50 protein-coding genes are annotated in these 45,546 nt (G+C 70.7%); 16 read left to right on the forward strand and 34 right to left on the reverse strand.

What is annotated here, in order from left to right:
• From ACS04_RS19875 to ACS04_RS19900, 7 genes are all read right to left on the reverse strand, one after another.
• A partial coding sequence (locus ACS04_RS19875; protein ID WP_342449492.1) for an nSTAND1 domain-containing NTPase occupies window positions 1-2,769 on the reverse strand: 2,769 nt, incomplete at its 3' end.
• A 360-nt stretch (window positions 2,770-3,129) separates the two neighbouring features.
• Window positions 3,130-4,272, reverse strand: a complete 1,143-nt coding sequence (locus tag ACS04_RS19880; protein ID WP_078865013.1) for an FUSC family protein — start codon at window positions 4,270-4,272, stop codon at window positions 3,130-3,132.
• A gap of 452 nt (window positions 4,273-4,724) precedes the next feature.
• A complete protein-coding gene (locus ACS04_RS19885; RefSeq protein WP_048478013.1) occupies window positions 4,725-5,132 on the reverse strand; it encodes a PPOX class F420-dependent oxidoreductase in 408 nt (135 codons plus the stop codon).
• A gap of 265 nt (window positions 5,133-5,397) precedes the next feature.
• Window positions 5,398-5,742: a hypothetical protein gene (locus tag ACS04_RS39420; RefSeq protein WP_342449495.1), complete on the reverse strand. Its 345-nt coding sequence runs from the start codon at window positions 5,740-5,742 to the stop codon at window positions 5,398-5,400.
• A gap of 440 nt (window positions 5,743-6,182) precedes the next feature.
• On the reverse strand, window positions 6,183-6,797 hold the full coding sequence (locus ACS04_RS38935) for a cytochrome c biogenesis protein CcdA (RefSeq protein WP_053080838.1): 615 nt from the start codon (window positions 6,795-6,797) through the stop codon (window positions 6,183-6,185).
• A 30-nt stretch (window positions 6,798-6,827) separates the two neighbouring features.
• Entirely contained in the window at window positions 6,828-7,481 is a 654-nt protein-coding gene (locus tag ACS04_RS19895) for a fasciclin domain-containing protein (protein WP_048478014.1), read from the reverse strand.
• 478 nt (window positions 7,482-7,959) lie between these two features.
• Window positions 7,960-8,199 (reverse strand): chaplin, encoded by a 240-nt coding sequence (locus ACS04_RS19900; RefSeq protein WP_048478015.1) that lies wholly within the window; start codon window positions 8,197-8,199, stop codon window positions 7,960-7,962.
• Window positions 8,200-8,593: 394 nt separating this feature from the next.
• Here ACS04_RS19900 and sigK point away from each other — a divergent pair, with 394 nt between their 5' ends.
• Together sigK and ACS04_RS19910 are read left to right on the forward strand one after the other, a co-directional pair.
• On the forward strand, window positions 8,594-9,187 hold the full coding sequence (sigK, locus tag ACS04_RS19905; protein ID WP_048478050.1) for an ECF RNA polymerase sigma factor SigK: 594 nt from the start codon (window positions 8,594-8,596) through the stop codon (window positions 9,185-9,187).
• A complete protein-coding gene (locus tag ACS04_RS19910; RefSeq protein WP_048478016.1) occupies window positions 9,184-9,933 on the forward strand; it encodes an anti-sigma factor in 750 nt (249 codons plus the stop codon). The genes sigK and ACS04_RS19910 overlap by 4 nt, the downstream gene beginning before the upstream one ends.
• A gap of 191 nt (window positions 9,934-10,124) precedes the next feature.
• Here the strand turns inward: ACS04_RS19910 and ACS04_RS19915 are convergent, their stop codons facing one another.
• The 7 genes from ACS04_RS19915 to ACS04_RS19945 all read right to left on the reverse strand — a co-directional run bounded on the left by ACS04_RS19915 (window position 10,125) and on the right by ACS04_RS19945 (window position 17,280).
• A complete protein-coding gene (locus ACS04_RS19915) occupies window positions 10,125-10,784 on the reverse strand; it encodes an MSMEG_1061 family FMN-dependent PPOX-type flavoprotein (RefSeq protein ID WP_048478017.1) in 660 nt (219 codons plus the stop codon).
• Window positions 10,785-11,031: 247 nt separating this feature from the next.
• On the reverse strand, window positions 11,032-11,910 hold the full coding sequence (locus ACS04_RS19920) for a MurR/RpiR family transcriptional regulator (protein WP_048478018.1): 879 nt from the start codon (window positions 11,908-11,910) through the stop codon (window positions 11,032-11,034).
• Between the two features lie 94 nt (window positions 11,911-12,004).
• Entirely contained in the window at window positions 12,005-13,315 is a 1,311-nt protein-coding gene (locus ACS04_RS19925; protein ID WP_053080839.1) for a cyanophycinase, read from the reverse strand.
• Window positions 13,316-13,365: 50 nt separating this feature from the next.
• Window positions 13,366-14,580 (reverse strand): M20/M25/M40 family metallo-hydrolase, encoded by a 1,215-nt coding sequence (locus ACS04_RS19930; protein ID WP_078865017.1) that lies wholly within the window; start codon window positions 14,578-14,580, stop codon window positions 13,366-13,368.
• Window positions 14,577-15,329: an amino acid ABC transporter ATP-binding protein gene (locus ACS04_RS19935; protein WP_048478053.1), complete on the reverse strand. Its 753-nt coding sequence runs from the start codon at window positions 15,327-15,329 to the stop codon at window positions 14,577-14,579. The genes ACS04_RS19930 and ACS04_RS19935 overlap by 4 nt, the downstream gene beginning before the upstream one ends.
• A gap of 8 nt (window positions 15,330-15,337) precedes the next feature.
• Complete coding sequence (locus ACS04_RS19940) at window positions 15,338-16,294, reverse strand: amino acid ABC transporter permease (protein WP_048478019.1); 957 nt, start codon at window positions 16,292-16,294, stop codon at window positions 15,338-15,340.
• Window positions 16,295-16,296: 2 nt separating this feature from the next.
• Window positions 16,297-17,280, reverse strand: a complete 984-nt coding sequence (locus ACS04_RS19945; RefSeq protein WP_245236455.1) for an ABC transporter substrate-binding protein — start codon at window positions 17,278-17,280, stop codon at window positions 16,297-16,299.
• Window positions 17,281-17,631: 351 nt separating this feature from the next.
• On the opposite strand from ACS04_RS19945, the gene ACS04_RS19950 reads away from it, so the two are divergent.
• On the forward strand, window positions 17,632-19,047 hold the full coding sequence (locus tag ACS04_RS19950) for a pre-peptidase C-terminal domain-containing protein (RefSeq protein ID WP_245236456.1): 1,416 nt from the start codon (window positions 17,632-17,634) through the stop codon (window positions 19,045-19,047).
• A gap of 791 nt (window positions 19,048-19,838) precedes the next feature.
• On the opposite strand, the gene ACS04_RS19955 is transcribed toward ACS04_RS19950, so the two are convergent.
• From ACS04_RS19955 to ACS04_RS19965, 3 genes are all read right to left on the reverse strand, one after another.
• Window positions 19,839-20,636 carry a maleylpyruvate isomerase family mycothiol-dependent enzyme gene (locus ACS04_RS19955; protein WP_048478020.1) on the reverse strand — a complete coding sequence of 266 codons (798 nt, stop codon included), beginning with the start codon at window positions 20,634-20,636 and terminating at the stop codon, window positions 19,839-19,841.
• 77 nt (window positions 20,637-20,713) lie between these two features.
• Window positions 20,714-21,580, reverse strand: a complete 867-nt coding sequence (locus tag ACS04_RS19960) for an alpha/beta fold hydrolase (protein WP_048478021.1) — start codon at window positions 21,578-21,580, stop codon at window positions 20,714-20,716.
• A 49-nt stretch (window positions 21,581-21,629) separates the two neighbouring features.
• Window positions 21,630-23,021 carry an MFS transporter gene (locus ACS04_RS19965; protein WP_245236461.1) on the reverse strand — a complete coding sequence of 464 codons (1,392 nt, stop codon included), beginning with the start codon at window positions 23,019-23,021 and terminating at the stop codon, window positions 21,630-21,632.
• Between the two features lie 228 nt (window positions 23,022-23,249).
• Between ACS04_RS19965 and ACS04_RS19970 the strand changes: the two genes are divergently transcribed.
• Together ACS04_RS19970 and ACS04_RS19975 are read left to right on the forward strand one after the other, a co-directional pair.
• Window positions 23,250-23,816, forward strand: coding sequence for a TetR/AcrR family transcriptional regulator (locus ACS04_RS19970; protein WP_048478023.1), 567 nt, complete (start codon window positions 23,250-23,252; stop codon window positions 23,814-23,816).
• 44 nt (window positions 23,817-23,860) lie between these two features.
• Window positions 23,861-24,418, forward strand: a complete 558-nt coding sequence (locus ACS04_RS19975) for a GNAT family N-acetyltransferase (protein WP_048478024.1) — start codon at window positions 23,861-23,863, stop codon at window positions 24,416-24,418.
• Between the two features lie 23 nt (window positions 24,419-24,441).
• Here ACS04_RS19975 and ACS04_RS19980 read toward each other — a convergent pair whose 3' ends face one another.
• Together ACS04_RS19980 and ACS04_RS19985 are read right to left on the reverse strand one after the other, a co-directional pair.
• Window positions 24,442-24,963: a GNAT family N-acetyltransferase gene (locus ACS04_RS19980; RefSeq protein ID WP_245236457.1), complete on the reverse strand. Its 522-nt coding sequence runs from the start codon at window positions 24,961-24,963 to the stop codon at window positions 24,442-24,444.
• Between the two features lie 217 nt (window positions 24,964-25,180).
• Window positions 25,181-26,116 carry a pyridoxamine 5'-phosphate oxidase family protein gene (locus ACS04_RS19985; protein WP_048478025.1) on the reverse strand — a complete coding sequence of 312 codons (936 nt, stop codon included), beginning with the start codon at window positions 26,114-26,116 and terminating at the stop codon, window positions 25,181-25,183.
• A gap of 512 nt (window positions 26,117-26,628) precedes the next feature.
• Here ACS04_RS19985 and ACS04_RS19990 point away from each other — a divergent pair.
• Window positions 26,629-27,537 carry a glycoside hydrolase family 25 protein gene (locus ACS04_RS19990; RefSeq protein ID WP_053080840.1) on the forward strand — a complete coding sequence of 303 codons (909 nt, stop codon included), beginning with the start codon at window positions 26,629-26,631 and terminating at the stop codon, window positions 27,535-27,537.
• A gap of 231 nt (window positions 27,538-27,768) precedes the next feature.
• Here ACS04_RS19990 and ACS04_RS19995 read toward each other — a convergent pair whose 3' ends face one another.
• Window positions 27,769-28,341: a cysteine hydrolase family protein gene (locus ACS04_RS19995; RefSeq protein WP_048478026.1), complete on the reverse strand. Its 573-nt coding sequence runs from the start codon at window positions 28,339-28,341 to the stop codon at window positions 27,769-27,771.
• A 185-nt stretch (window positions 28,342-28,526) separates the two neighbouring features.
• Between ACS04_RS19995 and ACS04_RS20000 the strand changes: the two genes are divergently transcribed.
• Window positions 28,527-29,156, forward strand: coding sequence for a flavodoxin family protein (locus ACS04_RS20000; protein WP_048478027.1), 630 nt, complete (start codon window positions 28,527-28,529; stop codon window positions 29,154-29,156).
• A 42-nt stretch (window positions 29,157-29,198) separates the two neighbouring features.
• Entirely contained in the window at window positions 29,199-30,092 is an 894-nt protein-coding gene (locus ACS04_RS20005) for an SDR family oxidoreductase (protein WP_048478028.1), read from the forward strand.
• A gap of 91 nt (window positions 30,093-30,183) precedes the next feature.
• Here ACS04_RS20005 and ACS04_RS20010 read toward each other — a convergent pair whose 3' ends face one another.
• Window positions 30,184-31,368, reverse strand: coding sequence for an alcohol dehydrogenase catalytic domain-containing protein (locus tag ACS04_RS20010; RefSeq protein WP_048478029.1), 1,185 nt, complete (start codon window positions 31,366-31,368; stop codon window positions 30,184-30,186).
• Between the two features lie 102 nt (window positions 31,369-31,470).
• Between ACS04_RS20010 and ACS04_RS20015 the strand changes: the two genes are divergently transcribed.
• Window positions 31,471-31,689 carry a hypothetical protein gene (locus ACS04_RS20015; protein WP_048478058.1) on the forward strand — a complete coding sequence of 73 codons (219 nt, stop codon included), beginning with the start codon at window positions 31,471-31,473 and terminating at the stop codon, window positions 31,687-31,689.
• Window positions 31,690-31,835: 146 nt separating this feature from the next.
• Complete coding sequence (locus ACS04_RS20020) at window positions 31,836-32,105, forward strand: GlsB/YeaQ/YmgE family stress response membrane protein (RefSeq protein WP_048478030.1); 270 nt, start codon at window positions 31,836-31,838, stop codon at window positions 32,103-32,105.
• A 174-nt stretch (window positions 32,106-32,279) separates the two neighbouring features.
• Here the strand turns inward: ACS04_RS20020 and ACS04_RS20025 are convergent, their stop codons facing one another.
• Entirely contained in the window at window positions 32,280-32,657 is a 378-nt protein-coding gene (locus tag ACS04_RS20025) for a hypothetical protein (RefSeq protein WP_048478031.1), read from the reverse strand.
• A 280-nt stretch (window positions 32,658-32,937) separates the two neighbouring features.
• Between ACS04_RS20025 and ACS04_RS20030 the strand changes: the two genes are divergently transcribed.
• Complete coding sequence (locus ACS04_RS20030) at window positions 32,938-33,354, forward strand: ATP-binding protein (RefSeq protein ID WP_048478032.1); 417 nt, start codon at window positions 32,938-32,940, stop codon at window positions 33,352-33,354.
• A 31-nt stretch (window positions 33,355-33,385) separates the two neighbouring features.
• Here the strand turns inward: ACS04_RS20030 and ACS04_RS20035 are convergent, their stop codons facing one another.
• Window positions 33,386-33,775: a winged helix-turn-helix transcriptional regulator gene (locus tag ACS04_RS20035; RefSeq protein WP_048478033.1), complete on the reverse strand. Its 390-nt coding sequence runs from the start codon at window positions 33,773-33,775 to the stop codon at window positions 33,386-33,388.
• A gap of 138 nt (window positions 33,776-33,913) precedes the next feature.
• Between ACS04_RS20035 and ACS04_RS20040 the strand changes: the two genes are divergently transcribed.
• Window positions 33,914-34,321 (forward strand): RidA family protein, encoded by a 408-nt coding sequence (locus ACS04_RS20040; RefSeq protein ID WP_048478034.1) that lies wholly within the window; start codon window positions 33,914-33,916, stop codon window positions 34,319-34,321.
• Between the two features lie 107 nt (window positions 34,322-34,428).
• On the opposite strand, the gene ACS04_RS20045 is transcribed toward ACS04_RS20040, so the two are convergent.
• The 7 genes from ACS04_RS20045 to ACS04_RS20075 all read right to left on the reverse strand — a co-directional run bounded on the left by ACS04_RS20045 (window position 34,429) and on the right by ACS04_RS20075 (window position 37,872).
• Window positions 34,429-34,869 carry a gas vesicle protein K gene (locus ACS04_RS20045; RefSeq protein WP_048478035.1) on the reverse strand — a complete coding sequence of 147 codons (441 nt, stop codon included), beginning with the start codon at window positions 34,867-34,869 and terminating at the stop codon, window positions 34,429-34,431.
• A complete protein-coding gene (locus ACS04_RS20050) occupies window positions 34,866-35,090 on the reverse strand; it encodes a gas vesicle protein (RefSeq protein WP_048478036.1) in 225 nt (74 codons plus the stop codon). Before ACS04_RS20050 ends, ACS04_RS20045 begins: the two co-directional genes overlap by 4 nt.
• Complete coding sequence (locus ACS04_RS20055) at window positions 35,087-35,926, reverse strand: GvpL/GvpF family gas vesicle protein (protein WP_048478037.1); 840 nt, start codon at window positions 35,924-35,926, stop codon at window positions 35,087-35,089. The genes ACS04_RS20050 and ACS04_RS20055 overlap by 4 nt, the downstream gene beginning before the upstream one ends.
• Window positions 35,923-36,333: a gas vesicle protein gene (locus ACS04_RS20060; protein WP_048478038.1), complete on the reverse strand. Its 411-nt coding sequence runs from the start codon at window positions 36,331-36,333 to the stop codon at window positions 35,923-35,925. The genes ACS04_RS20055 and ACS04_RS20060 overlap by 4 nt, the downstream gene beginning before the upstream one ends.
• Window positions 36,334-36,350: 17 nt before the next feature.
• Window positions 36,351-36,599 carry a gas vesicle protein GvpG gene (locus ACS04_RS20065; RefSeq protein WP_048478039.1) on the reverse strand — a complete coding sequence of 83 codons (249 nt, stop codon included), beginning with the start codon at window positions 36,597-36,599 and terminating at the stop codon, window positions 36,351-36,353.
• A gap of 82 nt (window positions 36,600-36,681) precedes the next feature.
• Window positions 36,682-37,392 (reverse strand): GvpL/GvpF family gas vesicle protein, encoded by a 711-nt coding sequence (locus ACS04_RS20070; RefSeq protein ID WP_048478040.1) that lies wholly within the window; start codon window positions 37,390-37,392, stop codon window positions 36,682-36,684.
• A 3-nt stretch (window positions 37,393-37,395) separates the two neighbouring features.
• The gene (locus tag ACS04_RS20075; protein WP_048478041.1) at window positions 37,396-37,872 is read right to left on the reverse strand and encodes a gas vesicle structural protein GvpA; all 477 of its coding nucleotides are present in this window, start codon (window positions 37,870-37,872) and stop codon (window positions 37,396-37,398) included.
• Window positions 37,873-37,945: 73 nt separating this feature from the next.
• Here ACS04_RS20075 and ACS04_RS38220 point away from each other — a divergent pair, with 73 nt between their 5' ends.
• A complete protein-coding gene (locus tag ACS04_RS38220; protein WP_053080842.1) occupies window positions 37,946-38,833 on the forward strand; it encodes a hypothetical protein in 888 nt (295 codons plus the stop codon).
• Between the two features lie 4 nt (window positions 38,834-38,837).
• Window positions 38,838-40,010, forward strand: a complete 1,173-nt coding sequence (locus ACS04_RS20085) for an SRPBCC family protein (RefSeq protein WP_048478042.1) — start codon at window positions 38,838-38,840, stop codon at window positions 40,008-40,010.
• Window positions 40,011-40,102: 92 nt separating this feature from the next.
• On the opposite strand, the gene ACS04_RS20090 is transcribed toward ACS04_RS20085, so the two are convergent.
• The 3 genes from ACS04_RS20090 to ACS04_RS20100 form a co-directional block, all read right to left on the reverse strand.
• Window positions 40,103-40,276 carry a CsbD family protein gene (locus ACS04_RS20090; protein WP_048478043.1) on the reverse strand — a complete coding sequence of 58 codons (174 nt, stop codon included), beginning with the start codon at window positions 40,274-40,276 and terminating at the stop codon, window positions 40,103-40,105.
• A gap of 170 nt (window positions 40,277-40,446) precedes the next feature.
• Window positions 40,447-41,277, reverse strand: coding sequence for a hypothetical protein (locus ACS04_RS40450; protein ID WP_158977343.1), 831 nt, complete (start codon window positions 41,275-41,277; stop codon window positions 40,447-40,449).
• A 160-nt stretch (window positions 41,278-41,437) separates the two neighbouring features.
• On the reverse strand, window positions 41,438-42,868 hold the full coding sequence (locus ACS04_RS20100; RefSeq protein WP_048478045.1) for an amidohydrolase family protein: 1,431 nt from the start codon (window positions 42,866-42,868) through the stop codon (window positions 41,438-41,440).
• Window positions 42,869-43,196: 328 nt separating this feature from the next.
• Between ACS04_RS20100 and ACS04_RS20105 the strand changes: the two genes are divergently transcribed.
• Window positions 43,197-44,183, forward strand: coding sequence for an alpha/beta hydrolase family protein (locus ACS04_RS20105; protein ID WP_245236458.1), 987 nt, complete (start codon window positions 43,197-43,199; stop codon window positions 44,181-44,183).
• A gap of 92 nt (window positions 44,184-44,275) precedes the next feature.
• Here ACS04_RS20105 and ACS04_RS20110 read toward each other — a convergent pair whose 3' ends face one another.
• Window positions 44,276-44,710 carry a TspO/MBR family protein gene (locus tag ACS04_RS20110; RefSeq protein ID WP_245236459.1) on the reverse strand — a complete coding sequence of 145 codons (435 nt, stop codon included), beginning with the start codon at window positions 44,708-44,710 and terminating at the stop codon, window positions 44,276-44,278.
• Between the two features lie 373 nt (window positions 44,711-45,083).
• Between ACS04_RS20110 and ACS04_RS20115 the strand changes: the two genes are divergently transcribed.
• The coding region (locus ACS04_RS20115; protein WP_048478047.1) for a hypothetical protein at window positions 45,084-45,546 on the forward strand (463 nt) is incomplete at its 3' end.

Here is a 45,546-nt window from a genome sequence, read left to right on the forward strand (position 1 = left end):
GGGGGCGGGGGCAGGAGCGGAGCCGGGGGCGGGGGCGGACCCGGGGGCGGGTACGTCCCACACCCGCGTGGAACGGTCCTGGCTCCCGGCGACGAGCCGTGCGCCGTCGGCCGTGAAGGCCAGCCCGAAGACCGGGCCGGCCGCTCCGGTCAGCGGCTGCCCGTACGCGAGCGGGTGTCCGGGATCGGCCAGGTCCCACAGGCGTACGGTGCCGTCCGCGCCCCCTGCGGCCAGCAGGGCAGCACCGGGGCCCGGGCCGGAGTGGAACGCGACCGTGTGCACCGACCCGGTGAAGCCGGTGAGGCGCGTTCCGGTGGCCGGGCTGCCGGCGGGGCTGTCTGCCGAGTTGCCCGCGGCACTGCTTGCGAAACCGCTCGCGGAGCCGGCTTCGGAGCTGCCGGCGGAGCCGGCGCGGGAGGTGCTCGCGGAGCCGGCGTCGGCGCCAGCCGACGGGGCCCTCACCTCCGGGTCCGGCCACACGTACACCCCGCCGTCGGCGCCCGCCGCAGCCAGCGTCCTGCCGTCCGGCGCGAAGGCCACCCCGTACACGGCCGAATCCGGCCCCTTGAACGACCGGGCCCCGGCCGCCGCCGGATCGGGGGCCGACGCCTCCCACACCCGTACGGTCCCGTCCCCCGACCCGGCGGCGAGCCGCCGGCCGTCCGGGCTGAAGGCGAGCGCGTACACCGTGTCGGCGAACGTGACCGGCGCCGCCCCCAGCGATCGCGGCCGCTGCGGATCGCGCAGGTCCCACAGCGCGACCTGGTGGTCCAGGCCGCCCGCGGCCAGAGTGTGTCCGTCCGGGCTGAGGGCCACCGCCTGTACGACGCCACGGAACGCGAGGATCCGGGTCACGGCGGGCAGCGCCGAGGCGTCCATCAGCGCCTCCCGGGCCTCGGCCGTGGGCGCCGTCCGGTACGCCACCAGACCGAGTTGCGCGGAGAGCGCGAGATCGCTGCCCCGCAGCCGTTCGGCGCGCGCCGCCACCAGCCGGGACAGCGCGACGGCTTGCTGTCTCTGCGCGTCACGGCGCTGGACCACGGCCACGCCGGTGAGCAGGCCTGAAAGGACGACCAGCACCGAGAGCAGGACGAGGAGCCGGCGCAGCCGACGGGCGCCGCGCCGCTCGCGCCGTACCCGGCCTTCCTCCGCCAGACGGCTCGCGTCGAGGAACCCGCTTTCCCGCGAGTCGAGTTCCGGGGCGTGGCCGCTGTCCCGGGCCCAGCCGGAGGCCACGGCCAGGCGGGTGCCCCGGTAGAGCAGCGAAGAGTCGCGCCCGTGCGCGAGCCAACGGTCGGCGTCCCGCGTCAGGTCCTGCCAGACGATCTGTCCGGCCCGGTCGGTGTCGATCCAGCCGCGCAGCCTCGGCCACGCGGTGAGCAGCGCCTCGTGGGTGATCCTGGCGCCGTCGCCGTCGAGCGTGACCAGGCGGCGGTCGACGAAGCGCTCCAGGACCGCGTACACCTCTCCGGCCCGGTCGGGCTGTCCCGTGGGCGGGGGCAGCGGCAGCAGCCGGCGCGCGTCGGGCACCCCGTCGCCCACCGCGACCATCCGCAGGAACAGCTGCCGCGCGCGTGCGCGCTCGGCCTCCGACAGGCCCGCGTAGACCTCCTCCGCCGTCTCGGAGACGGCCGCGGACATCCCGCCGCCCGCGCGGTAGTCGGCGATGGTCAGGGCAGTGCCGCGGCCGCGTTCCCAGGTCGACAGCAGCGCGTGCGACAGGAGGGGCAGGGCTCCGGGGCCGGAGTCCCGCAGGTCGGCGAGGAGTACGTCGATGAACCCTTCGTCCACGACGAGACCGGCCTTGGCGGCGGGGCCGCCGACCACCGCTCTGATCTCGTCGTCGGTGAGCGCGCCCACGACGGTCTGGCCCTTCTGGAGGGCCGCCGCGAGGGGAGGCTGGTCGAGGGCCTGGCCGTAGAAGTCGGCGCGCAGGCAGCCCGTGACGCGCACGTCGAGGGCGGGGAGGGCCGCGAGGCCCCGCAGGAACCGCTCCCGTTCGACGGGGTCGGTGCATGCCGTGAACACCTCCTCCAGCTGGTCGACCGCCACGACGATGCGCAGGCCCTCGCGCTGGGCCACCGCCGCGACGCGTGCGGCGAGTGCGAGGGGATCGCCCGTCGGGTCCGCCCACTCCGAGGACAGGTCGGCTCCGGCGGACGGGGCGGCTCCGGCGGACAGCGCGGCTTCCGAGGACAGGGCGGAGGCCAGGGCGCGCATCGGGTCGCGGCCGGGTGCGAACAGCAGCGGTACGCAGCCGTGCTCACCGCGGAGGACGGGCAGCACGCCCGCCCGCAGGAGCGAGGACTTCCCGGAACCGGAGGCTCCGACGAGCAGTTGGGGTACGTCGGCGCCCTCCTCTGCGAGGAGCCGGTCCACGATGACCGCCCGCAGGTGTTCCCGGCCGAAGAACCAGTCGGCGTGGCGTTCCTCGAAGCCCGCGAGCCCCCGGTAGGGCGTCGCGCCTGCCGCGACCCGCAGGACCCGGGACCGCCGTAGCTCGCCGAGCCGTTCCAGCCAGCGTTCGATTTCGACCGCGTCGGTCACTCCGCAGGCGTGCAGTACCCGGCGGAACAGGGGCAGGGACCCCAACGACGGGAGGTTCTGGCCGGCGAACCAGCCGCCGATGGTGCTGTGGGCGCCCGGGGCGCCGACGCGGGCGGCGAGGGCTCGGACGGTCAGGTCGGCCTTCTCGCGCAGACGCGTCAGCTCGGCCGCGAACTCCTCGCGCGATAAGGGAGGTTGGGCGTGGAACGGGGTCGGGTCCATGGGGCCTCCGGGGTCCGGTTCCGCCAGGGCGGTGATGCGGCGATGCGGTGAACCACCCTTCCGGCGCCCCTGCGGCCGCGTGGCCGGAACTTCTCGATCCGGTCCTTATCTACGCCGCCCAGCCGGCTCTTTCCGGCCACTGCACACCGCCTCCGCACCCCCACGCACCCCAGCGCCCCCGGAGGCCACCGCGCTCCCTGGTCCCCGTCGGAGCGGCGCAGCCGCTCACGGCGCCGCTCGGGTCTGCCGCCCGCCCGGCGTATGCCGGGGCGGTCGGGAACAGGCCGGGCGGCAAGGCATCAGGAACAGGACCCCGAACGCGCGACCTCAGGAGCGGGGGGGAAGGCGGAGCCGGCGCGCTCAAGCGGACTGCTCCATCGCGCGGAAGCCGTGGTCCAGGTCTTCCAGCAGACGGCTCGCGTCGGTCAGGAGGGTGCCCTCCAGCGCCGCCACGCCTGCCTGGCGAGGCGGGGAGCCCAAGGCGTGCTCGTGGGCCTGCCGAAGTGCGACGTGAGCACCGTCGAGGGTCTTGCGCAGAAGCACGGAGTCGGTGCGCGCCCTTCGGCCGATGCCGTCCAGCGCTTCGGCGGCAGTGCGCAGCAGCCCGGTGTACGCGGCACGGAAGGAGGGCGACAGGGCCTCGTACTCGCCGCTGGAAAGAGCGTGCTCGAGGCTGCGGCCTACCGAGCGGAGGTGATCGAGGCTGCGCTGGGCGATGTCGAGCGCAGCCCGCGCCCGCATGAGGGCTTGGTGGGCGTCCTCGATGCTGCGCCGCGGGTTGAGGCGGCTGTTCTCCACCTCGCTGTCGACGGTCTGCCGGAGGCGGTCTGCGTCGGACGACAAACCGCGCCAGTCGGTGCGCAGCTGCTGCATCGCGGCAGCGTCGGGCGTGCCGGCGGCGAGGGTGTCGGCCAATTCCCGCAGGCGTCGTTCGATGCCGCTGAAGAGGTCGGCGACCGCTTCCTGTCGGCGGATGGTGTGCCGGGCGGGCGCGAGGGCGAGGTGCGCGGCGATCCCGCAGACGACACCGATGCCGACGGAAGCGACGAGGTGGCCGATGTAGTCGATCCGGCCCTGACCGGAGGAGAAGGCGAAGAACCCGATGATGGTGACCTGGGTGCCGTGTTCGCCCAGTGGACGCAACCGTCCGACGGCGAGAGCCAGAAACGTCAGCAGTCCGAAGGACCACCAGTGGATCCCGATGGCGGCCGCCAGGGTCGCGGCCAGGGCCGCCCCGGCCGTCATCGCGAACAGGTACTGGCCGCAGTCCCGCAACGACCGGTACACCGTGGCCTGGAGAGCCACCAGTGCGGTGAACGGAGCGAACGTGGAGACCGTCGGCGGCAGGAGGTAGCGGGCCAGCACCCATGCGGTCATCGCCGCGGCCACTGATTTCGCGCCCAGGACCAGGTCATCCCGCTCACTGCCGGGACTGGCGACCCCCCGCCGCACGTACAGCGCCGCTTCCCGCAGCGATCTCCTCATCGATTCCCACGCAGGCATATGCCACCTCCTGGCATGCGCCTGCCCGGCGTCCGACGGCCCACACGCCGCGTCGAGCCGCCCACCGCGGGTGCGCGAGAGCCGATAGGCCGCCGTGCGAGGGAAGTGCCGTACTGGCCCCGACTTCACGAGACCGGACCACTCTCCGCAGCCCCGTGCCGGGATGCGCGCATCGGCATGCCGTTTGCCGGCGGCGTCCCCGACCGGGCACCGGTGCGGCGCTCCACGTGGGGCAGGTGGAGCAACACACCGCGCCCCCGGGCCGAGCCGACGTACGGCATCGGGTGCCGGACCATCCGTCGCCCAGAATCACCCGTCGGCCACCGGCCCCGGGCGGAAGCGGCGCGCCAACCGGGGGAATCAGGCGCATCCGACCGGGCACGGCCCCCGAGCACCGTCAGCGGTCGGGGCCCGAAGGGATCCCGCACGGGGGGGAAACTGACCACCGAGGCTCAGAGGGAGCCGACTACCTTGCGAGGAGTGATGCGAACGGCGAGCCGCTCCGAGTCCTGTGACGCCGCCGGGTTGAAGTCGGCATAGTCCTTGCCGGTGTACTTACGGGAAAGCTGGTTGATCAGCTCGTCGCCGCCCTCAGTCGTCATCTCGGCCGTGCCGCGGATCTCCGCGTAGGTGTAGGGGGCGTCCGGGGGGTTGATCATGACGGTCACGCGCGGGTCCGCGCGGAGATTCTTCTCCTTGCGCCGACCGACGGTCGTGGAGAACAGGAGGTCGTCACCGTCCCGGGCGAGCCACACGACCGACAGCTGAGGGCTGCCGTCGGGCTGGATGGTGGCAACGGTCGCGAAGACCGGGTGCTCGTCCACGTACTGCTTCAGCGTCTCTGACAGCGCAACTGACACGCGTTGCTCCTTCCCTCGATCCCTCATCAACACCGCAAGAGCGACTCAATCACACAGAGCAGTTAAACGTGACTTTCTGCCGTCGACCCGGGCGAGTGCGTCGTCCTGAACTTCCGCCCGGTCGGTGAGGGCAGCAGTCAGCTGCCTGCCCCTCCCCTGCCGCCGCACGCGAGAGCTCGCAGATGCATTCGCGTGGCGGCAGGTGGCCAGCGGGGGTTCCGAAGGTGAAGGCGAAGGCTTGGTGGCCCGGGGGGGGGAGGCGGAGTCAGAGTCGCCGCTGCCGGGGTGTGGTGTCGTTGGTGGGCCGGTACAGGGTGGGCGCGCCGTGGACGTGGACGGACCCGCTCTCCTTGACGTCCAGGAGAACGCTGACCGTGTCTTCCCCGCCCAGTACGAGGTTGGCGTTCTTCGCCCGGTAGGTGAAGGCCAGACGGGCGCCCGGGCCGACAGTGAACTGCTCGTACGAAGCCGTCCAGGTACCGGAGAGGGAGAGCTGGTTCAGCGAGACGCCCCTGGCGGGGATGGCGTAGGTCGTGAGCTTGCCCTTGGCGAGCCCGGGGGCTTGGCGGAGCCGCGGATGCGGCCGGTGCTGAGGTAGGTCTCCGGGGATCGGTCGGCGGTGAGCTCGTCATTGGTCTGGTCGGTTGCGGGCGGCAGCTGGGCGGTGGGTCGGCCTGACGAAGGAGGTGCGCGACGGGATAGGTCACTCCGAGCTTGCGGGCCCGATCCGCGACGTTGCCCGCATCCTTCTCGAAGGCGAACTCCGGTGAGTGGACCCCGATGACGGTCAGACCCTTGTCGCGGTAGGCACGGTCCCAGGCGTGGATGTGGGGAAGACTGCGTCGGCAGTTGATGCAGGAGTAGGTCCAGTAGTCGATCAGAACCACCCTCCCGCGCAGCGCGGCCAGGTGCACAGGTGCTCCTCCCCGGGTGTTCAGCCAGGTGGAGATGCCGGCGAGTTGCGGAGCCTGCCCGCAGGAGCGGAGTTCCTTCGCGCCGTCCTCGCAGCGGGAGTGGTCGACGCGCTTCTGCGCGGCTCCGGTGTGCTTTCTACAAGGCGGTGATGACGTCGAAGGCGAGGGCGAACGCCAGCACGACTATCAGCGATCCGGCCATGACGCGCAGCTTGCGGGCGCGGGTACGGAAAGCGGAAACACGCTCGGCGACGCGGCGGCCGGAGAGGGCGAAGGCGAGCAGCGGGACCGCGGCGCCGGCCGCGAAGGAGAGGGTGAGAGCGACGATGCCCGTGTTGATCTCGCCCCGCGCGCCCGCGACGGAGATCGCGGCGGGGACGGGGCCGGCGCACGGGACGTAGAGCAGACCCAGCCCGAGGCCGAGGAAGAAGGCGCTTCCGCCGTTGACCGGCCGCTGCGGAATCCTGGCGAAGGGCTTTTTCGTCAGCCGCCCGACCGGCGGGAAGATCAGCCCGAGGCTGATGAGGACCAGGAGCGACAGGCCGACGCAGCGCAGGAGGACTATTCGGGCCCACCGGTGAACCGGATGGGCAAGGCTCCCCCAGCACTGGCGGCTACGGCTACGGCTGCGGCGGGGGTCTCGAACGCGCTGCGCGGCGACGGAGCGGTTGGGCCATGCAGCTCGATCCGCCGAGTGCCCCTCGTCGAACGGTGGCCGTTCTCCCCTTCGGATGAAAGGGAGAACGGCCACCGTTGCTCGCGGATACCCGAGACGGAGCTACTACTTGGGCATGAGGACGGTGTCGACGATGTAGACGTTGGCGTTGGCGGTCTTGACGTTGCCGCAGACCACGTTGGACGTGTCGTTGACCTTGTACGCCTCGCCGGAGCCGCTCGTGGTGAGCTTGCCCTTCTCCAGGGTCTCGAAGGACCCGTTCTCCAGCTGCTTCGGAGTGAGCTTCTGGCCGACGACGTGGTACGTGAGGATCTTGGTGAGGGTGGCCTTGTCGGCGAGGACCTTGTCGAGGTCGGCCTTCGGGATCTTCGCGAAGGCGTCGTTGGTCGGCGCGAAGACCGTGATGTCCTTCGCGTTGTTCAGAGTGTCGACGAGGCCTGCCTGCTTGACCGCGGCGACCAGGGTGGACAGGGCCGGGTTGTTGGACGCGGCGGTGGCGACCGGGTCCTTGGCCATGCCGTCGAAGGAGCCCGCGCCTTCGGCCGGTACGCCCGCACAGGCCGGGCCGAACGGCTTGTCCATGGCCATCGACGCGTCCGACGTCGCGGGCGCCGCCGGCGCCGAGGCCTCGCTGCTCTTGTCCGATCCGGAACCTGATGCGCCGTCCTTGCCCGAGTCGGAGCAGGCGGCCAGCGAGATGGGCAGCAGCGTGGCTGCGGCGACGGCGATCGCGGTGCGACGGATCTTCATGTTGTTCATGATGAGTTGCTCCTTGAAAACGATATGGCGGTCAGGGGTCGTGATGGTTCGGGGGTTGGTGCTGTTGGGGTGGCGCGGACGACGCCGCCGATGGCGTGTCCCTTCTCCGAGGGTGCGGATCGCGACGTTCTTCACCGCCGCAGCAATCCGGTCGATCACCCCTCCATCCACCGCGGCCACCGGACCGGTTGCCGGCTGCACCCCGCCGGCAACCGGCACGGCGACCAGCAGCGCCGTGGAAGCCGCCACAAGACCGGCCGGCGCTGCGCCCGCGGCGCGGATGAGGATGCTCGGAAAACTGCTCACACCCTGGATTCGGCGGCACCCGCCCGGCGGATTGCCCCTCACCCGAACGAGTGACCTACTGGCCCTTTGTTCGTGGCTCCTGGCCCGGTCTTGCAGTGTGTGCCGCGCCCGTCACCGGTCCGTGCCGCTCCGTCTCGGGGGCGGCGGACCGGGCGGGATCGGCGGTACCGGATCAGGCGTTGACGCAGGTGTTCCCGAAGGACGGGTTCAGCAGCCCGATGACGCTGACCGTGTTCCCGCAGGCGTTGATCGGGATGTGGATCGGCACCTGGATGAGGTTGCCCGAGCCCACACCCGGCGAGCCCGCCGCCACTCCCTGCGCACCCGCATCGGCCGAGGCGAACGATGCGCCCCCGACCACGATCGCGCCGGCCGCCACTGCCACTGCCAGACCTCGTCGCATACCAGCCATGAGAAGTACCTCCTGTGAGAGTGCCCAAGCCGCACGGAGGGCCCGCACGGCTGCGGGTGAGGGAAGCGGAGAGAACGTCTTCGGAGAACGTCTTCCGTCTCCCTCACGCGCTGTCTTCGCGGCCGCGCTTCCCTCCGGATGGCCGCCGCGGGCACGATTCCCTCGTACGGGGCAATCACTGGCCGTACGGGTGACGGGGCACCCTCCCATCCATGGGCCCATGCGCTACGAAGAAATCACGACACACGCACTGTTTCTGTGGCCAGGCCGTCCCGAGGGCGGCCCCGCCGACACACGAGCCACACCAAAGGACTGGCATGCGATGCACGCCCCGCCCCTCGACGACCGCCTCCGGCCGTCCTCTGCGCCCTTCGCCATGGCCGGAGCGGTACCGATGAGCCAACCCATCCCCTTCGCCGCCGGGCGGCCCGGCGGCTCCGGCCGCAACGACCTCGGTGAGGTCATGCAACTAGTCGCCCGCGGGGACAAAGACGCTTTCTCCGTCCTCTACGACGCCCTCGCACCGATGGTCTTCGGAATCGTTCTCAAGGTCGTCCGCGATCGCGCCCAGTCCGAAGAAGTCGCGCAGGAGGTCATGATCGACCTGTGGCGGCAGGCCGCCCGCTACCGCAGCGATGCCGGCTCCGTCGCCACGTGGGCGTCGATGATCGCCCACCGAAGGGCCGTGGACCGGGTCCGCTCCGCCCAGGCATCCGCCCACCGCGAACAGGCCCAGGCCGCGCGCGAGCACACGACAGCCTTCGACGAGGTCGCCGAACGGGTCGAGACCCGCCTGGACAGCGAGCAGGTCCGCCGCTGCCTGAAGGGCCTGACCGAAGTCCAGCGCCAGGCGGTGACCCTGGCCTACTACCAGGGGCTGACCTACCGTGAAGTCGCCGAAGCCCTCCAGACACCGCTTCCCACCATCAAGACACGCATGCGCGACGGACTCATCCGGCTCCGCGACTGCATGGGGGTGACCACATGACACACCACGCATCCGATACCCACACCCTCGCCGCCGCCTACGCCCTGGACGCACTCGACCACGACGAACGCCAGGCCTTCGAGGACCACCTGCGAACGTGCGAGGCCTGCCGGGAGGAGACCGCCGAGTTCAAGGCCACGTCGGCACGCCTGGCGGCAGCCGTCGCCCAAAAGCCGCCCGCACAGGCCAAGGCACAGGTCATGGCCGCCATCGATGCGGTCCGCCAGCTCCCCCCGCACGTCGCCCCTGCCGCTGCCGCCCGGACCCGCGCTGGGTGGCTGCAGCGCAGGGCCGTTCCGCTGGCGCTGGCCGCCGGCATCGCCGCAGCCGCCCTCGGCGGTGTCGCGGTGTGGCAGACCCACAACGGCCAGGAGCTCAATCAGGACGCCCGCGAGGCCCAGCAGCAACTCGACGCGGTCAGCGCCGTCCTGGCAGCCCCGGACGCCCGCACGGTCCACGGACGGGCCGCCAACGGCGCAATGACCACCGTCGTCGCCTCCGACCGGCAGAACAAGGCCATCTTCACCGCCAGCAACCTCCCCGCCCCCGCAGCGGGCAAGACCTACCAGCTCTGGCTCTCCCACGACGGCACCATGCGCCCCGCCGGACTCATCGACCACGACGGCACCGTCGTGCTCACCGGCACCCCCGCGGGTGCGGGCGCGGTCGGCCTCACCCTCGAACCCGCCGGAGGATCACCCGAACCCAGCACCACCCCCCTGCTCCTCATGACCCTCCCCGCCTGAACCGGACCGGCCGGCCCGGACCGGTCGAGCAACTGCCAACCGTCGCGCGCCGGCCCCTCCGAGTGAACCGGCTGCCCGAAGGCCGTTGTCAGAGGCGTGTCGGACAATCCGTTCCGGTCCGCGACTGACCTGGGGGCGTGCCGGCCTGGGGGTTCGGCCGGCTGGTGGTTCAGCAGTCGCAGGTCGGCCCGTTACTCGTAGCGGTACTTCAGCGAGTCCGCCTCCGCCTGCTCGATGTCGGCGATCGTCAGCTCCGGCATCCGCAGCTGGGCCAGCGTCACCTCGGCCGAGGCCGGCTGGGCGTCCGCCGACAGCCACTGCTCCGGCTTCCAGGCCGCGCTGCGCAGCAGCGACTTGGGGCAGTGCGGGTAGACCTCCTCGATCCCCAGCACCAGCGCGCTGGCCGGCGGCTTGCCCACGGCGGTCAGCTGTGACAGCAACTCCGGGCGGGTGGAGACGCAGGCCCGGCCGTTCACCCTGAGCGTCGTGGTGCGCCCCGGGATGACGAACAGCAGCCCGGCCCGTCCGGTGGCGACGACGTTCTGCAGGGTGTCCAGCCGCTTGTTGCCGGTCGCGTCCGGTATCGCCACCGTCCGTGCGTCCAGGACGGCGACGAACCCGGCGGGACCGCCGCGCGGGGAGACGTCACAGTTGCCCTCGGCGTCCGCGCTGGCGATCAGAACCAGCGACGAGCAGCCTATCAACCGCCGCGTTTGCTCGGTGAGTTCGGTCATCTGCTTGCGAACGGCCGCCTCGCCGGGGGCTTCGTAGGCCTGGCGCAGCGCCTCCTGGTCGGGCACGGCGTCGAGGCGGAGCGAGTGGAATGCACTGCCGGCAAGGGATGTCGTCATGCCTCCGACCCTAATGGGCCGACCTGCGATCGACCCCGACCCGCCTGGCATCCGGCCACGGACCCTGGAGGACGTGTTCGCCTGTGCCGTCCGCCGCCCACACGCAGGCCCTCGCACGCAGCGGTACGGCCGGCGCGCCGCCAAGCGGTCTACCCGGCACGGACCCGGCACCGAGCTGGTGCACGTCCGCACCACGGCCTGCTGCCACCAGCGGCGGCACGGTGGCCGGGGCCGGCCGCTGCGATCGTCATACGAGACCGATACGGCGTGCGGTGTTCTCCGACTGCTGCAAGTGGTGGTGGGCGTCCTCGCCGAGCGCCTGCACGACCCCGGCGATGACCGTCTCCAGGACGGCAAGCGTGGGCACCAGGCTGTCGTACGGGGTCAGGGTCGTTACGTGGCTGGGGAGGACGACGTCGGCGTGGGCCGTGGCGGGTGACAGCCAGGCGTCCGTGAAGACGATCACCTTGCCCCCGGCGTCCCTGACCATCTGCGCGATGGCTTCCTTGTCGTCCTCGTAACGCCGGTAGTCGAACAGGACGACGACGTCACGGCGCGAGAGGTGGACGAGGTGCGCGGTGCGTTCGACGGCGCGATCGGGGAGGACGCGCACCTCGTCGCGCAGCTGCATCAGGTGCATGGCCAGGTACTGGGCGAAGAGGTGGGTGAAGCGGCCGCCCGCGAGGGTGATGTGGCGTTTGCGGTCGGCGAGGAGGCTGATGGCCTGGGCGAGGTCGTGTTCGGGAATCTCGGCGAGGGTCTGGGCCACGGCGGTGGTGAAGACCGCGCTGGTCTGATGGGCCAGGGGCAGGGCCGCGCCGGACTCGTGCGGCTCGGCGGCGTCCTGCCTGCCGGTGGCCTCGTACAGTGACAGAGGGGAGGCGTTGCGCTCGTCGAGTTCCGCGCGGAGCGCGGCTTGGAATTCGGGGAAGCCCCGGTAGCCGAGACGGGCGGCGAAGCGCAGGACCGTCGGCGCGGATACGGCGGCTCGTTCGGCGATGACGGCGACCGTCTCGAAGCCGGAAGCGGGATATCCGGCGAGGATGACTCGGGCGACTTTCCGTTCGGCCGGGCTGAGCTCGCCCAGCTTGGTGCGAATGTCGTCGGCGAGTGATCCGGCTGCCATCGGGGACCTCTTCGTACGGGGGATGGGGACGTGTCCGTCGAGCCTAGTGCCCGGCTCGACGGACACGGCCGCGAACTACTTCGGTGCGCTGTGGTCAGCGGGGAGCGATGTCGAGGCTGGCCCCGAGGATGGTCTGGGCGGTGGCCGCCTCTCGGCTCCAGGCCGTGGTCCAGGGCTTTCTGCCGAGGGTGACGGTGAAGCCGGGAGCCGATTCCCAGGTCGTGGCGGTGGCCGTGCGCTGGGCCCGGGTGGACAGCAGGGCCCGGGCGGTGGTGCGCAGGGAGTAGGGGCTGCCGTCCGGGTCGTCGATGGAGTGGAAGACGTCGTTGTTGGGTGGCACCGGTGTGCGGTCGGTCGGGAGGAGGAGGTGCTTGCCGGGCGCCGGTACGGGCAGGGCGGTGCGGGTGTCGTACCGGTCGCCGTCGGTGAGGTAGCTGTAGCGGGCGCCGGTGAGAGACCAGCCCGCCGGGGTGGTGCGGGGGTGGGCGTGGCGCAGGTCCAGGACGGTGACGCCTTGGGGGCCTCGGACGGTGAGCTTCTCCGCGGTGGTGCCGGGGTTGTCGACGACGAGGGCGGTGTTCTCGTCCAGGGCGTAGACGGTGTCGTGTCCGGTGTCGGCCGCCAGCCGCAGGGCGCGGCCCTCTCGGCCGCTGGTTCCGGTGTGGGTGTCGATGAGGCCGGAGCGCAGGAACCCGAAGCCTCCCTCGGGGAGGTACCCGAGGCGGGTGGGGTCCTCGAAGTAGCCGGGGGCGCTGCCGTCGCGGAGGGCCTGGTAGGACTCGCCTCCGGTGACCATGTCGGCGCCCGCGGCGATCTGGGCTCCTGCGGAGGACCCGGCGACGACGGCGCCGGTGGCGAGTTTGGCGCGAATGGCGGCCAGCGCCTTGGAGTCGGTGTGGCGGGCGCCGTGCAGGAGGGTTGTGACGTAGCGGTACTGGTCGCCGCCTCCGAAGAAGAAGCCGGTCATGGAGTTGATCTGGGCGACGACGGCGTCGGAGTCGGCGTCCGCGATGTGGTCGAGGTCGACGGGGATCCACTGGGCGTCGGCGGCGCCGTGACGCTTGAACAGGTCGGCGTAGTATCGGCCGTTGCAAGCGGAGTTGCCACAGGCGTCCGGGTCGGCGGCGTCGGGGTCCTGGCTGGCGGGTATGGACGCGGCGGTGAGAATGCCGATCTTGGCACGGGGTCCGCCGGCTCGTTCGATGATCTCGCCGTAGACCTGCGTGTTGTCGTCTTTGAGCCCGCCGCCGACGAGGACCAGGGAGCCGGGGTGTGCGGGGGCGGGCCCGCCGGCGGCCAGGGTGGCGGGTGCGGAGGCCAGCGCGAGGACGAGGGCTGCGCTGCCGGTGAGCACGGCGCGGCGGGTACGCGAGCGGGGAAGGGCAAGGGGCATGGGGATGGGCATGGGCGGGCTGCCTTCTGCGTCGAGTGGTGGACGGGAGCGGTTGCGGCCGGCTACTGCCGTGCGTCGCCGAGTCGGGCGATGAGGGCGGCGAGGAGGGCGACGCGGGCGGGGACGGTGGTGGTGTCCAGCCATTCCCCGGGGCTGTGGTCGGCGCCCCCGACGGGTCCGAGCCCGTCCAGGACGGGCAGGCCGGTACCGGCGATGAAGTTGGCGTCGCCCACTCCCCCGGTGGCGGTGGCGCCGATGTCGAGGCCGAGGGCACGGGCCTCGTCCTGGGCGTGAGCGAGCATGCGGCGGGAGCGGTCGGTGTCTTCCATCGGTGCGCACAGGTCGAGCTGCTCGACGTCGATGCGGGTACCGGGCACGGTGGTGTGCCGGGCGGCCCGGGTGATGGCGTCGCCGACGCGCCGGATGCCGGCGAGGGTGGCGGCGCGTACCTCGACGCGGAGTTCGGCGTACGAGCAGACGATGTTGGCGCGGTCGCCGGCGCGGATGACTCCCACGTTGACGGTGACGTCGTCCCACTGGCCGTTGAGGTTCTGCAGAACGACGGTGAGGTGGGCCGCGGCGAGAGCGGCGTTGGCTCCGCGTTCGGGCTCGATGCCCGCGTGAGCCGCGCGGCCTGTGACGGTGAGACGGAAGTCGGCGACGCCTTTGCGGGCGATGACGAGGTCGCCGTTCTCGCGTGCGCACTCCAGGGCGAGGGCGTAGTGCATGCCCAGGGCCGTGCTTTCGATGACGGGACGACTGGTGGGGGATCCGATCTCCTCGTCGGGGGTGGCGAGGAAGACGATCTCGGCGTGATCGTCGATTTCGGCGTCGTGGAGGATCTGCAGGGCCGCGAGGCCGGCCAGGAGGCCGCCCTTGTCGTCGCTGACGCCGGGGCCGTGGGCGATCGAGCCGGCCAGCCGGAAGGGTCGCTGAGCGGCGGTGCCGTCTTCGAAGACGGTGTCCATGTGGGCGGCCAGCAGGATGCGCCGGCCGCCTGCCTCGGGGCCGAGTCGGCCGGCCCTGCGGGCGATGAGGGTATCGCCCGCGGTGGCGGCGTGCGTCGGGGGTGGGGCGATCCGCTGCGTGGCGAAGCCGAGACGGTGCAGGCGGTTCTGTACCCAGTCGGCGACCCGGTTGACGCCGTCGGGACTGTGGGAGCCGGAGTCGATGGCCACCAGGTGGGCGAGGTCTTCGAGGTAGGCGGGGAGCTGTCGGCGCGCTGCGGGGAGCAGGCGGGCCGCGAGTCCGCTCTCCTGCCGGGCGGGGGCGGTCACAGGACCTTGGACAGGAAGGCGCGGGTGCGTTCCTGTTCGGGGTGCAGAAGGACTTGCCGTGGGTCGCCCGCTTCGACGACGACGCCTTCGTCCATGAACACGGCGGTGTCGGCGACCTCGCGGGCGAAGCCGATCTCGTGGGTGACGACGATCATCGTCATTCCGTCGGCGGCCAGCTGCCTCATGACGTCCAGGACGTCCCCGACGAGTTCGGGGTCGAGCGCGGAGGTGGGTTCGTCGAAGAGCATCAGTTTGGGCTTCATGGCCAAGGCCCGGGCGATGGCCACGCGCTGCTGTTGGCCTCCGGAGAGCTGGGCGGGGTAGTGGCCGGCCCGGTCCGCGAGCCCGACCTGCTCCAGGAGGCGTTCGGCGTCCTGACGGGCCTGCGCGCGGGAGACCTTGGAGACGTTCAGCGGGGCTTCCATGACGTTGTCGAGGGCGGTCATGTGCGGGAACAGGTTGAAGCGTTGGAAGACCATGCCGATGTCGCGCCGGTGAGCGGCGACCTCACGTTCTCGCAGTTCGTGGAGTCTTTGACCGTGGCGGCGGTAGCCGACGAGGTCGCCTTCGACGGCGAGGCTGCCCGCATCGATCTTCTCCAGGTGGTTGATGCAGCGCAGGAAGGTGGACTTGCCGGATCCGGACGGGCCCAGCAGGCAGCACACCTGGCCTCGTTCGACGGTGAGGTCGATGCCCTTGAGGACCTCGACCTTGCCGAAGTGCTTGCGGACGTTCCGGGCGTGGAGCATGGGTGTGGTCACCGGTTGCCCTCCTGGCGCTTGGTGGGGAGTCGGCCGGCGACGCCGAGCATGCGGCGCAGTGGGGAGACGTGACCGGATCGGGCGGTGCCCCGGCCGTAGCGGCGCTCCAGCCACGCTTGGGGGACGCCGAGCAGGGTGACCAGGGCGAGGTACCAGAGGCTGGCGACGACCAGCATGGGGATGACCTGGTAGTTCTGGGCGTAGACGTCCTGGATGTTCGACATGAGGTCGTGGGCGGAGATGACGGAGACCAGGGCGGTCATCTTCAGCATGTTGATGGTCTCGTTGCCCATGGGCGGGATGATGACGCGCATGGCCTGGGGCAGGACGATCCTGCGCATCGTCAGGGCGGGCCGCATGCCGAGGGAGTGGGCGGCTTCCGCCTGGCCGGGGTCGACGGACTGGATCCCGGCGCGGACGATCTCGGAGGCGTAGGCGGCTTCGTTGAGACCGAGCGCGAGGAGGGCCGCGATGGCGGGGGTGAGCAGGGAGTTGGTCTCCACGCGCAGGAACGTGATGTCGGTGAAGGGGATGCCGATCATGACGTACTTGTAGAGGGCGCCGGCGTACCCCCAGAAGATGATCTGTACGAGCAGTGGGGTGCCCCGGAAAACCCAGACGAAGAGGGTGGCCATCCCGTGGAGGACCGGGCTTGCGGAGAGCCGCATCACGGCGATGAGGGTGCCGAGGCCCAGTCCCAGAGCCATGGCGGCGGCGGTCAGCCACAAGGTGGTGACCAAACCGTCGAAGATCAGGTCGGCGAAGAGGTAGTGGCCGACGACGTCCCAGTGCAGGTTCGCGTTCTTCGCGAGCGATCCCGCGATCCCGGCGAGCGCGGTGATCGCGGCGACCGCGGCGACCCAACGACCGTAGTGACGCACCGGCACGACAGGGAGGTCGTCAGGACACCGGTCCTCGCTCGCGGTGGATGCGGCAGCGGTGGTGGTGGCCATGATCAGCTCACCTCGGCGTTCTTGGTGGCTTCCTTGACGGCGATGGAGGCCACGCCGTACTTGTCGAAGATCTTCGTCACGGTGCCGTCGTCGATCAGGGCCTGCAACGCCTTCTGGATGGCGTCGGTGAGCTGGGGCAGCTTCTTGGAGACGGCGATGCCGTTGGGCGAGGCGCCGTAGCCGCCCTGGGCGGCGGGGTCGTCCACGACCTCGAAGGTGTTGCCGCCATCGGCGGTCTTGGCCGTCCACCCCGCGGCCGGCTTCGTCTGGACCTGGGCCACCACCTTGCCGGAGCGCAGCGCGAGCTGGGCGTCGGAGTCCTTGGGGAAGCTCTGGACGTCGATGCCGGGGCGACCGGCCTTCTTGCAGGCTTCCTGGTGGCCGTTGAGGAGTTCGAGCTGGTTGGTGGCCGCTTGGACGGCGACCTTCTTCCCGCAGAGGTCGTCCAGGGTGGCCACCTTCTCCGGGTTGCCCTTGACCACCATGACGGCGGAGCCCGACTGCGAGTAGTCGACGAAGTCGACGACGGCCTGGCGCTCCTTGTTGTCGGTCATGGCCGACATCGCGGCATCGAACTTCCCGGCCTGGATGGCAGGGACGATCCCGTCGAACTTCTGCGGCGTGAACGCGAACCTCACCCCCAGCTTGGCGCCGAGCGCCTGCCCGAGGTCGTAGTCGAGTCCCGTCAGCTCCTGCTTGCCCTCGGCCACGAACATCTCGAACGGGGCGTAGGGAACGTCGGTGGCCACGCGCACGGTGCCGGCCGTCCGGATGGACTCCGGCAGTGCGTCGTGGAGCGCCTTGTCCTGCGCGATGGTCACATCGGCGACGGTCACCTGCCGGGGCGCGGTCGCGGACGCCTCGCCCTTGGAATCACTGCAGGACGTCAGCGCGGTCGCGGCCGCCGCGGCCGTGATGGCGACCAGCAGGGTGCGGGACACAGGGGTGCGGGACACAGGGGTGCGGGACAGAGGGGTGTGCATCATCGGGAGTGCCTCTCCGTTCTCGGGTCGACGGGAGAATCCGCCGTCGACTGCCAACCGCAAGTTACAGAATTGCGAAGCAGACGACTAGATGTATCACCCGTTACTTTTACGTAACGGGGTGCACGCGTCTCGTTGGATCGGCATCCCTGACCCTTTTGGCACACCATGCACCGCTCTGCCTCATGTTCTTTGACGGAATCAGCCGTACATCTTTCGGCCAGGTGCGATGACTTGTATGTTCCGCTACCACGTCAATCTGACGAAGACGTACGCCGCTGTTCTCCGGACGGCGACCTCCCCGCGCACGCCCTTCGTCAGGTCCCCCCACACTCGCATTGGAGAGTCATGGGCATGAGAAGCAGGCACGCCGCACTTGCCGCGACGGCCGTGGTGCTGGTCGGTCTCACCACCACCCTCACCTCGGCCGGCAGCGCCGCCGCAGCCGCCAGCCGCGTCCGCCTCGGCAGTTCCTCCGACGTCACCCGGACGTCCTGGCAAGGCCCCGCGTTCACCATGAACGGCGACGGGAAGATCAACGCGGCTTCCATGAAGGCGGCCGTGGACGCCATCCGCGGGGGCACGGGCAGCATCGACGTCGTCGTCCTCGCGGGCTCCGCCCCCACCTCGGGCAGCGCCACCCCCGAATGCGACGCCGTCATGGCACTGCCGGGCGTCAACTCCTGTACGAGCTGGACCCTGACGGCGGCCTCCGACGGCAACAACACCCAGGTCAACGCCGACATCCGCAACGCCGAGTTCGTCTACTTCGCCGGCGGGGACCAATGCCGGTACGCGGCGTGGAAGGGCACCGCATTGGAGGCGTCCGTGGAGTCGGTCGTCGCCAAGGGCGGCGGCTCGGGTGGCGGCAGCGCCGGACACCACATCAACAGCCCCGTGGTCTACGACGCCTGCAAGGGAAGCGTGACGAGCCCAGAGGCGCTCGCCAACCCGTACGACAGCTACATCACCTTCACCACCGGCATGTTCGACTGGCCCAACTACAGCGGCGTCATCAACGACTCCCACTTCACCACCCGCGACCGCATGGGCCGCACCATGGCCTTCGTCGCACGCGCCATCAAGGACGGCCGGACTGCGGACGGCAAGGCTTGGGGCGTCGGAGTCGAGGAGGGCAGTTCCCTCCTCCTCAACAAGAACGGTCAGGCCACCTTGTACGGAACGGAAGCCTTCGTCGTCCTGGGCGACCACCAGCCCGAACAGGCAGCCTCCGGCAAGCCCCTGACCTTCTCCAACTTCAAGATCTGGCGGCTGGGCCCCGGCCAGACCTACGACTTCAAGAACCGTCCCACCTGCGGCTACTACCTGCGCAGCGTCACGAACGGCGTCGCCGACGCCAACCTGTACTCGGGGACTCCCCAGAGCACCTGCGGCGCATCCGGCGGCACGACCCTCACCGAGAGCGAACCCAACGACTCCCGCACCGCCGCGAACGACGCGACCGGCAACCCCGCCTCGATAGCGGGCAGCCTGCAGACCATCGGCGACCGCGACTACTACCGCTTGTCCCTCACCTCGGGCCAGAAGCTCACCGTCGACTGCGCCGTCCCCACCGCCTACGACGCCGACGTCTACCTCATGGACTCCGCCGGCAGCACCCTCGCCCGCTCGGTCAACAGCGGAAGCGGAGCCGACGAGACCGTCACCTTCACCCGCACCGCAACCGGATCCGGCACCTACTACCTCGACGTCGAGGCGTACTCCGGATCCGGTACCGCCCCCTACACCTGCACGCTCACCAGCGCATAACCCGCCCGACGGCAGGCGAGCCCGGCACCCCGCCGCCTCGCCTGCCGGTTGCCTGCGGCGCGAGATACGACCCGGCCGACGTGCTTGCCGTACGGCGGCCATCTGCCCCGACGGTCTCCTGCGCTCGGCTGAGTCAGACGTGTCCGCGGCACCGGACGGTCCCAGGGCCGGCGGCAGGTGAACTTCGACGGTCGGCTACTGAGCCGGGCCGGCACGTGCACGCCTCGTCGTGGCTGGTTCCCGTGGCTCCGATGCCGAGGTGTCCTAGAGTCGGCGCATGCGGCGAAGGACGGGACTGGCGGTAGCCGGGGTTGCAGCGGCCCTGGCCTGGGGCGAGTGGATGAACTGTCGCTGGTCTCGAGCTCTCGTCCGAAACGGCGGTGGCGCCACCACGGCCGTGGTGGTGTGCGGGTATCGGAATCCCCAGGCGACGGCAAACCTGATCAACCGACAGCGAGTCCGTGCTGGAATCCGCTCCATCGCCGCAGACAGTGGAGAGGGGACCTGCATCATCTTCAGTGGCGGTGCGACCAGCGGCGGAGCCTCGGAGGCCCAGCTGATGGCCGACTACGCGAAGTCGGTGCTCGATTTCGACGGAGCGGTGCTCCTCGAAGACCCAAAGCGCGACGACGTGGCAACCGCTGTTGGCTCTGTACGGGCTGTGGACACTCCGCGGCCTTGAAGCCGACGAGCGGACGATCTCGCTGTAGGAAGCCGCTGTCGCTTGGCCTCACGCATGGTGGCCTTCGAGTCAACGCCGGCAGATGATGCTGCGGGCCCCAGAGCGCGTCCTAATCCTCCGGTTCCCAGGCGCGGAGGAGGTCGAGCAGGCCCGCGTCTCCGTCCAGGCGCAAGGATTCGGCGGGGATGCGGTCGTACAGGTAGATGACCAACTCGCCGGCCGTGCCATGGATGGAGACGGCGGCTGCGTCCGACACCTCGCCGGCCGCCACAGTGGGCGCGGGGACGCGGGTGGAGCGGGCGCCGTCGCCGTCGACCGTGAGGCGCCAGGAGCGGCCCTCGGCAGCGTGGAAGTCGAAGGTCGTGGGCTTGTGCGGCCAGGCGCTGGGCGTGGCGACGCAGGTGAACAGGAACTCCTCGACACCGTCCAGGGCAACCTCCGACGGCAGCGGCTGCGGGGCGCCCCCGGCGAGTTGGGCGTCGTAGGTGTGCACCGCGCTCTCCTGGACCCGGTGCCTGGCGACTCCGCCAGAGGTCCGCGGCGTCTGCAAGGCGCTCCACCACGCCCAGCAGCCGGCGTCCGGGCCGGCCTCGCGCAAGGCGCTCAGCAGAAGCTCCGTCGACGCGGCCAGCCAGGCCAGCAGGGACTCACGCTCCCGCGGGACCTCCAGGGCGGCGCGCGCAGCGGCTGCCCCCGCGGGGGGACCGTCAGCGGGCCCCGCGCCGACGATGGCGGCCCAGAAACGGTCTCCCCCACCCAGGTGCTTCGCGAGATCGAACAGCGTCCACTCGGGGCAGGTCGGCACCTGCGCGTCAAGACTGGGCGCGGCGGCGACCGCGGCGCGGAAGGCGGTCGAGCGCTCATCGATAAGTCGCAGCAGCTCGGGGAACTCAAGATTCTTTTCCACGCCGGATGTCTATCACCGTACTCCGTGACCGGACAGCGATTTTCGCCCGGCGCGGGCTGCGCTCCTCCTTTCCCCGGCTACCGTGCCGGTGCCGCCAGTTCGCCCAGGAGCCGGGCCGCCGGTGCCGGGTCCACCAGCCACTTCAGGTGGCTGCCTTCGAGGGTGCGGACGTCGTACGGGTTGTCCGGCGTCAGCGCGTTGCCCTCGCGGATCAGCCGGTCCTGCAAGGCGAGCGGCAGGCTCGTATCGTCGGCCAGGCGGACGTACGTCTTCGGGATGCGGCCCCAGGTCTCGGCCCGTGCCCGGTCGGAGGATGTGCCGAAGTCCAGGTTCTCGTCCGGCTGGAAGGTGTTCAGGAAGGTCAGGAACTGCTCGTCGGTGCCGTCGGCGAGGAAGGCGGCCTTGAAGGCCGCGAGTGCGGCCGGGTCCGCCGTGCGGAAGTTGACGCGGAGAAGGCCGAGTTCGGCCGGGTTGCCGGCCAGCGCCGAGGCGAACGCGGCGGGGTCGACCGTGGCCATCTCCGGCTCGGCGTAGTAGGCGCCGGCGTCGAGATCGACGGGGCACCACGCCGAGACGTAGACGATGCGGTCGATCAGGTCCGGGCGGATGTTGGCTGCCGCGGTGGCCGTGATGCCGCCGCGGCTGTGGGAGACGAGTATCACCGGCCCGTTCTGCTTGGCCCGTTCGAGGGTCGATATCAGGTGCGCGGCATTGTCCGCCAGCGTGAGGCCCTTGATCGAGCCGGGTGCCGCGGCGAGCCCTTCGAGATCTTGTGGGGTCTGGTAGGCGCGCGTGTACGTCGCCTGGAATCCATGGCCGGGCAGGTCAACGGCGACCGACCGGTGGCCGAGGAGGCCGAGCTCGGCCTGGAGTGGTGCGAAGGCGAAGGAGTTCGAAAAGGCTCCGTGAACCAGTACGAACGTCGGTTGCATCTGTCTGCTCACTTTCATGCGTCCTGCGGACGCCTCCCGGCCGAGGCGGTTGTCGTCCCGGTCAACGGGATGGCGGAGAGGCGTTGTTCGAGGTGGCGACCGTATCCGGACCGGTGGAACGTCGCGGCGCCGCCGATCGTTCCGCCGGCTGGGAGTCCGCCAGCCACAGGCCGGTGAAAACCGCCGTTGCGACGGTGACGGCGCCCGCCGCGACAAAGGCACTGTTGAGGCCGGACTCGAAAGAAGCGCCGCCGGACTGCCGGGCGCGGACGACGGCACCGAGTACCGCCACTCCGAGCACCGCGCCGATCTGCCGGGTGGTGCCGCTGATGCCGGAGGCGAGGCCGCCTTCCTGCGCGCTGACGGCCTGGATGGCGGCCCCCGTCAGCGGGGACAGGGTCAGGGCGAAGCCCATGCCGACCACTGCCAGCCGCCACCACACGTTCCCGTAGCCGGTGTCGGCCTGCACCAGCCCCAGTGCAAGCAGGCCCAGCCCGGCCAAGGCCAAGCCGACGGTGACCACGGAGCGGAAGCCGTGCCGGGCGGCGAGCCGGCCCGCGTACGGACTGACGACCACCATGGCCAGGGAGACGGGGAGGGTCTGCAGGCCGGCGCGCAGGATCGAGCTGCCCTGGACGTACACGAAGAACTGGGAGAAGAAGAACGTCGAGCCCATGAGCGCGAAACCCACCACGGCCATGGCGGTGTTGGAGACGGTGAACAGCCGCCGACGGAACAGCCGCAGCGGCAGCATCGGAGCGGGGCGACGCCCTTCGACGGTGACGAAGGCGGCGAGGAGGATCACCGCGGCGGCGAAGCTGCACAGGATCACCGGCGACGTCCAGCCGCGGGCACCTCCCTCGATCAGCCCGTAGGTCAGTGCCCCCACCGCCAGAACGGACAGCACCGTGCCCGGGACGTCGATCGCGGGGGCGTTCGGATTGCGGGACTCGCCGAGGTGGCGCAGGCCCATCAGCAGCAGGACCACCCCGATGGGCACGTTGACCAGGAAGATGGCGGGCCAGCCGAAGGCTTCGGTCAGCACGCCGCCGGCCACGGGGCCCGCTGCCAGACCGATTCCGCTGAACCCGGCCCACAGCCCGATCGCCTTGACCCGTTCCTGCGGTACGGGGTGGGCGGCGGCGAGCAGCGCCAGCGACGCGGGGCTCAGCGCTGCGGCTCCGATGCCTTGCAGCACCCGGCCGGCGATCAGCCAGCCGACCGAGGGCGCGAGACTGCACAGCACCGACGCGACGGTGAACACCGCCACGCCGGTCAGGTACACCCGCTTGCGGCCGAACCGGTCGGCGAAGATGCCCCCGGACAGCAGCAGCATCGCGACCAGCAGTACGTACGCGTCGACGATCCATTGCAGACCGGTCAGCTGGGTGTGCAGCCTGTGCTGCATGTCGGGCAGCGCCGCTCCCACGATCGTGTTGTCGAGCAGGACCATGAACTGGCCCAGACAGGTCACCGCGAGCAGTACGGCCCGGTCGGGTCGAACCCCCGCGCCTTCAGGCGATGCGGTCAAGGGGATTCCTCTCAGTCGTCAGTTGCGGCCTCCGCGGTCGATGGGAGCGGCCGTACAGCGGGGCCCGTTAAAGCAGCCAATGACTGCGTTAGGAGACTTTAGGGAGAGATGCGACGCAAACGCAAGCCATTACTGCGTTAAGGTGAGGTCATGAACGAGGGACAGCGGGCCCGCCGGCCCGGCGGGCGCAGCGCGCGCGTCACCGCAGAGGTGCACCAGGCCGTGACCGACCTCATCAGCGAGCGCGGCTACGGCAACTTCACCGTCGGCGAGGTCGCGGCACGCGCAGGCGTAGCCGACAGCAGCATCTACCGCCGGTGGGGCAACCTGGAAACGCTGCTCAGCGACGTGGCGCTCACCCGCCTCAACGCGCGGTCGCCGATGCCCGACACCGGGAGCCTGGACGGCGACCTGCGCACCTACGCGGCCAACGTGGCCCGCGAGATCACCGGACCCGACGGTCTGGCGGTGGTGCGCCTGGCCGTCGCCCTGTCAGGCAACGGGCAGCAGGGCCTCCAGGCCGGTGACGATCTCCGCGCCGAACGGATGCGGCAATTGCAGTCCATGCTCGATCGCGCCCGCGAACGCGGGGAGAACGCCCCCGACGCGCTCGGCGTGCTGGACCACATCCTGGCCCCGATGTACATCCGCGTCCTGTTCGGCATCGTCCCGCTCACCCCGGACTACATCGACGGCCTGGTCGACCGACTGCTGTGACCGCGAGCGGCCTCAGCGGTTCTGCGATCGATTAGGGTTGCGCGATGTTCGAAGGAAAGCTGGTAAGGCTGCGAGCGCTGCGCTCCGAAGACGCCGAGCATCATGTGCGGTGGCGCAACGACCCGGAAGTGGTGCGATGGGCCACGGCCGGCGACCCGTGTTTCGGCCCGGTCACGGCGGAGGCGATCGGTCTCGGCTTCGAGACCATGCTGCGCCTCAACCCGAGGGAGTCGGCCGTGTTCACCGTCGAGGACCTGGTGGGCGGAAGCGTGATCGGCATGGCCGACTATCGCGACCTGGACCCGTACGCCGGCGTGGCCACGCTGGGAGTGACCATCGGCGAACGGGAGTTCTGGGGCCGAGGCCACGGCAGCGACGCGTTGCGGCTGCTCGTGGACCACCTCTTCGGCGCCTACAACCTGAGCCGGCTGGAACTGGACACCTGGAGCGGCAACGAGCGTGCCGTGCGCGCCTTCACCGGGTTGGGTTTCCGCGAGGAGGGCCGCCGCCGGTCGGCCGTGCTGTTCGAGGGGAAGCGCTACGACACCGTGCTCTTCGGGATGCTCCGTGAGGAGTGGGCAAAGCCCGGCCCGACCGTCTAGGCCACCCGTCGTACCCCTCGGCCCTATCGGCCGGGCCGTCCGGATGGGCGTGTCAGCTCGAACCGGGCCAGCCGCACCCCGGGAGCGGGCTCGACGGTGTCGACGTGGCGGAAACCGAGGCGTTCGTAGAGTGCGACGGCCGGGTGGTTGTCGGCGCCGGTGCTCACCAGCGCGTCGTGTTCGGGAGCGAGGTCGGCCAGGAGGTGCCGCAGCAGGGCCGAGGCCAGTCCGCGACGGAACCACCGCGGGTCCACGCACACGCGCGCGATGCAGATGAGCTCCTCGGCCATGACCTGCCAGGCGACGAAAGCGGCGATCTCGCCCTCGACCCTGGCACCGAGCCACCGCAGGGGCTGGACGCGCATCTCCTCCAGGCTCTCCCGCAGCGGCGGGATGCCGTCGAAGCCGATCAGCTCGGCCTCGACGGTGTAGGCGCGGAGGCCGATACGGTGAACGGCTGCCGCCGTGACGTCGTCGGTGAGACTCAGTTCGCCCATGACGACGCCGGGGTGGCGGTCGTTCTCGTATCGGTCGGCGGTCGTCATCCCCCCATGGTAGGACGCCGGTTGTGCCCGCATGTGCGGCGGGTTCAGTGATGGGGAGAGCGCATCGCGTGCCGCATACGGGCAGCACCGGCGGGGACCTCGGCATGGTCGCCGGCCACAGCCCGGCGGGCGGCGACGGCCAGTGCGCCGACGCACCGGCCGATCAGCACGCGTACGGTGCGTCCGCGCCCGCGGCCAGCGGAACAGTCCGGGATCCTCACTTCCGCCCCCGCCGCTCCGCCTCGGCCGCCAGCTCGCGGAAGCGGTCCCACTGCACCTTCGGCCGGCGCAGGCCCCGGCGCTCCAGGTACCGGTCGGTAGAGCGCTTGGTGCGACGCAGTACCCGCAACGCGTCGCTCGTCCTCCCCGAGCCCATCGGCTCCACCACGGTCGACGGCACCAGGATCCAGCCGGCATCCGTCTGCCGGAGGGTCCCGCGGACGAGCGCGTTGTACATGCCGTTGAGCAGCTCATCGTGGCGGTGCACCAGGAGCGCGGCGGGGCCCGGTACGGGAGAGCAGTCGGCCGGAACCTCCACGAGGTAGCCGTCCGCCGTCGGCGTCGGCGTCGTACGGGCGAGCACGGGGGCCCCGGAGGCGTCCCGTGCCGACAGCACCGCCGTGGGGAACCGTTGCAGCTGTGCGGCCCCGAGCAGCGGGTCCGCCCCGGTGACGGGCGCCGGTGTGCCCGGCCGCCGCGCGCTCAGCGGCGGCCGTACGGTCACCTGGCCGGGCACGACGGTGATGAGCAGCCGCAAGTAGTACCAGGACATCAACGGCCGCATGGGAGCCGAGAGGTACGCGCGGCTGTGCGGCTGGCGCTCGAAGAGCGTCCTCCAGTACTCCTCGGCTCCGCGCGGGCCGGTCATGATCTGGTCGGGGCACTCGGCCAGGCCGGAGACGAAGAGTTGCGGGGCCGGGTCGAGTCCGCTGCCCGTCGGATCCGAGAACAGCAGGGCGACGCGAGCGTCGCGGCGCACGTTCAGCGCCTTCTGCGAGAACGCGAGGGACGTGGTCAGCAGCAGGGTGCCGTCCTCGCGGCGCGTCACGGCCGTCGGCCACGCCAGGGGGGTCCCGTCCTTGGCCAGGGTGGCGAACTCGCAGGTGCGGTAGGCGTCCAGGACGTCGAGCGGGGCTCGATCGAGCACGGTCATCGGCCCGTCCCGCCGGTGAGGGGAGCCCGCAGGGTACGGGAGGAGGGGCTGTACGGCCGGGCCCACCCGCCGCCGAGGACACGGTGGGCCACCACCCTTGTCCGGGTGGGGGGACGTACGGAGGAACTGCTGTGCGTCACGCTCTCGCTCCAGAGATCGCATGCGGGCAAGGAACGCCCCAAGGTGCCCGCCACCACTTGGCTTTGACTTGGCGGACGGCTTGCCGCTCCTGCAAGCCGGCTGCAAGCGCGAGCACGCGCTTGCCGTGCTGAATCGATTCAGCATCTTTGGCACGTATCGGCCGACGATCAGCTGGGGAAACTCCTGAGGCATCGAAGGCTCCGGATACCTCACCGCCGCCGATCCGTCCGGGCTCCTCCCCCGGGGCGGCGACGTCACCATCTCCACCTGAAGCACCGGGCCCGCCCCGAAGTGCCGTCTGCCGAGCCGGGGCCAGGGCCGGCGCAGAGGCACGGCCGGCGGGCCAAGCGCGGCAAGAAGGGCAACGCCTGATGGGCATCTACGGACAGGACTGGGCTTCCTACCAGAGCGACGAACCGGGCCTCACCGGACTCGACTTCGTCTTCACGAAGATCACGGAGGGCCTCGGATACACGAATCCGAAGTGGGTCCGCCAGCGCGACCACGTCAAGCGGCACGGTCTGGTCTGGGGCGCCTACCACTACCCCCACATGGGAAACGACCCGGAAAGCGAAGCCGACTTCTTCCTCGACCAGGTGGCCTGGCAGCCCGGTGACATCCTGGTCCTCGACTGGGAGGGCTACGACAAGGCCAACGCCGGGGTCTCCAAGGCCCGCCAACGGACGTACAAGGAAGCCTGGCTCCGCTACGTCAAGGACCGCATGCCGGGTCACCGTATCGGCATGTACTGCAATGTCGACTACTGGAAGAACGTCGACACGACCGGCTACTGCGGCGACTTCCTGTGGATCGCCACCGCGGGACGCGCCGCGGGCGCCCCCGGGATCAGAGCGAGCTGGATGTTCCACCAGTACACCGACGACCCCGTAGACCAGGACTACTGCCCCCTGCCCAGCCGCGAGGAGCTTCGCACCTGGGCCCTAGGATCCCAGGAGGACGACATGCCCCTGTCCCAGGCAGACCTCGACGCCGTCGCGGCCGCCGTCTGGCGCCACACCGAAACCAACGCCGCCACTGGCCAGCCCGTCGACATGGGCGCGGTCATGGCCTGGATGGACAAGGTCCACAACAACCAGACCGACGCCCTCGGGCAACAACTCGCCGCGGCGCAGGCAGCGGTGACCGCGCTCGCCGCCCAACTCGGCCGGCAGCCGGGTGTGGACACCGACACCGTGGTGGCAGCGGTCCGGCAGGCCATCGCCGATGCCGTGATCAACGTGGACGTCCACGTCTCCGGCACCCCCGCCCCGACCGGCTGACCGATCGGCTGACCGACCGGCTGAGGTACAAGGGACAACGCCCTCTCCCCGTGCGCCCACGGGCCGGAAGGTGCGGGCATTCCGGTACGCCGTGCGGGCGCGCGGGCAGCACGAGTGCGGATCCCGCCGGGCGGGAGCAGGGGATGAGACACCCGTCGCCGAGGCGACCTCTCGTCCCCTCACCGTGACCGTGACCGGCAGGGCTCAGCACCGAGCCAGGTTCGGGCCGGCTCACTCCCGTGACCCGCCGGGCGGCCCCGCGCCGTCCTCGAAGGGGATCTCGCCGCTCGGGAGGAGCTCGGCCGACATGTTGCGTTCCATCATCTTCAGGGCCGCGTCGGCGAGGGCGGCGTCGATGTGGGCGACGGCATCGAGGGCCACGACCACGTCGAGGTGCCGGATGTGCGCGTCCAGAGCGGAGTACAGCACGCACTGCTCGGTCACCTGCCCGCACAGCACCACCCGGCGGACGCCGAGCTGTCCCAGCAGGTAGGCCAGGGGCGTTTCGAAGAAGACCGAGTGCCGTGCCTTGACGACGAACATGTCCTCCTCGTCCGGCACGACCGGGCGCACCAGGTCGCCGTAGCGGCCGGCCAGGGCGGCCTCGAGGAGCTCCCCGTGGTGGGACCGCCAGCGGCCGAAGTTGTCGTTCACGTAGACGACCGGGACCTGGGCGTCCCGTGCCCGTTCGAGCAGCGTCCCGACGCCGGGAAGTGCTTCACGCACCGACCCCACCAGCACCTCGGCGTCCTCGTGCTCGTAGGTGTTGAGCATGTCGATCACGATCAGTGCCGTCCGACCCATGGTGCCGCCTTTCGCCACGCCCGGCGCCTGCCCACCCCGGCGGGCGCCAAGCACGCCGTACGAGGTCGGGGGCGGGCCCCGGACACCGGCCAATGCGACCAGCCTCCGTCCCCTATCCGCCGCGGATCGGCTGGTATCGCCGTATGGGGCGGGATACGCGCCGATGATCCGGGTAGTCGGACCCCATGGACACCACTACCGAAACCACGCCCCTGCGCGCCGTCGCGCTGGTCTGTACGCTTTCACCGTCACCGAAGCCCTCCAGCTCGCAGCTGCTCGCCGAGCAGACCATGGCCGCCCTGGCCGACCACGGCGTCACCGGAAAGGTGATCCGGATCGCCGACCACGACGTCAAGCCGGGCGTCGAGGTCGACATGGGGGACGGTGACGCCTGGCCGGAGATCCGCGACACGATCTTGGCGTGCGACATCCTGGTCCTGTCCACGCCCATCTGGCTCGGACACCCCTCCAGCGTCGCCCAGCGCGTCCTGGAACGTCTCGACGCCGAGATCGGCGAGAGCGACGACGAGGGCCGCATGCTCACCTACGGCAAGGTCGCCGCCGTATGCGTGGTCGGCAACGAGGACGGCGCCCACAAGGTCAGCGCGGACCTCTTCCAGGGCCTCAACGACGCCGGTTTCTCCCTGGCCCCCAACGCCGTCACCTACTGGGTCGGCGAGGCCATGCAGGGCACCGACTACCAGGACCTCGACAAGACGCCCGAGAAGACCGCCGCGACGACCAAGACCCTCGCCGCGAACACCGCGCACCTCGCGCGCCGCCTCAAGGCCGCCGCCTACCCGCCCTCTTCCTGACAGCGCCCCGCTGCACCCGCCCCGTACCGGAAGGAGTCCGCGATGCCCTCCCCCGACTCACCCCGCCTCACCGATCCGGTGTCACTCCACCCCCGTCCCCCGTTCCCCGAGCAGGACCAGGACCATCCCGGCTCGACCGACTCGATGCGTCCCCGCCCGGACCACGGCGAGGAGACGTACCGGGGCCACGGCCTGTTGCAGGGGCGCCGGGCGCTCGTCACCGGCGGTGACCCGGGCATCGGCCGAGCCGTCTGCCTGGCCTTCGCACGGGAAGGAGCCGACGTCGTCTTCACCCACCTCGACGAAGAAGCCGAGGAGGCCGGGGAGACCGTCCGCCTGATCCGTGAGGCCGGCCGCACCGCGGTGGCCGTGGCCTGCGACATCCGGCACGAGACGGAGTGCACCGCCCTCGTCGACAAGGCGGTGGGCGAGCTGGGCGGCATCGACCTGCTCGTCAACAACGCCGCCTACCAGATGTCCCAGCCCGACGGGATCGAGGCGATCACCACCGAGCAGTTCGACCGGGTGATGAAGACCAACCTGTACGGGATGTTCTGGCTCACCAAGGCGGCGCTGGCCCGTATGCCGCGCGGCTCCTCGGTGATCAACACCGCCTCCGTGCAGGGCTACCAGCCCAGCCCGCACCTCCTCGACTACGCCATGACCAAGTCCGCGATCATCTCCTTCACCCACGGCCTGGCCCAGATGCTCGCCGAGCGCGGTATCAGGGTCAACGGCGTGGCGCCGGGGCCGGTATGGACACCGCTGATTCCCGCGACGACGCCCGACCCGACGAAGTTCGGCGAGCAGTCCCCGCTGGGGCGGCCCGCGCAGCCGGCCGAGATGGCGCCCGCCTACGTCTTCCTCGCGTCCGACCAGGCCTCCTACATCACCGGCGAGATCATCAACGCCACCGGCGGAACCCCGCTGCCGTAACCCCCGAGGAAGCCCCGCGCCGGATCCCCTCACTCCTCGGACGGCGCGGGGCTTCGCCGTAGGGGGTGCGCGCCCTTCGCCGACTCGGCCCTCATGGGTGGAAGAGGACCTTCACCATGCTGTCCCGCTTCCCCTGGAAGTCCGCGTACGCCCGGGGCGCATCATCCAGCGGCAGGTGGTGGGTGGCGAAGCCGTCGACGCCGAGGGGATCCTCGTCGGTCAGCAACGGAAGCAGGTCGTCGACCCACCGACGGACATTGGCCTGCCCCATGCGCAGCTGGATCTGCTTGTCGAACATCGTGAGCAGCGGCAGGGGGTCCGCGGCTCCGCCGTAGACACCGGAGAGGGAGAGGGTGCCGCCGCGGCGTACCAGCTCTATCGCCAGCCGCAGGGCGCCCAGGCGGTCCACGCCCGCCTTCCTCATCAGCGCGGATGCCAGGGCGTCCGGCAGCAGGCCGGTGGCGGTCTGCACGGCCGCGACGCCGACGCTGCCGTGTGCCTCCATGCCGACGGCGTCGATCACGGCGTCCGGGCCCCGGCCGCCGGTAGCCTTGCGGACGGCCTCGACGAGTTCATCCCCGTACTGGGTCAGGTCGTAGACCTCGACGCCGTGGCCGGCGGCGCGCGCCAGCCGTTCCGGGACCAGGTCGATCCCGATCACCGTGTCGGCACCGCGATGGGCGGCGATGCGGGTGCACATGTCGCCGATGGGTCCGAGGCCCAGGACGGCGAGGCTGCCGCCGGGCGGAACGTCGGCGTAGACGACGGCCTGCCAGGCGGTCGGCAGGACGTCCGACAGGTACACGAAGCGGTCGTCGGGCGGCCCTTCGGGGACGGGGATGGGGAGCGCGTCGGCGAACGGGACGCGCAGGTACTCGGCCTGCCCACCCGGCACCTGTCCGTACAGCTTGGTGTATCCGAAGAGACTCGCGCCGTTGCCGTACTCGTGGACCTGGGTCGTCTCGCACTGCGAGTGCAGGCCGCGCTCACACATGAAGCAGGATCCGCACGACACGTTGAACGGGACGACGACGCGGTCGCCGACCTTCAGGCGGCGGACCTCGGTACCTACCTCGGCGACCACTCCCATCGGTTCGTGACCCAGGATGTCGCCGGCGTCCAGGAAGGGTCCCAGCACCTCGTACAGGTGCAGGTCGGATCCGCACAGGCCCGTCGTCGTCACTTCGATCACCGCGTCCGTGGGGTGGACGACCTGCGGATCCGGAACCGTTGCCACCTCGATCTTGCGACGGCCCTGCCAGGTAACGGCTTTCATCACAGCTCCTCTGTCGCGATGGGGGGAGGTGCTCGGTGCGTCCCTGCGCGTGGGCGACGTGCGCGACATGCGCGACGTGCGCGGATGCCCGAGCCTGACGGCATGGACCCTCGCATCGTCATCCACCCGCCCAGCCCTGACGATCCTCATGGCGGCCGCCGGGTGCACTACGACTCGGCCATCCTCGGCCTGGCCCGCGGCGAGAGCGACCTGCGGGAATTCCTGCGCCGTGCGGGATTCCCGGGGTGGGAGGACGCGGACCTTGAGGATCCGGGCCTCTTCCGGTGGGAAGGCGGTGGCCCCGAAACCTGGTCGGAGTAGCAGGCATCCTCCCGTTCGGGGGTCCCTGGTTTCCGCTGTCCGGGCGTTGGCCTCGGCGACCTGCCGACACAGCACGTTTGAAAGCGTGCAGCGCGTTAAGAAGCGAGCTGACAACAATCTTATTTCGCGGAGAAGGAGCCCCTTCCATGGGCATCATCGCTTGGATTCTCATCGGTCTGCTTGCTGGTCTCATCGCCAAGGCGATCATGCCGGGCAAGGACCCCGGTGGCATCATCATCACGACGCTCATCGGTATCGCGGGCGGCCTGCTCGGCGGATGGCTCGGCAAGGTCATCTTCGGTGTCGATTCCATCGACGGCTTCTTCGATCTCTCCACCTGGATCGCCGCCATCATCGGCTCCGTCATCCTGCTGGCCCTCTACCGCGTCACCATCGGACGGGGACGCTCTCACTGACCCGCCTCGACGCGATCAGGCGGCCTGCGCCGGGGCGGAGCACTTGACGGCGCCGAGGTCGGTCGAGGTGGCGCGGGCGGCACGCTGTCGGCGTGCCGCCGATGCGCCGGCTCCGCTCGCAGGCACCTGCCTGACCGGATGACACGCTTCGGTGCAGGCGCCGTGGCCCCTCTGTCATCCCTTCCGCAGCTCGTCGCCGTCCGCGTCGGGGTCGACCCCGGAGTAGGCGGATGCGTCCTTGCCCCCGCTGGGACGGCCGGACCGGCCCCGGGGTCCCAGGTCGTGGTGGCCCTTCGAGCCGGACTTCGCGTGATCCTCGCCCCGACGCGAGTGGCTCTCCACGGGCGTGCCCCTGTCGACCGGCTGCGTCTCGCTGGGGGCCTCGTCCTTACGGGCCCGGCTCGACTTCGGGGTTTCGAAGGACTTGCGCGCGCTGGGGTTCTCCTCGGTGTGTGTCGAGTCGACGTCAGGCGACCAGCCGTGTTGCTCGGTCCCCCGGTGTCGGCTCGGGCCCTCACCATGGGGCACGTGAGAGGTCGGTTTGGTTGACATGTGTTCGCTCCTTCGTGCGCTCCTTGCATCGATCCGATGAGCACGAGGCGCCTGCCCATCCCAGCACCGACGACACCTGCGCAGAGCGACAAGGACGTCGACGAGGTGCCGTGCGGCCGACGGCCACACCCGTTCGGGTGCCGCCGCGACGCGGCCGGCCCGACCGCGGAACCGGGCACGCCGGCGCGGGCGTCACAGGCTGTGCACACGGTCGGCACGGCCGGCGGGCCGCGCACCCAGGGGGTGCTTGGCGGACGGAAGCGGGGGAAGGCGCAAGCGTATGGAAGAGAGGGCCCTGTCGTCCCGACTCCTGCCGGACCCTGAGGGGTCCGGCATCAGCTGCGTACGAGCACGCGAAACCGCCAGGGCCGTTCTTGCCCGTCTGCACCTGCCCCAGACCGGAGTCGACGATGTGGTGACGGTGGTGAGCGAGCTGATCTCCAACGCCGAGCGGCACGCCGGCGGGGCCACCGCCTTCACGATCACCGCCCGCCCCGGCTTCGTCACCGTCGAAGTGTCCGACCGCACGGCGCGTCTGCCAGAGCTCCAGACCTGGCCGCCCAGGCACCCGGGCGGGTTCGGGTGGCGGCTGGTCCACGACGTCGCCGACACCGTCACCGTCCGCGCCGACGACGGCGGCGGCAAGACCGTCAGCGCCACCTTCACCGACAAGCAGCTGCGCGCCGAGGGCCGTTAGGCCGACCCGCCTGCTGTCGGAGACGTCGGGATCAGGCGTCGAAGCGCCGGCGCGATGCGTCGATGTGGCGGAGGTAGCGGTGCGTCCAGTCACACATGACGTCGACGGTCTTGCGCAGGGCTTGGCCCGGATCCGTGAGGGAGTAATCGACGCGGGGCGGCACGGTGGGGTGCACCACGCGATCGACGAGGCCGTTGCGCTCGAGCATGCGCAGGTTCTGGGTGAGCATCTTGTGGCTGACCCCCTCGACCTCGTCGCGCAGTTCGGTGAAGCGCAGGGTCCGCTCCCCGAGGGCCTCGATGATCAGAAGCGCCCACTTGTTGGCTACGTCCGAGAAGATCTCGCGCGCCAGCGAGTCCGCACGGCGCAGATCCGCTTCGTCCCGGTCATCCCGTGAGCCGTTGAGCTGCTTGGTCACCATACGGTTCCTCCGTCACCGAAAAGTGCGTTCTTCCACGTCGCCCCACACTCTCCTACGGTTACCGAGTAACCACAAGAGACCAAGAGGCGCCCGCTTCGGCAGAGGTGCGCCCTCGGGTCGTGACATCGAGGAGTGGGCATGGCGATCAACTTGATGGATCCCGCCGGACTGGTGGAAGTCGACCTCTACCGGCAGGTGGCGACCGCGACGGGCACGAAGCTGATCTTCGTCGCCGGGCAGGTCGCCTGGGACGCGGACGGGGCGATCGTCGGTGAAGGCGACCTCGCCGCCCAGGTCGAGCAGTGCTACCTCAACGTGGCCGCCGCCCTCGCCGCGGCGGGAGCTTCCTTCGGCGACGTGGTGAAGCTGACGGTCTACGCGGTCGACCTGGCGCCCGAGAAGATGCCGCTGTTCGCCGAAGGGATCGCGCGGGCGGCGCGGAAGCTCGGTGTCACGCCGGCCGCACCGCTCACCGGCATCGGAGTCGCCGCCCTGGCCGAGCCCGGCCTTCTCGTCGAGGTCGAAGCAACGGCGGTCATCGACTGACCCGCGTCCTGCGCCGGAACCGGCTTCCCACCAGGGCAGGAACTGCCGGGTGGTTTGGGTCCGCGTCCGCCGCCGGAGCCCCCGCGCTCGCTGCTCCGACTGCGCTCCTACCCCTCTTCCGCGTCCGGCCCGTCGTATCCGGGCGGGCTGGGGGCCGGCGGCAGGAGGGGGCCGAGCGGGCCCAGATCCAGGTTGAGGTCCTGGAGGGTGTAGCCGTGCTGCGCGCAGAGGTCGGTCATCCGGTCGTGCAGGGCGAGGAGGGTGGCGCCGAGTTCCTCTTCCTGCTCGTCGCTGAGTTCGCCCGTTTCGGCTCGGCGGAGGGCTTGGCGCTCGATGAGCTGGCGGAGGAGTTCGACGAGGGTGAGGACGAGCTTGAGGAGGTCTTCGCCGACGGTGTCCGGGTCGGCGTGGATGCGGTGGCTCGGCGCCCTGGGAGCGTTCGTGTGCTCGGGTGGAGCGTGCGTGAGGCGGAAGGCCTCCGCCATGGTGTTGCTGACCGGCCCGAGGTCGGGGACGGCTCGCGGGTCGGGCGGCGTCGGTGTGGTCATGGCGCCTCCCCGTCCGCCGGATCAGGGGGCGAGGGTTCGTCGGTGAGGGTGCTGACGGAGGTGATGAGGGCGCGCAGGGAGATCCGGACCAGGTCGATGTCGGCGATGGACAGGACGAGGTCGCCCGTGACGACCACGCCTCCTGCCAGGAGGCGGTCCAAGAGGTCGACGAGTGCGACCTGCCGCCCTGGCATGGGCGCGTCTGCGGGGGTGAGCGTCATGTTGGTGCGCCCCGGGCGCCGGTGCCCGTTTCTGCGGGCTGGGCCGGCGGTGTGGCGAAGGAGTAGGGCGCCCAGGGGCCGGTGATCTCGACGCGGACGCCGGTGAGGGCGGCGGCGGCCTGCTCGATGTCGGCGCGGAAGGCGTCGGCGTGTTCGTCGGGGACGAGGTAGGCGTCGTTGAGGATGTTCTCGCCTTGGTCGCGCGCGAGGGGGCCGCTCTGGGCGGGGTGGCGGACGTACGCGGCGGCGTAGCGGGCGGCGGTGGCGGCGAGCTGCTGGGCTGCACGGACGGCCGCTTGGTGGTGTTCCTCATGGGCGTGCTGCTGGGCCTTGCGGGCCCGCAGGTACGCCTTGCCGGGGCTGACGGCGGGGACCGTCCCGGTGGGGAGGGGGTCGCTGTCCGCGTCGGCGGTGATGAAGGCCTTGATGCCGTACTCGGTGTGGCCGGTCAGGAGGGCGAGGCGGTCGGTGAACTGCTCGTACTGTTCGCGCAGGGCGGTCAGGGCCCGGTCAGGATCCTCGTAGAGGGTCGCCAGTCGCAGGGGCAGGACGGTGGTGTGGGCGGCGAGGGCCTCGACGACCTGGTGGTGGGCGCGGGCGGTCTGCTCCAGCCAGGTGATGTCTTCGAAGTGGGCCTTGAGGGCGGTGGCGTTCCAGTCGGCGGCGGGGACCTGGCTGACGGCGAACGCGGGCGCGCCCTCCGCGCTGCCGGGGGCGGCGAGGAGGGTGAGGGGCGTGGCGGCCACCCCGGTCAGACGGGCGAGGACCTCACCGAGGCCGGGCGTACGGGCGGCGACCGCGTACACGTAGGTCAAGGTGGGTTCGGTGCCGGTCACGGCGCGTTCCTCTTGCTGGGGGCGGCGCGGCGTCGCGGCTGCTCGCGCTCGGGCGGCGCATCGGGTTCGAGGCGGTCACGGCGCAGGGCTTCGAGTTCCTCTCGCAGGCGACGGTTCTCCTCTACCAGGGGATCGCCGGTGTGGCGGGAGGACAGGGAGGGATCGTGCTCCCACCAGTCGATGCCCATTTCCTTGGCCTTGTCGACCGACGCGATGAGGATGCGCAGCTTGATGGTCAGCAGCTCGATGTCGAGGAGGTTGATGCGGATGTCACCGGCGATGACGATGCCCTTGTCGAGGACGCGTTCGAGTATGTCGGCGAGGCTGGCGGAGGAGGACGGCGCGTAGGACAGGGGCGTGGCCCTGGAGGGAAGGGGGCCGAGCCGGGTGTCGAGGGGGTCTGTCATGGCCGTCGTCCTCGCCTTCAGGGGAGGTTCTGGCGGTAGCGGGCGATTTCGTCGAGCCGGTCGAGGAGCTGGTCCTCGAGGTCGTCGAAGGTGTCCTGGTCGATGTCGCCGCACAGCAGGTGTCGTTCGAGGTCGGCGAGGGCCGCGTAGACGGGGGCGGGGTCGTAGTACTCCTCGTTGGCCCGGTCGGTCACGCGCTGGGCGACCCAGACGACGGCGCGCATGGGGGCGAGGGGTGAGGTCAGCAGCTGAGTCAGAAGACCCATGGCTCCCTCCTGGTGTTCCCCGGGGCCGCCCGCACAGTGCGCGGCGTACGCGGACGGGTGGGCCGCTGCAGCCGTCCCGGCGCTACACGAAGCTGTAGGGGGGCAGCGGTCCGGTGAATCGGAAGTCGACGCCGTTGACCTGCCGGGCGAGGCTGCCTTCGGCGTCGAGGAAACGGCCCTTCTGGTCGTCGGGGACCAGGAGGGACACGTTGAGGATGTCACCGTCCGCCGGCGGGCGGATGGCGTGCTCGCGCGCGAAGGGCAGCAGGGCCTGGACGAGTCCCGCTGCGAGGGCTTCCTGGCGGTCGCGGACTTCGACGGCGATGAGTTCGCCGAGCTGGAGGGGTAAGCGGGGGTCCGCGTCGCCGGCTTTGATGCGGTCGTTGAGCCGGCGGGCCTCGGCGGATTCGCCGAGGATCTCCCGTAGGAGCTCCTCCTCGTCCTGGGAGGCCCTGACGTGGTATTCGGCGGCGCCCTTCAGCCGTTCGAGGGCGTCGAGGTAGGCCCCCTCGCCCTGTTGGAGGGCCTCCTTGACGGTGGGGTCGTCGGGGGCGATGTAGCCGAACTGCATCGGCAGGACGGTCCCGTCGGCCATGAGCTGTTCCTGGACCTCCTGGTGCGCGGTGAGGTCGCGGCGTTTCGCGCGCACCTCGTGGTCGATGTCGCTGACGACGGCGGAGAGCGACCCGGCGTGCACCAGGCGTAGGGCGGAGGGTTCGGCTCCGACGCCGGTGAGGGTGTCGAGGCGGGCGGGGTGGTCGGCGGCGATGATCGAGTACACGTAGAGGGCCATGGTCTACTCCCTCTCGCGGCGGGTGCGGCGGGCGGCGGGTCGGCGCCGGGGGCGCACCGGCTCGTCCTCGGGCTCTTCTTCCGGCTCTTCGTCCTTGTCGCGCCGGCCCTTGCCGCCGGTGAGGGAGTCGGTCACGGCTTCCACGGCGCCGCTGAGAGCGCCTTTGGACTTGCCGCGGGCGCCGGATTCGAGGGTGTCTCCGACGATGTCGGTGAGCTGGGCGGGAGCTTTGCGACCGGATTCGAGGTCGAGGCGGTTGCAGGCTTCGGCGAACCGCAGGTAGGTGTCGACGCTGGCCACGACGATCCGGGCGTCGATCTTGAGGATTTCGATGCCGACGAGGGACACCCGGACGAACACGTCGATGACCAGGCCCCGGTCGAGGATGAGCTCGAGGACGTCGTAGAGGCTTGCGGTATTTCCTCCGCCCGCGGCGGTGGTTCTGCTGAGGCTGTTTCCGCCCTGCGGCACCACGGTCATGGCGCTGTCCCTTCCCGGACGGTCCGCCCTTCGAGTTTCAGGCCGGCCGGTCGATCATGCCCCGGCTGTAGCTTTGGCGGCAGCCGTCGCCGGCGGTTACATACTGGGGCGCGCCAAGAAGGGCCGTCTGGCCTTCAGCCTCGCCACCTACGCCGCGGGCCGTCGTTTCGGCCTCGACCCCAAGGAGCTCGCTACCCAGGGTCTGAAAAAGCTGAGCGAGATGCCGCAGTTCGCCGACCTCGGCGACCAGGTCAAGGGTGAGGCGCTGGACGCCGGCCGCAAGGCGCTGGCCGCCACGGCCAACCGACAGCTCACCCGCCTTGCCGACACCCTCCACGAACGCACCCTGGATCTCGGACGCGGCCGCGAGGAAGCGGATGAGGACGAGGACGAGGACTCCGAGTACGAAGACGAAAACGACGGCGGGGCGGAAGGCGACTACGAGGAGGAGGAGTCCGAGGCCGACGAGGGTCGGCCCGAGGAGGACTACGAAGACGAAGACGAGTACGAGGGCGAGGACGAGTACGAGGACGATCAACAACCGGAAGAGGAGGACCAGGACAGCGAGAACGAGGACGAGGGCGCCGACGAAGAGGAAGAACCAGAAGAGGAAGAAGAGGAAGAGCCGGAGCCCGAGCCCGCGCCCCGTCGGCGTACGGCCCGCCGAAGCGCTGCCGCAGCCGACCGCGGCACCCCGCGCGGTACGCCGGCCCGCAAGACCCCCGCCAGGAAGTCTGCAGCGCCCGGCAAGCCCGCACCCGCCCGGAAGGCTGCTCCCGCTCGTAAGGCGGCACCTGCCCGCAAGGCGGCCCCCGCCCGCAAGAGCGCCTCCGCCGACCGGAGCGCGCCGGCGAAGAAGACGGCGCCGGCCAAGAAGAGCGCCGCTCGCCAGCCGGCCAAGAAGACCACCGCGAAGACCGCGGCGAAGTCCACCAGCCGCAAGACCGGCGCGCGGAGGTGACACCATGGCCACCACACAGCGCGACAGCGACCGCGACCGCGACCGCGACAACGGAAACGGCACCGGCGGCTCCCCGTCAGGGCTGGACCGCCTGATGGAGGAGCTCGGCGGCTTCCTCACGGCCCAGGCCGAGCACCTCGCCGACAAGGCCGTCGACAAGGTCGGCGACGTCACCGACCGCCTCTACGACGTCGCCGAGAGCGGCGGAGCCCTGCCCGGCATCGGCGCGCGCCTCCTCCAGGGCGACTCGCCGGTCAAGGCCGCCCTCGGCCAGACCGTGGACGGCATCAAGGACAAGGTCAAGGAGGCCGGCAGCGGCCTGCTGGGCGGCGGCAAGGGCAAGGGCCGCAAGGGCGGCGCCAAGGCCATGAACATCATGGAGGTCCTCGACGTCGGCCTCCCGCTGCGCACCACCTACGACCACTGGACGCAGTACGAGCAATTCAGCGGTTTCGCCAAGGGCGTCCGCAGCGTCTCCAAGGGTGATGACACCACGAGCGACTGGAAGGTCAAGGTCGGGCCCTCCACCCGCAGCTGGAAGGCCACCGTCCAGGAGCAGGTTCCGGACGACCGGATCGTGTGGACCTCGGAAGGAGCCAAGGGCACCACCCGCGGCTGTGTCAGCTTCCACGAGCTGGCCCCCAGCCTGACCCGCATCGTGCTGGTGGTCGAGTACTACCCCGCCGGTCTGTTCGAGAAGACCGGCAACATCTGGCGCGCCCAGGGCAGGCGCCTGCGCCTGGACCTGAAGAACTTCGGCCGCTTCGTCACCCTCACCAACGACGAGCCCGACGGCTGGCGCGGGGAGATCCAGGACGGAGAGGTGGTCGTCACCCACGAAGACGCCATTGCCCAGGAGGAGGAGTCGGACGAGGCGGACGAGGACGGCGGGGACAGCGAGGAAGGCGAAACGGACGAAGAGGGACCCTACGAGGACGAAGAGTACGAAGACGCGGCCGAGGAACCGGAGCAAGGCGAGGAGGAGGACGCCGAGGAATACCCCGAGGAAGAGGACGAAGAGGAAGCAGAGGACGAAGACGCCTACGAGGACACGGACCAGGACGAGGACGAGGACGAGGACGAGGACGTAGACGAGGACGTAGACGAGGACGTTGACGAGGACGAGGACGTGGAGGAGGAGGAAGAAGAGCCCCGACGGGCACGCCGGCGACGCTGAGGTCCGCAGGACCGTCCCGGCGCTGTGATCACGACCGCGCACACCGGAGCGGCCGACGGCACTGAGCCGCCGGCCGCTCCGGTCCGTCCGGGTCAGTGCTTGAGGGTGTCCTTGGCCTTCTGCACCGTCTGCTTGGCGTCCCCGGCCATCTGCTCGGCCCGGCCCTTGGCCTCGAGGCTCTCGTTGCCGACGGCCCGGCCCGTCGCCTCTTTCGTCTTGCCCTTCACGTTCTTGCCGACGTTCTTGGCCTTCTTCCCGGCGCCCATGGTCGCCACCTCCAGTCAGCAGAAGAAAGTCTTCATAGCGAGGGTATGCCGCACTATGCGCATTGAGTCGGGTAGGGGATGATTTTCCCCGGGCAATTCGTCACGGAAGCGGGAGACAGGCACCGGCCGGACGAGACCAGCGGCACCCGGGAGACGCGATGAGCTGGGCATCATGGACAACGCGCGGGATCTTCACCGGCCGGAGCGGTGTACGCACGGGCGAGGGCGGGCCGGTACTGAACGGCGAACTCGACGTCCACACGACGTGGACCGAAGACGACGGCCTCGCGCATGTGACCGTGCAGTACAGCGGCGCATCCGAATGGCTCCCGATGGCCGGAAGCCCCGTCGTCTGCTCCGACGAGCACGCGAGCCGAGACCTGCACGAGCGGGTCATCGCAGCCGTCCGCGCGGGGGAAGAACCCCTCGCCCCCTGAATGACGCGGACACACGCTTCTGGGTGTGGCTCGGCGGGCGAACAGCCGGGCCTTTCGGATCCTGTGGAGTGCGCCCGCGGACGGAATCGGTGCCGTGGCGCTCGCTCCACAGACACCCTGGTCAACGATCACCAGCGGCGGCAGGGAACCGGACGGACCGGAAAGGGAGCCTGCGTCTGCGGGAGGACCCTCGGCCGCGTGCTTCCAGACCCGTACGTACGTGGCCCTGGCCCCCCAGTCGCCGAGGTCTTCGGTGTCGGCGGTGTAGTCCTGCCAGGCCGTTCCCCGCTCAGCTGGATCGAGCCGAGCGTGCGCCGGTCTCGCCGCCCACACCGTGACGTGGGTCAACGCATCGACGTCCTGCCGGAAGGGATTCTCCGGATGGGCCGCCACGGTCGGGGCCTGTACGGATCCGAGGCGGGTCAGCCCGAGACGGGCCAGCGCGTACGCCACCGCTGTTTCCCCTTCATCGCCCCCGTCGGCGGGCACCCTGACACCGGCCCCCTGGTAGTAGGCCGCCTCGTAGAGGACGGATTCGACCGCCTTGCGGACGTCGTTACGCATGAGGCACCTCCGGGGGCTGCGGAGCCCGCCGGCTACGTATCCGGACCCGCTGCAACCACGCCTCCATCATGGCAGGACGCGCGTGCCGCGCCGCCGCGCGGACAGCGAGGCGGCGGCGTACAAGGGCGCGCCCGGATCGCCACCGGGGCCGGGCCCGGCGTCAGCCGGCCGTGCGGAGGCGGGTGGCCGCCGCCTCGGCCTCCCGGACCACGCGGTCCGTGTCGACGTCGACCAGCCGGCCGCCCAGCTTCAGGGGCCGGCCGTCCACGAACACCGCCTCGATGTTCTCGGGGCGCGCATTGAAGACGAGTTGGCCGATCCAGTCGAAGCGCGGGGCGAAGTTGAGGGCGGCCGGGTCGATGACCAGCAGGTCGGCCCGTTTGCCGGGGGTCAGGGAGCCCACCCGGTCGGCGAGGCCGAGGACTTCGGCGCCGCCCAAGGTCGCCATCCGCAGAACGTCGTGGACCTGCGGGAAGACCGTGGCCTCGGTCGTACGGGCCCGTTGCAGGCCGATGGCCGTCTTCATGAGGGCGTGGAAGTCCGACGTGTCGTTGGTTCCGCCGTCCAGTCCGAGCCCGACCTTGACGCCCCGGGGCCCTAAGTCGGCCAGCCGCATGACGCCGGAGGCCAGCCGCATGTTGCTGAGCGGGCAGTGGGCCAGACGTACGTCGTGCGCGGCGACGGCGGCGACCTCCGCGTCCGTCAGGTGGATGGCGTGGTTGATCAGCAGCCGGGGCCCGAGCGCGCCGATGTCGGAGAGGACGCCGATGGGGTCGTCGGCGCGCTGCTCGGGGCGTTCCAGAACATGGGAGTTGAGCATGACTCCCAGGTCCTGGGCGGTCTCCCAGTGGGCGCGGTTGTGCGATTCGGCGGACCGGGCCGCGTGGGTGGCGATCTGGAAGGCGCCCAGGGGCTCCGGATCGATGAGCTCCTTCTTCACCGTCGCGGCCAGCGCTCCGTCGGGCTCGGGCGGGTACATGGCGTAGGTGAATCGCACCCCGGTGCCGGCCAGGGCCCGTACGTAGCTCTCGACCAGGTCGTACGAGAAGATGTCCACCCAGTCCACCACCGTGGTCACGCCGGACTGGACGGCGTCGAGGGCGGCGAGCCGTACGAAGCTGCGGAGGGCTTCGGGGGTCAGGCGGCCGCGCTGGGGGCCTGTACATGCCTGGAACCATCCGAACAGGTCCCGGTCCGTACAGCCGCCGCGGATCATCGCCTGCCAGAGGTGGTTGTGGGTGTCGACGAACCCCGGCATGACCACTTTGCCCGCGGCGTCCGTCACCCAGGCGCCGGGCGGCGTCGCAAGCGCCGCGCCGACTGCGGCGATCGCGCCGCCGCGCATCAGGACGTCGGCGTTCTCGATGGCGCCGAGGGGGCCGCTGCCGATGCCGGGGTCCATGGTCAGCACGAGGGAGGCTCTGCGGAGCAGAACCGTACGGCTGCCCTGGACGGGGACGGCGACGGGGGGCGCGGGCTGGTCGACGAGGTCGGGGCGCTGCGCGGAACCGAGGACGAGCGGGACGGCGGCCAGTCCGGCGAGGAGATGGCGGCGGCTGAGGGCGGAGGGAGCGGTGGGGAACGAGCGCATGACGTGTTACCTCCCGAGGGCTCAGAACGGAAGGCCGCCCGGGCGGGACGCCGGACAGGGCGTCGGGCCGGGGCGGGGAGAACGTACGCAGCATGCCCAGCGGACGACCATTCGATAGACGTCAGCGGAAAACCTTTTCCGAAATGATGCGTTGCGGGTGGCCGCCGCCGGGATCCCCTCACCCGCGTTGACAAAACGGAACGATGCTCCGAATATTAAGGGGAGCAACGCTCCGTTTCGAATTGGCCGAGAGCAGGCCGCGCCCGGCCAACCGCCATGCCGTCTTTGGGTCGGCCCTGCCCAGGCTCCAGAAGGGAAACCCCTCGTCATGACGTCATCCACCGACATCAACGCCCGCACCGACACGGACACCGACACCGGCTTCGACGCGCCCGCCCCCGTCCTGTCGTACAGCCCTGTCGTCCTGCCCGTGCCCGGGCGGCCCGTGGACCTCCAGGTCCGCGTCTCAGCCCCCGCTGCCGGGACCGACCTGCCCGTCATCCTGCTCTCCCACGGCCACGGCGGCTCCAACAACCTCTCCTCGCTGAACGGGTACGCGCCCCTCGCCCAGCTCTGGGCGGCAGCCGGATTCGTCGTCATCCAGCCCACCCACCTCAGCTCCGGCACGCTGCGCCGTCAGCTCGCCGGTACGGCAGGAGGCCCCTTCTTCATCCGCTCCCGTGCGCAGGACATGAGCCACGTGCTCGACCGCCTCGACGAGATCGACAAGACCGTGCCCCAGCTCGCCGGACGCATCGACCACGACAAGATCGCGGTCGCCGGGCACTCCCTCGGCGGCCACACCGCCGCTCTTCTGCTGGGGGCGCGCAGCGCCGACCCCGAAACCGGGGAGGAAATGAACCTGACCGAGCCCCGGATCACGGCGGGCGTGCTGCTCGCCGCACCGGGCAGGGGCGGCGACGTCCTCAACGGATGGATGGCGGACAAGGTGCCGTTCCTCCACGACACGGACTTCTCCGCGATGACCACCCCCGCCCTGGTCGTCGTCGGCGACCAGGACGACTCCCGGCACTTCACCGACGTCGGTCCCGACTGGCACGCCGACCCCTACCGGCTCTCCCCCGCGCCCAAGACCCTGCTCACCCTGTTCGGCGGCGAGCACCTGCTCGGTGGCATCTCCGGGTACGACGCCGACGAGACCACCGATGAGAACCCCGAGCGAGTCGCCGCCGTCGCCCGCCTCACCTCGGCCTACCTGCGCACCCGGTTCCAACCCGGCGACCCGGCCTGGCAGTCCGCGTGCGAGGCGCTGACGACCGGGGCGGGGGCATCCGGACGAGTCGAGTCGAAGTAGACGACCACGAGCCGGCTCCATGAAGTCGGCCTGCGGCAGACGTCGAAAGTCCGTACAGGCGCAGCCGCCCGACCTTGGCTCCGTCTCCGCGATCAGGCGTTCGATCGCCAGATGGCGGCGTTGAGGACCGTCGCGAAGCACACCCATGCCAGGTAGGGCAGCAGCAGGTACGCGGCGACGCGGTGCCCGGCGTGGAAGAGGCGGATGGTGACGAGCAGGGCCGCGACCAGCAGCACGATGTCCAGCAGCGCGAACCCGTATTGACGCGCCCCGAAGAACAGCGGGGTCCAGGCGAGGTTGAGGGCCAGCTGGATGCCCCACCAGGTCAGCGCCCGCCGCCTCGTCCGACCCGCGGTGTGCCGCCACACGAGCCAGCCCGCGACGGCCACGGTGCCGTAGAGGACGGTCCAGACCGGGCCGAAGAGCCAGGCGGGCGGGGCCCAGACCGGGCGGTCCAGCTCCGCGTACACCTCGGCCGCGTTCGAGGAGGCCAGCGCACCCACTGCCGCCACCGCGTAGGTGAGCACGAGGAATCCCGCCAGGGCGGCAAGCGCCCGGGCACCGTGCTCAGGTGTGCTGCCTGGTACCGCTCCTGGTTCGGTTTCTGACATCGGGGCTCCGGGGTGGCGGGGGGATGCGGTCACGAGTACTTCCCTGCGGGTCGCTTTCCCGGATGCACCCCGCCTGCTCAGGTACCCGGACACGGCGGTGCATCCGTGTGGACCAGTGCCCGAACGAGGTGGCGCGGCTGGTCCCTTCCGGGCCGGCGCGCCACCGTGTACGTCGGCGCCGAGTATCGGGGGCGGATCCGGGGCACGGTCCGGACCGGGGCTCCGCCAGGATCCCCGCCCCGTGCGGCCACCTCCACGTCCGCAGACGTCGCCGGAACAGGAGCATCCGATGCGCCTCTACGCCCAGACCCGAGCACGTCGTATCCGCCAGGTGGTGGCCGATCTGACGGCCCTGGTCCTGATGGCGGTCGGGGTGTGGTTCGCGCTGGCCGTCCACGACGGGATCATGCTGCTGGCCGAGCCGGGGCGGAAGCTGGAGGACGCGAGCGGAAGTCTTGCTTCCGGCCTCGGGGACGCGGGGGACGCGGCGTCCCGGGTGCCGCTGATCGGTGATGTCCTGAAGAAGCCGCTGCGGTCGGCGGCCGACGCCGGCAACGGGCTGTCGGATGCCGGGCAGTCGATGCAGGACGCGGTGGGTCGTGTCGCCGACCTGACGGCGTTCGCCCTGATCACGTTGTCCGTGGCCTTCGTACTGGCGCTCTGGCTTCCCCCGCGCGTGCGCTGGATTCGGCGCAGCGCCCGGATCCGCGGGCTCCTCGACGCTCCCGGCGGCGGGCGGCGGGCGGCGGGCG

The organism is Streptomyces roseus (genome assembly GCF_001044425.1).
GTDB classification, from domain to species: domain Bacteria; phylum Actinomycetota; class Actinomycetes; order Streptomycetales; family Streptomycetaceae; genus Streptomyces; species Streptomyces roseus.

What these genes read in the sequence shown, in the direction of transcription:
- ACS04_RS19920 (WP_048478018.1), bottom strand. Translation starts at nt 11,910, where the DNA reads ATGGCAGCCGGATCACTCGCCGACGACATTCGCACCAAGCTGGGCGAG.
- ACS04_RS20015 (WP_048478058.1), top strand. Translation starts at nt 31,471, where the DNA reads ATGGACCCTCGCATCGTCATCCACCCGCCCAGCCCTGACGATCCTCAT.
- ACS04_RS19910 (WP_048478016.1), top strand. Translation starts at nt 9,184, where the DNA reads ATGACACACCACGCATCCGATACCCACACCCTCGCCGCCGCCTACGCC.
- ACS04_RS19995 (WP_048478026.1), bottom strand. Translation starts at nt 28,341, where the DNA reads ATGGGTCGGACGGCACTGATCGTGATCGACATGCTCAACACCTACGAG.
- ACS04_RS19940 (WP_048478019.1), bottom strand. Translation starts at nt 16,294, where the DNA reads ATGGCCACCACCACCGCTGCCGCATCCACCGCGAGCGAGGACCGGTGT.
- ACS04_RS40450 (WP_158977343.1), bottom strand. Translation starts at nt 41,277, where the DNA reads ATGCGTAACGACGTCCGCAAGGCGGTCGAATCCGTCCTCTACGAGGCG.
- ACS04_RS20085 (WP_048478042.1), top strand. Translation starts at nt 38,838, where the DNA reads ATGGCCACCACACAGCGCGACAGCGACCGCGACCGCGACCGCGACAAC.
- ACS04_RS19950 (WP_245236456.1), top strand. Translation starts at nt 17,632, where the DNA reads ATGAGAAGCAGGCACGCCGCACTTGCCGCGACGGCCGTGGTGCTGGTC.
- ACS04_RS20090 (WP_048478043.1), bottom strand. Translation starts at nt 40,276, where the DNA reads ATGGGCGCCGGGAAGAAGGCCAAGAACGTCGGCAAGAACGTGAAGGGC.
- ACS04_RS19990 (WP_053080840.1), top strand. Translation starts at nt 26,629, where the DNA reads ATGGGCATCTACGGACAGGACTGGGCTTCCTACCAGAGCGACGAACCG.
- ACS04_RS19965 (WP_245236461.1), bottom strand. Translation starts at nt 23,021, where the DNA reads ATGGTCCTGCTCGACAACACGATCGTGGGAGCGGCGCTGCCCGACATG.
- ACS04_RS20075 (WP_048478041.1), bottom strand. Translation starts at nt 37,872, where the DNA reads ATGACCGTGGTGCCGCAGGGCGGAAACAGCCTCAGCAGAACCACCGCC.
- ACS04_RS19915 (WP_048478017.1), bottom strand. Translation starts at nt 10,784, where the DNA reads ATGACGACATCCCTTGCCGGCAGTGCATTCCACTCGCTCCGCCTCGAC.
- ACS04_RS19970 (WP_048478023.1), top strand. Translation starts at nt 23,250, where the DNA reads ATGAACGAGGGACAGCGGGCCCGCCGGCCCGGCGGGCGCAGCGCGCGC.
- ACS04_RS20035 (WP_048478033.1), bottom strand. Translation starts at nt 33,775, where the DNA reads ATGGTGACCAAGCAGCTCAACGGCTCACGGGATGACCGGGACGAAGCG.
- ACS04_RS20100 (WP_048478045.1), bottom strand. Translation starts at nt 42,868, where the DNA reads ATGCGCTCGTTCCCCACCGCTCCCTCCGCCCTCAGCCGCCGCCATCTC.
- ACS04_RS20010 (WP_048478029.1), bottom strand. Translation starts at nt 31,368, where the DNA reads ATGAAAGCCGTTACCTGGCAGGGCCGTCGCAAGATCGAGGTGGCAACG.
- ACS04_RS20105 (WP_245236458.1), top strand. Translation starts at nt 43,197, where the DNA reads ATGACGTCATCCACCGACATCAACGCCCGCACCGACACGGACACCGAC.
- ACS04_RS19975 (WP_048478024.1), top strand. Translation starts at nt 23,861, where the DNA reads ATGTTCGAAGGAAAGCTGGTAAGGCTGCGAGCGCTGCGCTCCGAAGAC.
- ACS04_RS20000 (WP_048478027.1), top strand. Translation starts at nt 28,527, where the DNA reads ATGGACACCACTACCGAAACCACGCCCCTGCGCGCCGTCGCGCTGGTC.
- ACS04_RS20065 (WP_048478039.1), bottom strand. Translation starts at nt 36,599, where the DNA reads ATGGGTCTTCTGACTCAGCTGCTGACCTCACCCCTCGCCCCCATGCGC.
- ACS04_RS20050 (WP_048478036.1), bottom strand. Translation starts at nt 35,090, where the DNA reads ATGACGCTCACCCCCGCAGACGCGCCCATGCCAGGGCGGCAGGTCGCA.
- ACS04_RS19925 (WP_053080839.1), bottom strand. Translation starts at nt 13,315, where the DNA reads ATGCCCATCCCCATGCCCCTTGCCCTTCCCCGCTCGCGTACCCGCCGC.
- ACS04_RS19935 (WP_048478053.1), bottom strand. Translation starts at nt 15,329, where the DNA reads ATGCTCCACGCCCGGAACGTCCGCAAGCACTTCGGCAAGGTCGAGGTC.
- ACS04_RS20030 (WP_048478032.1), top strand. Translation starts at nt 32,938, where the DNA reads ATGGAAGAGAGGGCCCTGTCGTCCCGACTCCTGCCGGACCCTGAGGGG.
- ACS04_RS19945 (WP_245236455.1), bottom strand. Translation starts at nt 17,280, where the DNA reads ATGATGCACACCCCTCTGTCCCGCACCCCTGTGTCCCGCACCCCTGTG.
- ACS04_RS20025 (WP_048478031.1), bottom strand. Translation starts at nt 32,657, where the DNA reads ATGTCAACCAAACCGACCTCTCACGTGCCCCATGGTGAGGGCCCGAGC.
- sigK (WP_048478050.1), top strand. Translation starts at nt 8,594, where the DNA reads ATGAGCCAACCCATCCCCTTCGCCGCCGGGCGGCCCGGCGGCTCCGGC.
- ACS04_RS20070 (WP_048478040.1), bottom strand. Translation starts at nt 37,392, where the DNA reads ATGGCCCTCTACGTGTACTCGATCATCGCCGCCGACCACCCCGCCCGC.
- ACS04_RS19985 (WP_048478025.1), bottom strand. Translation starts at nt 26,116, where the DNA reads ATGACCGTGCTCGATCGAGCCCCGCTCGACGTCCTGGACGCCTACCGC.
- ACS04_RS20040 (WP_048478034.1), top strand. Translation starts at nt 33,914, where the DNA reads ATGGCGATCAACTTGATGGATCCCGCCGGACTGGTGGAAGTCGACCTC.
- ACS04_RS19895 (WP_048478014.1), bottom strand. Translation starts at nt 7,481, where the DNA reads ATGAACAACATGAAGATCCGTCGCACCGCGATCGCCGTCGCCGCAGCC.
- ACS04_RS20060 (WP_048478038.1), bottom strand. Translation starts at nt 36,333, where the DNA reads ATGACAGACCCCCTCGACACCCGGCTCGGCCCCCTTCCCTCCAGGGCC.
- ACS04_RS20020 (WP_048478030.1), top strand. Translation starts at nt 31,836, where the DNA reads ATGGGCATCATCGCTTGGATTCTCATCGGTCTGCTTGCTGGTCTCATC.
- ACS04_RS19900 (WP_048478015.1), bottom strand. Translation starts at nt 8,199, where the DNA reads ATGGCTGGTATGCGACGAGGTCTGGCAGTGGCAGTGGCGGCCGGCGCG.
- ACS04_RS19980 (WP_245236457.1), bottom strand. Translation starts at nt 24,963, where the DNA reads ATGACGACCGCCGACCGATACGAGAACGACCGCCACCCCGGCGTCGTC.
- ACS04_RS19880 (WP_078865013.1), bottom strand. Translation starts at nt 4,272, where the DNA reads ATGCCTGCGTGGGAATCGATGAGGAGATCGCTGCGGGAAGCGGCGCTG.
- ACS04_RS20045 (WP_048478035.1), bottom strand. Translation starts at nt 34,869, where the DNA reads ATGACCACACCGACGCCGCCCGACCCGCGAGCCGTCCCCGACCTCGGG.
- ACS04_RS20005 (WP_048478028.1), top strand. Translation starts at nt 29,199, where the DNA reads ATGCCCTCCCCCGACTCACCCCGCCTCACCGATCCGGTGTCACTCCAC.